Raw genomic sequence first — 56,895 nt, forward strand, 5'->3', positions numbered from 1 at the left:
CAGGACGCCGGCGCTTTTCGTTTTCGGGTGCAATTTTGTGTGCCGTTGCGGGAATTCGCACAGGCGTGTGCAGCGTCTGCCTTGCACGCCGGAGCGAGCACCGCAATATTTGACCAATCCCGTCTGACGAGAATCGGCGCCGACCGGCTGCCGGAACCCCAAGGAGCGCGACATGCATGATCCCCAGGACAGGACGATGAATCTGGTTCCGATCGTCGTCGAGCAGACCAGCCGGGGCGAACGCTCCTTCGATATCTATTCGCGGCTTCTCAAGGAGCGCATCATCTTCGTCACCGGTCCGATCGAGGACCATATGGCGAGCCTGATCGTCGCCCAGCTGCTTTTCCTTGAATCGGAAAATCCGAAGAAGGAAATCTCGATGTACATCAACTCGCCCGGCGGCGTGGTCTCGGCCGGCCTGGCGATCTACGACACGATGCAGCACATCCGCTGCCCGGTCTCCACCATGTGTATCGGCATGGCCGCCTCGATGGGCTCGCTGCTGCTGACGGCAGGCGAGGACAAGAAACGCTACGCCACGCCGAATGCGCGGATCATGGTGCACCAGCCCTCCGGCGGTTTCCGCGGCCAGGCCTCGGACATCGAGCGGCATGCGGCGGACATCCAGAAGATCAAGCGCCGGCTGAACGAGATCTATGTGCACCACACCGGCCGCACCTATGACGAGATTGAACAGGCCCTCGACCGCGACAACTTCATGTCGGCGGACGAGGCCAAGGAATTCGGCCTCATTGACGAGGTCTTTACGCGTCGCAGCGAGGATGAAGGCGAAGGCAAGTCCGGCTAGGGCATGATTGCCGGGCGCGGTTGAAGCTTGATCCATGCCGCGCCCATGTGATCGAATGCACAGTGACGGAAACCTTTCGCTAAAGTTCGGCCCTGATTTTGCTCAGGACTGGATGCGAGGCGGGACAAATGCCGGTATGGTATCGTAATGATACCATTCAATTGCCGGGACCTGCGGGTTGAATTGGAGCGGTCATGAGTAAGACGACGGGCGGAGACGGCGAGTCGAAGAACACCCTCTACTGTTCTTTCTGCGGAAAGAGCCAGCATGAGGTGCGCAAGCTGATTGCCGGGCCCACCGTGTTCATCTGCGATGAATGCGTCGAGCTCTGCATGGACATCATCCGCGAGGAGAACAAGTCCTCGCTGGTGAAGTCCAAGGAAGGCGTGCCCACGCCGCAGGAAATCTTCAACGTCCTGAACGACTACGTGATCGGCCAGGCGCATGCCAAGCGCGTGCTCGCAGTGGCCGTGCACAATCACTACAAGCGTCTCAACCACGCCTCGGCCAATTCCGACGTGGAACTGGCCAAGTCGAACATCCTGCTGATCGGTCCGACCGGTTGCGGCAAGACGCTGCTGGCCCAGACGCTGGCGCGCATCCTCGATGTGCCCTTCACCATGGCCGATGCGACGACGCTGACCGAAGCCGGCTATGTCGGCGAGGATGTCGAGAACATCGTGCTGAAACTGCTGCAGTCGGCCGACTACAATGTCGAGCGGGCCCAGCGCGGCATCGTCTATATCGACGAGATCGACAAGATTTCCCGCAAGTCCGACAACCCGTCCATCACGCGCGACGTATCGGGCGAGGGCGTGCAGCAGGCGCTGCTGAAGATCATGGAAGGCACGGTCGCCTCCGTGCCGCCGCAGGGCGGCCGCAAGCATCCCCAGCAGGAATTCCTGCAGGTGGACACGACCAATATCCTCTTCGTCGTCGGCGGCGCCTTTGCCGGTCTCGACAAGGTGATCTCCCAGCGCGGCAAGGGCTCGGCCATCGGCTTCGGCGCCGATGTGCGTGAAAGCGACGACCGCCGCACGGGCGATATCCTGCGCGAGGTGGAGCCGGACGATCTGCTGCGTTTCGGCCTGATCCCGGAATTCGTCGGCCGTCTGCCGGTCATCGCGACCCTGGAAGACCTGGACGAGGACGCCCTGGTGCAGATTCTGACCGAGCCGAAGAATGCGCTCGTGAAGCAGTATCAGCGCCTGTTCGAGATGGAAGGCGTCGGCCTGACCTTCACCGAGGATGCACTCAAGGCGGTGGCGCACAAGGCGATCGCGCGCAAGACCGGGGCTCGCGGCCTGCGTTCGATCATGGAAGGCATCCTGCTGGAAACGATGTTCGACCTGCCGGGCCTGGAAGGCGTGGAAGAGATTGTCGTCAACGCGGAAGTCGTCGAGGGCAATGCCAAACCGCTCTTCATCTATGCCGAGCGCAAGGACGACAAGCGTACGGGTGCTTGAGGACGCTTGAAATCGGCGATCGCGATCGCCACTTCATGATCCAGGTGGGACGCGTCGGGCAAGACCGGGAGCGCTTGCCGGCCGTCCCGTATCGATAGAAAGATCCAACGAGATCTGCACGCGCCCCTGTACCGGGCGCGCATGGAGTAAGCATGTCCAATACGAAGACACTTCCGCTTCTGCCGCTGCGCGACATTGTGGTTTTCCCCCACATGATCGTTCCCCTTTTCGTGGGGCGCGAGAAGTCGGTGAAGGCGCTGGAAGAGGTGATGAAGGCGGACAAGCAGATCCTGCTTGCCACCCAGCGCAATGCCGCGGACGACGAACCGGCGCCGGATGCGATCCATCGCACCGGTGTGGTCGCCTCTGTCCTGCAATTGCTGAAACTGCCCGACGGCACGGTTAAGGTGCTGGTGGAAGGCGGCGTCCGCGTCGAGATCACCGGCTATACGCCGCGTGAGGATTATTACGAAGCCGTCTGCGAACCCGTGGCCGAGGATTCCGGCGACGAGTCCGAGCTGGAAGCGCTGATGCGCACCGTCGCGGCCAAGTTCGAAGACTATGTGAAGCTGAACAAGAAGGTGCCGCCGGAAGCGCTGGCTTCGCTGTCGCAGATCCAGGAGCCGGGCAAGCTGGCCGACTCCATCTCGGCCCATCTGGCCGTCAAGATCGACGAGAAGCAGTCGCTGCTGGAAGAACCCGATGTCGCCAACCGGCTGGAGCGTGTGCTCGGCCTGATGGAAGGCGAGATCGGCGTGCTGCAGGTCGAGAAGAAAATCCGTTCGCGCGTGAAGCGCCAGATGGAGAAGACCCAGCGCGAGTATTATCTCAACGAGCAGATGAAGGCGATCCAGCGCGAGCTGGGTGAGGGCGATGACGGCCGCGAGGAACTCGCCGAGCTGGAACAGCGCCTGACCGAGGCCAAGCTGCCCAAGGAAGCGCGCGCCAAGGCCGACGCCGAATTCAAGAAACTGCGTCAGATGAGCCCGATGTCCGCCGAGGCCGCGGTGGTGCGCAATTATCTCGACTGGATCCTGGCGCTGCCCTGGAACAAGCGCAAACGCCTGAAGAACGATCTGGAGCGCGCCGAGGGCGTGCTCGAGGACGATCATTACGGGCTGGAGAAGGTCAAGGAACGCATTCTCGAGCATCTCGCCGTGCAGTCGCGCACCCGCAAGCTGCGCGGTCCGATCCTGTGCCTCGTCGGCCCGCCCGGCGTCGGCAAGACCTCGCTGGGCCGTTCGATCGCCAAGGCGACGGGCCGCGACTTCGTGCGCATGTCGCTGGGCGGCGTGCGCGACGAGGCCGAGATCCGCGGCCACCGGCGCACCTATATCGGCTCCATGCCGGGCCGCATCATCCAGTCGATGAAGAAGGTGAAGTCCGCCAATCCGCTCTTCCTCCTGGACGAGATCGACAAGCTGGGCGCCGATTATCGCGGCGATCCGGCCTCGGCCCTCCTGGAAGTGCTCGATCCGGAACAGAACGCGACCTTCAACGACCATTATCTGGAAGTCGATTACGACCTGTCCGACATCATGTTCGTGACCACCGCGAACACGCTCAACCTGCCGCAGCCGCTTCTCGACCGGATGGAGATCATCCGGATCGCCGGCTACACCGAGGACGAGAAGGTCGAGATCGCCAAGCGTCACCTCCTGCCCAAGCAGAAGTCCAATCACGCCCTGCGCGACAAGGACTTCACGCTGGAAGAGGCGGCCCTGCGCGACCTGATCCGCTACTATACCCGCGAGGCGGGCGTGCGGAATCTCGAGCGCGAGATCGCCAACCTGGCCCGCAAGGCCGTGCGCCAGATCCAGAGCGGCAAGGCCGACAGCGTCACCGTGACGCCGGACAATCTGGGCGATTTCGCGGGCGTGCGGAAATTCCGCTTCGGCGAGACCGACAAGGAAGACCAGGTCGGTGTCGTCACCGGGCTGGCTTGGACCGAAGTCGGCGGCGACCTGCTGACCATCGAGGCCGTGCGCATGCCGGGCCGCGGCAAGTTCACCGTGACGGGCAATCTGCGCGACGTGATGAAGGAGTCGATCTCGGCTGCGAATTCCTTCGTGCAGTCGCGGGCACCTTCGCTCGGCATCAAGCCGACCGTGTTCCGCTCGTCCGACATCCACGTCCACGTCCCCGAGGGCGCCACGCCGAAGGACGGTCCTTCGGCCGGTATCGGCATGATGACGGGCATCGTCTCGGTGCTGACCGGTATTCCGGTACGCAAGGATATCGCCATGACCGGCGAGATCACCCTGCGCGGCCGGGTCCTGCCGATCGGCGGTCTGAAGGAGAAACTCCTCGCGGCGCTGCGCGGCGGTGTGAAGACGGTGCTCATCCCCACGGACAATGAAAAGGATCTCGCCGAGATCCCGGACAATGTGAAACAGGGGCTGGAGATCATCCCGGTGGAAACCGCCGACGAGGTGCTCAAGCTGGCGCTCACCGAACCGGTGCAGCCGGTCGAATGGACCGAGGCCGACGAAGCAGCCCTGGCGGCGATGGCCTCGCAGACCGGTACGGAAACCGGCGAGACACCCATGGCGCACTGATGTTGCCCTTACCGGGCACAAATGGTGCCTTTGCGTGACAGGAAAAGGGCGGCTTTGGCCGCCCTTTTTCGTGACCGCCGCCAGATTTTTGCACGCGCACGACGCAGATGCGGAAATTGAGCATTGACCTTGCGCAAAACCCCCGCCACTCTCGCTTCATGACTTTCGCGACGTTCTATTTCTTCGGCTACTTTACCAACGCAACCCGTGAGGGGGCGGTGGCCGGCTGACGTGTGTGAAAGCACCGGATTTGCAGGGCCTCCCCCCTCGGGGAGGCCCTTTTCTTTTGCGTGAAAAGGAAGGGTGAGACCGTGACCACGACAAAGAGCCGGGACGAGATCCGGGCGGAGATTACGCAGATCGACGGGCAGTTGATCGATGCCATTGCGCGCCGTCAGGAACTGGTCGACGAGATCCAGGCTGCCAAGGCCGCCAGCGGTCAGCCGGTGCGCGACCGCGAACGCGAGCAGGCCGTCCTGCGCGAGGCGCTCACGCGCGCAAAGGCGCACGGTTTGCCGCCCGAACTGGTCGAGAGCCTGTTCCACGCCCTGTTCGAGGTGTCGATCCGCCGCCAGCGCCAGCGCTTCGATTCCATGCGCAACGAGGATCTCAACGAGGCCACCGTCGCCTATCTCGGCGGGCCGGGCAGTTACAGCCATATCGCGGCCCAGAAAGTCTTCGAGCGCCGCAATGCCACCGTCGTGCCGTCACCCAAGCGCGACTTCGTCTCGATCTTCCGCTCGGTCGAGAATGCCGAGGTCGATTACGGCGTGGTGCCGATCGAGAACACCACGACGGGCTCGATCAACGAGGTCTATGACATCCTGATCAATTCGCGCACCCAGATCATCGGCGAATTCCTGCTGCGGGTCGATCACTGCCTGGTCGGCAAGGCCAGCGGGCAGGGGCGGATCAGCCGGGTCTTCGGCCACCCGCAGGCACTGGCCCAGTGCCGCCGCTATATCGCCTCCCACCCGGAGCTGGAGACGCATATGGCGGCCTCGACCACGCGGGCGCTGGAGCGTCTGCTGGAGGATGACGACACGGCGGCTGCGGTCGCCGGCGAGGACGCGGCACGCCTGTTCGGCATGGACATCCTGGCCCGCGGTATCGGCGATCACGAGCAGAACATCACCCGTTTCATCGTGATCGCCCGCAAGGCGACGCTGCCGACCCGCGAGGTGGAGTGCAAGACGTCGATGATGTTCACCACGCGCGACACGCCGGGCTGCCTGGTCGACGCGCTGACCGGTTTCCGCGACCAGGGCGTGAACATCGTCAAGCTGGAAAGCCGCCCGATTGCCGGCAATCCCTGGGAGGAGATGTTCATCATGGATGTCGAGGGCCATGTCGAGGACGAACGGGTCCGCCAGGCGATGAGCGTCATCGAGGAGCATACCCGCGAGATCAAGCTGCTCGGCTGCTATGCCGCCGATGCCATCGACCGCGTCACCGTTGCCGAATAGCGACACGGGCCGTGAATGCCGCCGCTGTGCATGATGCAGCGGCGGCAAAACCGGTTGAAATTTGCTACCAGTCTGAATTCAATGGTCTGTAGACGAATGACCTCCATCATGGACTGGATGATGTCGGCCCGCGCCACGCGCCTGCGCGGCGCGGCCGGCTGGCGCTGCGAGCGGGAAGTGCGTATGGATACACAACAGGCGACGCCGGCCCGGCCGCGTCCCCGGGGGCGGCCCGGCCTGACGCCGGAAGTCCGTGAGCAGGCGCTGCTGACGGCGGGAGAGCTGCTCGCCGAGCAGGGTCTCAAGGGCATGCAGGCGCGTACGATTGCGGCGCGGGCAGGCCTGTCCGTCGGCTCGATCTACAAGCTGTTCGGCGATATCGACGACCTGATCCGTGAACTCAATCTGCGCACCTATCGCGATATCGAGGTCCACCACAGCTCGGCACTCGAGGCGTCCGGACTGCCGCCCGAAGCGGTGTTCGAGCGCGCCCTCGTCCTGGCGCGCGCCTATATTGAGTTTGTCGTCACCCAGAATGCGCGCTGGATGGCTCTCCTGTCCTTCAATCGCCGCCAGTCCGGCGCTGCACCGAAAGCCTATACCGAGACCGAGGACGCCCTGTTCGGGATCGTGGAAGGTGTGCTGGAGGCGGGCAGGGGGTTCGAGGACCCGGACTTTCGCCGGCGTGCTGCGCGAACGCTGTGGGCGTCGGTGCACGGTATTGTCACCATGACATTGCCCAATGCTGCACTTGAGGACCCGGCAGCCGAAGCGCTGGAGCAGGCTTCGATGATGATCGGCGCGCTGATCCGCGATGCTGCGGCGCAGAAGTAGCGCACGCTTGCCTCGAAGGGCCGCGGCAGACTAAAAGCGCGGCTCATCTTGGATCGGGCGGTTAGCTCAGCTGGGAGAGCGACTGGTTTACACCCAGTAGGTCGGGGGTTCGAACCCCTCACCGCCCACCATACTTCGTCCTGCGGGCCTCGGGTGCCAAACTGCCCGCAACGCGCATTCGGGGCGAAGCGGCGTCGGTAAAACGGTCCATCCATCCTTGATCCACATGAACGCACAGCGCACCATCGTGTGCGAAGCGCATCCGGTCCGAACGGCCGGCGGACAAGCTTGAGTGAGCGATCGTGAAACTGGTTCTGGCCTTGTTCCTGGCGAATTCGATCTGCGGTGCGTCCGGGGACGAGCTCGCGCAGGCGCCTTCGCAGGCGGAGAGCGGGATCTGCCTTTCCTGCAACGCCTTCGAGCGCTTCTACGATGGGCGTGACAATGCGCCGGCCTGGACGGGGTGGCGCAGGCGCAAGCATTTTCAGGCCCTTCTGGAGGCCGTGCGCGATGCCGGCTCGCACGGTCTCGATCCGGCCAGCTATGGTCTCGATCTGCTCGAAGCGGCCAATCCGCGCCGGTCCGACCGGCGGCTCGATGAAATCGCCACCCGCGCCTATCTCGACCTTGCCCATGATTTGCTGCGCGGCCGGCTGGATCCGCAGACGGTCGAGCGGGGCAGGTCTGCGCCGCGGCGCGATCTGGACGTTGCCACCTATCTCGCCAGTGCGCTCGAGAATGATCGGGTGACAGAAAGCCTCGAAGCGCTGGCGCCGCGGGATGACGGCTATGCGCGGCTGCGTGCCGCGCTGGCAGATTATCGTGCGGTGAGCGCCAAGGGGGCCTGGCCGCGGATCGAGCCCGGCGCGGCGCTGCATCCCGGTGACCGGTCGCCCCGCGTGGCGCAATTGCGGGCGCGGCTGCAAGCAACGGGTGAGGTCTTCCGGCTGGTGCCCGAGACCGAGCGCGACCTGTTCGACGACGAGATGGCGGCGGCCGTGCTGCGGTTGCAGCAGCGCGCCCATCTCGATGGCGACGGTGTGGCCGGGGCCGAGACGATCGACTGGCTGAATGTGTCTTCGGAAGACCGGGTGCGGCAGATCGCCGCGAATCTCGAACGCCTGCGCTGGCAGGGCGGATCGTGGGAGGGGCGGCTCCTGCGCGTCAATATTCCCGACTTCTTGCTGGAAGCCAGGTCCGGGGGAGAGGTCGAGCAACGCCACAGACTGATTGTCGGCCGGCGCTCGCGGCCGACGCCGGTCTTCTCTGCCCAACTCGCCTATTTCATTCTCAACCCATGGTGGGAGACGCCGCACAGCCTGGCAGTCCGCGACGAATTGCCGGCCTTCCGCCGCGATCCGGACATGGTGCAGCGCCTGGGCTTTCAGGTGCTCGACAGCGAGGGCAATCTGGTCGACCCCGGCGAAATCGACTGGAATACCGTGCCCGCCAGCGCTTTTCCCTATCGGTTGCGCCAGGCGCCGGGGCCGCAGAACGCGCTGGGACAGGTCAAGTTCATCTTCCCCAATCCATACAATACCTACCTGCATGACACGCCGACCCGGCAATTGTTCGAGGAGGAGCGGCGGGCATTTTCCTCCGGCTGCATGCGCGTCGACCGGCCGGTCGACCTCGCACGCTGGGTCGCCGAAGGACTGCCTGACTGGCCGCCCGAGCGGATCGACCGGGTGCTGGCCGGCGGTGTGGAAACCCGCGTCGATCTTTCTGACAGGATACCGGTCGAAGTCGTCTATTGGACGGTGGTGCCCGAGGGCCCCCTTGGCGTCCGCTTTCTCGACGACCTATATAACAGGGACGGGATCATCATCGACGAACTTGAGGGAGCAGGTTCGAGAGTGTCGGAGTAGTGCGTGTTCACCACGTTCCTGTTAGCGGCAGCCGCCGCAATTCCCAGCGCGACCAGCCGTGAGGTTTCGACGGATCTCGCTGTCGCTTCCGCCCCGATCCGGGTCGAAAGACCCGATACGGGTTTCGATCCCGGCCGCACCGGTTTCACGGTGACCACGCCCGGCGGGGTCGGCATCGACTATCGCGAGTTCACGCTCTTTCTGCGTCCCGGCGAGACTTTGTCGCTGACGGCCAGCGAGCCTGTCGCCTGGCAGGACGAGCCGGCATCGATGACGCTCGAATGGTCTGCGCCGGACACCCCCGGTCATCACCACACGACGCTGACTGCCGAAGACGGCGCGCAGATGAGCCTGCATCTCGTCGTCATGCGTGCCCGTAACACCGGCGATTCCGCGATCAATGGCTATCGCCTCGGCCGCTATCCGGACGAACCCTATCTCGGCCTGGAAACCTACCGGGCGCCGGAATATTTCGTCGAGGTCTCTCCCGGCATCGAGGCGTTGCCCCTGTCGCCTCACTTCCGTCTCGGTCAGTTCCTGTGCAAGCAGGAGGGTGAGGACGGTCCGGCCTATCTTGTCGTTTCCGAACGCCTCGTGCTCAAGCTGGAACAGATCCTGGAAGCGGCCAATGCCCGCGGCTGGCGCACCGACAGCTTCGCCGTGATGAGCGGCTATCGCACGCCGGACTACAATGCCGGCCTGGGCAATGGCAGCTATTCCCGCCACATCTATGGCGGCGCCGCCGATATCTTCATCGACACCGATGGCGATGGCGTGATGGACGATCTCAATGGCGATGGGCGTCACGACCGCGCCGATGCGTCGGCGCTCTACGATCTCGTCGAGGAGATGGCGGCCGGGGGCCATGAAAGCTGGTTGGCCGGTGGCCTGGGCGAATACGGACCCAATGCCCGGCACGGCGCCTTCGTCCATGTCGACGAGCGCGGCTTCCGCGCGCGTTGGGGCCGCTGAGGATCAGCTTGCCGCCGGTTCCGGCAGGGCGAAAAGGTCGACGAGACCGCTGGCATCGCCGGAGAAGATGCGCACATCGGCGCGCGGCGCAAAGCGCTGGATGGTCCGGGCAACGTCGCGGGCCGGGACGGGTTCAGCGTTGAAATCATTGACGATCACGGTGCAGCGGGCGTCCAGGACACGCAACGCCGTCAGCGTGTGCGAGATCGCGCCGAGATAGGCTCCGGCGACGAGGATCGGCCGCGCGTCGAGGTCGCGGATCAGGTCGAGATTGAGCCCGTCTGTGGCCAGCGGAGACATCACGCCGCCGGCGCCTTCCACGATCGTCGGCATGCCGGGATCGATCTGGTCGAGGCACCAGTGCAGCACGGCGTCGATCGCGAGTTCGCGGTTTTCCTGCCGGGCGGCCATGTCGGGCGAGAGCGGGGCCTTGAAGCGCCAGGGTGATACGGACTGCACCCCTTCGCCCGTCAATTCGGCCCCATTGGCGCGCATCAGGCGTATCGTATCTGTGGCATTGAGTTGCGCCGGATCGAAGCCGGAGATCACCGGCTTGAGGACGCGCGCCTTTCCGCCGGCCCTGCGATGGGCTTCCAGCATGGCGCAGAGGATGTGGGTCTTGCCGACGTCGGTGCCGGTCCCCGTCACGAAAATGGGGCGCATTACTCGGCGGCCTCCGTCTGTTGCAGGATGGATTTCAGTGCGGCGGCGAGCCGGTCGATATCGGCGGCCTCGTGTGCGGCGGAGAAGGTGAAGCGCAGGCGCGCCGTTCCCGGCGGCACGGTCGGCGGCCGGATGGCGGTTACCAGAAAGCCCTCGGCTTCCAGGGCCGCGGAGGCGGCGAGGGCGGCGGTTTCGCTGCCCAGGATGACCGGCACGACCGGCGAGACGGGTCTGGAAAGGCCCAGCTTGCCGGCAAAGCGCTGTGCCAGGTCGAGCGGGCGTTCGCACAGCGCGGGATCGGCGGCGATGAGATCGAGCGCGGCGAGCGCTGCGGCGGCGCTGGCCGGGGGCAGGGCGGTGGTGAAGACCAGTGGCCGGGCGCGCGAGCGCAGGAGTTCGCACACACGTTCCGACGCACACAGATAGCCGCCATAGCTTCCCATCGCCTTGGACAGCGTGCCCATCTGCAAAGGTGCAGCGGCGGGCGGCGCGAAGGCATGGGCCGAACCGCGTCCGCCGCCGACCACGCCGATACCGTGCGCATCGTCGACCAGGGTCCAGGCGTCGAATTCCTCGCCCAGGGCCAGGATCTCCGGCAGGGGGGCGAAATCGCCATCCATGGAAAACACGCCATCGGTGAGGATCATGGCGTGGCGGGCCTCGCCGCGATGTTCGGCCAGCAGGCTGCGCAGCTGGCCCATGTCATTGTGGCGGAAGACCTCGACACGGGCCCGGGACAGGCGCGCGCCGGCGTGCAGACAGGCATGGGCGAGACTGTCGATCACGACGAGATCGTCAGGTCCCGCCAGCGCCGGCGTGATGGCCAGATTGGCCAGATAGCCCGAACCGAAGACGATACAGTCCTCGGTGCCCTTGAAAGCCGCCAGCCGCCGTTCCAGCTGGAATAGAAGCGGGTGACCGCCGGTGACCAGGCGGGATGCGCCGGAGCCGGCACCCCATTCGGCCGTCGCCGCGCGGGCGGCCTCGATCACCTTGGGGTGATGGGCCAGGCCCAGATAATCGTTCGAGCAGACATTGATCAGCGACCGCCCGTCGCGCTCGACATGGACCGCGTCGCGATGGCGCGTTTCCACCGTCCGGCGGCGGAGGGATTTGCGGTCCAGCGCGGAGAGCTTGTCGGCGGCAAAGCGCTCGAGTGAGGCGGCTGCGGAAGTCATATCAAGCCTGTCGTTCGGGTGAGAGGCCTGCTAAAGCCCGCCCGTCATGTCCAACACATTGAAAACTGCGTTGCCCGGCGGGTTCAAGCCCGAAGGGCGACATCTCTGGCGGCCCTACACCCAGATGAAGACCGCACAGCCGGCCCTGCCGGTCGTGTCGGCCGAGGGCGTGCGGCTGAAACTCGCCGACGGCCGCAGCCTGATCGACGGTGTCTCGTCCTGGTGGACCACCGTACACGGCTACAGCCACCCGCATATTGTCGGCGCGATTTGCGATCAGGTCGAGCGCCTGTCCCATGTCATGCTGGGCGGGCTGACGCACGAACCTGCCGAACGGCTGGCGGCGCGCCTGGCGGCGCTGGCGCCGGGCGATCTCGATCATGTCTTCTTCTGCGAGTCGGGCTCGGTCTCGGTCGAGATCGCGATGAAGATGGCGGTGCAATCCTGGATCAATCGCGGCGTCGACGGCCGCACGCGCTTTGTGTGCTTCCGCGGCGGCTATCATGGCGACACCATCGCCACCATGTCGGTGTGCGATCCGGAGGAGGGGATGCACAGCCTGTTTGCGGGTTCCCTGCCGCAGCAGATTGTCGCCGACCTGCCGCAAGACCCCGAAAGCACGGCGCGATTCGAGGCGCTGCTCGACGCGCATGCTGACGAGATTGCCGGCGTGGTGACCGAACCGCTGGTGCAGGGGGCGGGCGGGATGCGATTCTTTTCGCCGGACACCCTGCGCACGATCCGCACGGCCTGCGATGCGCGCGGCCTGCCGTTGATCGTCGACGAGATCATGACCGGTTTTGGCCGACTGGGCACGATGTTTGCCTGCGAGAAGGCGGGAATCGTCCCGGATGTGATGACAGTCTCCAAGGCGCTCACCGGCGGTACGCTGCCCCTGGCAGCGGCAATCGCCTCGCGCGGCATGTTCGAGCACTTCTGGCGCGACGAAGCCTCGGCCGCGCTGATGCACGGGCCGACCTATATGGGCAATCCGGCCGCCTGTGCGGCGGCGAATGCCTCGCTCGACCTGTTCGAGCGCGAACCGCGGCTGCAGCAGGTGGCACAGATCGAGGCTGCCTATGCCGCGCTCCTGCCGCAGGCGTGCGATATTCCCGGTGTCGTGGATGTGCGCTGGCAGGGCGCGATCGGAGTCATCGAAATGCCCGGACTGCCGGAGCCCGACGCGCTGAAATCGGCCTTTGTCGAGGCGGGTATCTGGGTGCGGCCGTTTGGAAATATCGTCTATCTCATGCCGCCTTACGTGATTTCACAGGGCGATCTGGAGCAGTTGATCCGCACGACCGTCGCGGTGACACGCACCTGGGCGGAACGTCATTTTGCGGCCGGCTGAACAAGGTGCTGCATTATGTGCAGATCGCTTGCATTGGCCGCTTGACCGGACCGCGGTCTGCTCATAAACAACGCACCTCGCTTCGGCGAGCCGCTCAAGCGGGTGTAGCTCAGTTGGTTAGAGCGCCGGCCTGTCACGCCGGAGGTCGCGGGTTCGAGTCCCGTCACTCGCGCCATTTCCCCCACTCAAGGGATGTGGTGCACGGATCGAAAAACGGCCGCTCCTGCCTGGAGCGGCCGTTTTCGTTTGCCAAACCGCCCGAAGCATGAAAAAGAGCGCCTACGTTCTGCGGTGAGTAGTCGGTCCCTTGAGGCTGCATTGCAGACGTTGGCGAGACTTTCCGCCCTTTAAAAGGCCCGGTTCCGGGCCGGGCGCGTATTGATCATTGCCACCCTGGCGCCAGGCCGGCGCCGACAAGACGGCGGCTGATCTACGCAGGCTTCCACACTGAAAACCCGTTCGTTCGTGCGCGCGGCCTTTGGCGGCGCTCCGGACCCATGAAAGATATATTTTGACACAGTTCAATGAACTCGGCCTGGCCGAGCCCATTCTCCGCGCGCTTGAAGATGCCGGCTATAACGAGCCGACCCCGATCCAGCGCGAAGCGATTCCCGCCCTCATCGAAGGGCGCGACGTGCTCGGTATTGCCCAGACGGGCACCGGCAAGACGGCCGCCTTCGTGCTGCCCATCCTCCATTCCATCAGTGCCAACAACAAGCGGCCGGCGCCCAAGACCTGCCGCGCGCTGATCCTGTCGCCGACGCGCGAACTGTCGGCACAGATCCTCGAAAACCTGCGCGGCTATGCCCAGCACATGCGCGTCTCCTCGACGCTGGTCGTGGGCGGGCTCAAAATCGGTCCGCAGGTGAAGATGCTGGCGCGCGGCGTCGATGTCGTCGTGGCCACGCCCGGCCGTCTGCTCGACCTCGTGCGCTCCGGCGCTCTGAGCCTGTCGCAGGTGCGCACCCTGGTGCTGGACGAGGCCGACCAGATGCTGGATCTCGGCTTCATCCCGGCGATCCGCGATATCGTGTCCCGCCTGCCCCAAGACCGCCAGACGGCGCTGCTGTCGGCGACGATGCCCAAGCCGATCAAGGCGCTGGCGCACGACCTCCTGACCGATCCCAAGCAGATCTCGGTCGCTCCGGCCTCACGCCCGATCGAGCGGATCGAACAGTCGGTGGTGCTGACACCGCGCGATTCCAAGCGCGACCTGCTGCTGGAATTGCTGTCCGATCGCTCCGTCGAGCGCTCGATCGTCTTCACCCGCACCAAGCGCGGTGCCGACCGGGTCAACAAGAGCCTCGTCCAGTACGGTCTCAAATCGGCCGCCATCCACGGCGACAAGACCCAGGGTCAGCGCGTGAAGGCGCTGGACGGGTTCAAGTCCGGCCATGTGAAAATCCTCGTCGCCACCGACATTGCCGCACGCGGCATCGATGTCGACGATGTCTCCCACGTCGTGAACTACGAGCTGCCGAATATTCCGGAGAGCTATGTTCACCGGATCGGCCGTACGGCCCGTGCCGGCAAGACCGGTATCGCGGTCTCGCTGTGCGATCCGTCCGAGTATGAATATCTGTGCGATATCGAAAAACTCACCGGTGTCGAGATCGAGCGGGCGATTGTCGGCGAGGAAGCCGATTTCTTCGCGGAAGCCCGCAACACCAAGCCGGTGAAGAAGAAGCGCTCGCGCAGCCGCAATAATCAGGGCCAAGGTCAGGGTCAGCGGGCCCAGGGCCAGAATGCCCAGGATCACAAGCCCCGCGGTCAAAAGCCGCGCGGTCCCAAGCCGCAGGGACAACGGGGCGAGGGGCAAGGTGGCCAGCGCCAGCAGGGCGAAGGTCAGAAGGCCGATGGCAAGCCGTTCCGCGGCGATCGTGCGGCGCGCGGCGAGCGTCCCGACCAGGCCTCGCGCGGTGAGCGCAAGCCGGGCCGGCCGCAGGAACGTTCCGGTGAGCGTCAGCAGGCGCGGGGCGAGGCCGGCGGCAAGCCGCGGCGTCCGCGCAAGCACCGCACCGGCAATGCGTCACAAGGATCGGGTGGAGCTCACGTCCCGGCGTGATCAGGGTGCACCTCGTTTCCAACTGACGAGGACGCATCATGTCACTTCTGACGAACAAGACTGCCATTATCACAGGTGCCAGCGCAGGGATCGGCCGTTCGGCCGCCCTGCGCTTTGCGCATGAGGGCGCCCGCCTGGTGATCAATGCCCGCGGGCCGGAGGCGCTGGACCGCGTCGCTGGCGAAATCCGAGAGGCCGGTGGCGAAGTGCTGGCAATTGCCGGCGACGCGGCTGACCCGGCGCTCGCCGAACGCCTGGTCGAGACGGCCACGCAGCATTTCGGCGGGCTGGATATCGCCTTCAACAATGCCGGCGGTCTGGGCGATCTCGCGCCGATCGAACAGCAGACCGCGCAGAACTGGCACGCCACCCTGGATGCCAATCTGACGAGCGCCTTCCATGCCGCCCGCTTCCAGCTGCCGGCGTTCTACGCCCGGGGCGGCGGTTCGCTGATCTTCACCGGCTCCTTTGTCGGCCATACGGCCGGAATGCCGGGCATGAGTGTTTATTCCGCAGGGAAGGCCGGTCTGATCGGGCTGGTACAGGCGCTGGCCGCCGAGGCCGGCCCGCGCGGTGTGCGGGTGAATGCGCTGCTGCCGGGCGGTACGGATACGGCGATGGCGGCCCAGTTCGCCACGACCGATGAAATCCGGACCTATGTCGAGGGTATTCACGCGCTCGGCCGGATCGCCGATCCCGACGAGATTGCCGGTGCAGCGCTATACCTGGCCAGCGATCTGTCGAGCTTTGTGACCGGCACTGCTCATCTCGTCGATGGCGGCGTTTCGATCACGAAATAATGCGTCACGGTGCGGGTGCCGGCCTGGAGCGGGATCGTTTCCTGCGGAATCGCTCCTGCTCCGGAAACCTGAGTGGTCGCGTGATCGAACCGGTGAACCGGTTTCCACTTCACCTGATCACGCCCGACTTGAGCGATCGCGTGATCGAACCGGTGAACCGGTTTCCACTTCACCTGATCACGCTCGACTTGAGCGGTCGCGTGATCGAACCGGTGAACCGGTACCCACTTCACCTGATCACGCTCTAGCCGGCCGCCTGTCTCCGCTCGCCGGTTTCAGGGGCGGCGTCCGTTCTGCGGTCCTCCGGCAGGAAGGCTTTGAGTATTTCGCTGTCGCGATAGAAGTCTTCCAGCCGGGGCTTGCTGAACAGATAGCCCTGGATGAGGTGGATCCCGGCATCCCGGGCGGCGGTCATTTCGCCAACGGTCTCGATCCCTTCGGCGATGACGGCAATCCCCAGTTCCTCGCACAGCCGCGTGGTCTGCCGCACAATGATCTGGCGGCGGCGGTCGCTGTCGAGGCCGCGGGTCAGGTCCATGTCCAGCTTGACGTAGTCGGGCTGCAGGCGGGCGAGCTTGTTGAGACCGGAATATCCGGCCCCGAAATCATCGATCGCCGTACGCAGGCCGTGGCGGGCATATTCCTCGATGATTTCGTTCAGCATCGTGTGGTCGGTCACATCCTCGTTCTCGGTGAATTCGAAGATGATGCGGTCCAGCGGCATTCCGGTCTTTTTGGCTGTGCGCAGCGTGGTGCAGATGCAATTGGCCGGTTCGTAGACCGCATTCGGCATGAAATTGATGCTGATGGCCGTGGGCACGCCGATCCGGCTCGCGGTCTCGATTGCCTGCACGCGGCAGGTCTGGTCGAAATTATAGCGGTTCTCGTCCGTGATCTGCGCCAGCACGTGACCGGCCCCTTCACCGTTCTCGCCGCGGACCAGGGCTTCGTGGGCGAAAACCCGGCCGGCGGCGATATCGACGATGGGCTGGTAGGCCATGCGGATTGCTTGGGGAAAGCGTGCTTTCCCGCGACTGTGGCACAGATTGCAGGCCGACTTTCCAGATGCCATTGCCCGGCTCTCCTGTCTCGATCCGACAGGAGAGCAGAGCCGTCTTAAGATACGGTGTCCCGGCCGCGGATGTACCGGGCGCTAGCCGGAGGCTCCGGCTGGGAGTTCGTAGAAGAACTCGGCCCCGCCCGGACCCAGCGGCAGACCCAGTATGAACCAGACCGCCATCATCAGGATCGACGTCACCAGAATGGCGATCGAATAGGGCAGCATGGTCGCGATCAGGCTGCCCAGGCCGAATTCCGGCACATAGCGCTGGGCGAACACCAGGACGAGCGGCAGGTAGGGCATCAGCGGCGTGATGATGTTCGTGGCCTGGTCGCCCATGCGGTAGGCCAGCGTCGAGCCTTCCGGCGAAATCCCCAGCAGCATCAGCATCGGCACGAAGATCGGCGCCAGCAGCGCCCATTTGGCCGAGGCCGATCCCATGAACAGGTTGAGCACGGCGACCAGCAGCACCATGCCGATGATCAGCATCGGTGCCGGCAGGTTCAGCGCCTGGAGCCCCTCAGCGCCCGAGATGGCGATGACGGTGTCGATCTCGGATGCCCCGAACAGCGCGATGAAGTGCGCCATGGCGAAGGCAAGGATGATGTATCCGCCCATATCGGCCATGGATTTCGTGCCGAGCTGGACCAGGTCACGGTCTGACTTCACGGTGCCGACGGCCACGCCGTAAAGCCCGCCGGCGACGAGAAAGACAATCATCAGGATGCCGACGATGGAGCGGAAGAAGGGACCGAGTCCGCCGTCAGCGCCGCGCAGGATGCCGTTCGACGGCACCGTCATCACGAGGATGAGGGCGATCATGACGAGGATGGAGATACCCGCCCAGGCCAGCCCCTTGCGCTCGTTCGGTGACAGGGTTCCGCTGTCTTCGGGCTCGGCGAAGTCGGCAGGGCGCTCCCAGGTGCCCAGGCGTGGCTCGACGATGTAGTTGTTCACGAGCGTGCCGACGACGACCAGCACCGGCGTGAGGGCGATGGTGAAGTAGTAATTGCCCAGATTGTTCAGCGTCCATCCGGTTTCGATTGACCGTGCGGCCGTCTGGGTGATGCCGAAGAGAAGCGGCTCGAGCGAGGTGACAACCAGATTGGCGGAGAAGCCGGCAGAGACGCCGGCGAAGACTGCAGCCAGTCCTGCGACGGGATGCCGGCCGACGGCCGCGAACACGACCGCGCCCAGCGGCACCATGACGATATAGCCGGAGTCGACGGCGAGATTGCCCATCACGCCCGCGAAAACGAGCGTCGGGGTCAGGAGCATGTTGGAGACGCCGGACACCATCCCGCGCATGCCCGCTGCCAGCAGGCCGGTCTTTTCCGCGACACCGGCGCCGATCATGACCACGAGGACCATGCCGAGCGGAGCGAAGCCGGTGAGTACGGCGGGCATGTTGACCAGGAGGTTCTGCAACTGGGCACCGGTGAGCAGGTTCACGACCTCGATCGTTTCACCGGTGACGGGGTGTTCGACGGACAAGCCCAGCATCGACAGGCCCAGCGAGGCCATCATCACCACGCCGATCAGGATGAAGAAGATCGTCACCGGATCGGGCAGGCGGTTGCCGGCACGCTCAACGGCGTTGAGTAGCGAATTCCCCAGGCTCATGTCATCTCCCCAGACTTGTTGTCGGGGCAAAATGGACGCGTTCGGGAACAAAGTGCAATGTTTTCCGGGCTCGCCGGGGCAGTCGCGGCGCGGTTTAGCCTTGGGCGGGCAGGTCGCCGGCCTTCAGCGCGGTAAGGGCGGGGCTGGCGAACTGCCGGTAGACCAGGATCGCCGCGACAGCCAGCGTCACCAGGATCTGTGCGGCCGGTCCGCCGATCCAGGCCAGATATCCGATCGACATGAAGAGCGTGCGCAGGCCGCGATTGAACTGGCGGCCGGCGACGACATTCATCGCGCCGGCGCGTCGGGCCGCCGCCAGGATTTCTTCGGACGCCGCTTCGTCACGGCCGGTGTCCGGCGTGGCGCCCAGCAGCATGGCGGAATAGTTCACCAGCCGGTAGGCCCAGCCGAACTTGAAGAAGGCATAGGCGTAGATCACCAGGAGGCCCAGCGACATGACCTCCCATTGCAGGCGCGAGGAGGCGTCGAGGAAGGGCACGTCCTGCACGGCGCTCATCACCGGATCCAGCGCGGTGATGAGTGTGAAGGCGGCGCCGATACCCAGCAGCGCGGTCGAGGCGAAGAAGGCGATGCCGTTCTGCAGGCCGGCGATGATCTGGCTGTCCATGATCCGCACCTGGCGGTTGGCCATGCCTTCCATCCAGCGGCGCCGGTGCACGTCCATCGCGCGCGACAGGGTGTGTTTGGAGAACGGGCTGTGATCGACCAGCCAGGAAAACCCGCCCGCAATCAGCAGGAAGCCGATAACCCCGAAATAATCCGACATGATCTGCCCGTTCGTCCGCCGCGAACGATCACTCTAGGCATATTCGCGCCGCGGGAAAGCCGCAGCGGCCGATGGTGCAGAGGCCGATGATGGGGGGCGCCCGTCAGGCGTTCGCAACCAGGAAAAGCAGGAGCGCAATCGCGGCTGCGGCGGTGGAGATCGCTAGGACCCAACGCACGCCATGTCCCTTTTCACCCTGGCGAGCCTCTTGGGAGTTCAGAATAAACATTCCGTACCTCTTTCGTGGCTATACACCTCAATATAGGGCGAATAGGGCGATTTGTCGGCCCCCGGCCAACAGTGTCCGGCTTTCAGGCCATCCTGGCCCGGCGTTGCGGGGTTGCGCGCCAGGCGAGACTGAGGGCGATCAGGGCGGCGCTCGCCAGGAGGCCGGCATTGATCACCCAGGCCACGGGATCGGCATAGTCCGCGCCATGCCGCAGCACATGTGCCAGGGGCAGGGCGGTTAGCAGGAGCGCGCTCGCGGCCCGCAGGCCGGTGGACAGGGCAACAGGTCCCAACGGCACAGTCAGGCCCAGGCTCAGCCCGGTCGCGATGGCCCAGACGAGCAGCGGATCGGGTCCGGGCCACACGAGCGCAGTCAGGGCGGAGAGCGCATAGGCGAAGGGCTGGCTCCACACGGTTGCGGCCCACAGACGTTCGGTGACGGGGGCGGGGTGGCCCTTGGAGCGGCGGCGGGCGGTCCAGATGGCAACGCCCGTACTGGTCACCCAGGTCAGTGCGGCGCCCAGAAGGATGTAGGCGAGCTTGGAAACCCAGCCGGCAAACCAGCCGAAATGATAGGGGCCGATCGTCTGCAGGATGCGGGTGCCCAGCGAGCTTTCGGACACCCGTTCGCTGTGGAACAGGGCGCCATTGCCGTCATAGATATAGCTGTCGCCAAAGGCGAGCTTGTCGGCATAACCCATTGTGACATGGACGGATTGGCCGGTTTCTCCCGGATGGTCCAGACGCAGCATGCGCAGCTCCGCGCCGGGCGCTCGGGCCGCGGCATCGGCCAGGATGGCCTCGAGATCGGGGACCGGCGCGGGCGTGGTGTCGTCCTCCAGCGCGGGCGGGAAGAAGAGCGCATAGGTCTGTTCCACATCGCCCTTGAAGAAGGCGAGCGCCAGCGTGCCGGCGATCAGCGTCGTCAGGCCCAGCAGCGCGCCGGTCAGCGCGATGACGATGTGGAAAGGCAGGGCCCAGATGCCGGCCCGGTTGTGCAGGTCGGCCTCCTGCAGGCGTTTCGTGCCGCCCAGCCTGATATGGAAGGCGTCGCGGAAGATGCGCGGATGCGACAGGAGGCCCGAGATCAGGAGGGAGAGCAGGGCCACCCCGGTCATGCCGACCACGAAGGAGCCGACAGCGTGCGGCAGGTGCAGGTCGATGTGCAGGCCGAGCATGAAGGCCGACCAGGGCGTCGGCGCGGGGCCGGACCAGGTGCCGTCCGTGCCGGCGAAGCCCTCCAGTATCTCCCCGTCGTGCAGTTCCGCATAGATGCGCGTGCGCGGCGAATTGATGTCGGGCAGCGAGATGAAGATGTGCTCGGTCGCCGGGTGTCCGGAAAGAAAGCTCCGGGCCGTTGCGATTACGGTGTCCGGCCCTGCCGCCTCGACAGGCGCGACCACCGGCGCTTCCCAGCGCTCGAAATCATGGACCAGGACGGCGACCGTGCCGGAAAAGCAGACCAGATAGATCAATGCCGCAAAGGCGAGACCCAGAGAGGAGTGGCCGGCGAGCACGGCCTGCACGAAGGGCGCGGACATGCGCGGCCAGATCGTCTTTGCCCGGGGCCGTTGTCGTTCAGCCATGTCAGAAGCCTTCGATTGCGATCAGCGCAGCGCCTGCCAGGGTCAGCGCGATCATCGTGAGAGCAGGGCGCAGGATGCGGTCATCGGTCAGGGCCCAGGCCATCGCGCCGGCCCACAGGACGGGGACGAGAACGCCGCCCAGCACAATCCGGGTCTGCGGGTCGGACGGAAACCAGACGGTCCAGGCGATGCCGAGGGTGAGCGAGACGGCACAGCCCAGCGGTGCCGCCACGAGGGTGCGCATGATGCCGCGCCAGATCTTCGCGCCGCGCAGGGACGGCTCCAGCGCCCGCGACCGGGCGACGCGGCCATTCGCCTCGCGCCGCTTCACGCCGGTTGCGACCAGTGCCAGGGCGCCGGCCGGTATCAGGGCCATGGCGAAGGCGGGGCCCCGGGCCGAGCCGAGGGCGATGGCGGCGATCACGACGAGCGCGGACACGGCTGCCCAGCCCGCCAGGATCAGGACCGGCCTGGCAGCGGAGGGATGCCGCCAAGCCTGCCGGAGCACAAAGGCTGCGGCGATCCCGGTCGCAACAAGCGCTGCGATGACGAGAGCGTCGATCACCAGTTCGCCTCGAGCGTGACGCCGACGACCCGCGGCTGGCCGAGGATGGCGTAAGGGACGTTGCTCCGCCGGTACTGGAAATAGTCCTCGTCGAACAGGTTGTTGACGAAGAGCGACACCGCCCAGCTGTCCTGTTCATAGCCGACAGATCCGTTGATGAGTGTCCGAGCGGCGACTTCCGATCCGGCCTGGTTGACGCCGGTGACCGTGTATTCCTCGCTGCGATAGCTGCCGTTGAGATTGGCGAAGAGGCCATTGCTCCAGGTCCAGTTCGCACCGGCGGCCAGCGTCCAGGCCGGGGCGTAGGCGAATTCGGAGCCGGACAGGTCGTCGGTGGAGCTGCCATTGACGATGACGAAATCGTCGAACTCGGTCTTCGTGTGCCCAAGCGAGGCATACCAGTCGAAGCCGCGGGATATCCGATGGGCCACTTCCAGCTCGAACCCGTAGAGATGCGAGCTGCCGGCATTTTCGGTCTGGGTATCGAAGTCGTTGAGGCCGAGATTGACCCACACCTGCTGGTCGGTCCAGTCGATGTAATAGGCGTTGGCGTTGACCGAGAGATCGCCGTCCAGCCACAGCGAGCGCAGGGAGAGCTCGTAGTTCCAGGTGTATTCGGGATCGTAGGGCACGACGATCGAGCGGGCGATATTGACGGTCGAGCCGCCGGACCGGTAGCCGCGCTGCACGATGGCGCTGGTCGAGAGGTCGTCGGTCCAGTTGTAGGTCAGGCCGAGCTTGGGCAGGAAGGCTTCGAAATCGCGCGAGTCCGTCGGCGCCGAGGCCCCGGCCTGGGCGACGAAGAGATCGACGACCTGGTTCAGGCCCGCAATGACCGGGGCGTAGGGACCGTACAGGGCCGGGTCCGGATAGGTGCCGGCGAACACCGCCGTCTGGTCCGAGGTGATGGTGTAGGTCTCGCGGTCATAGCGGAAGCCGCCGAGCAGGGTCAGTCGCGGTGTCAGCTCGAACCGGCCGTCGGCGAACAGGGCCGAGGTCTCGATCGAGGACGGGGCCTGCGATCCGTAGGAGACCGCAATTTGCGGCAATGCTGAAACATAGAGACTGGCGGCGAAGGCTGCGGTGGCGGCATCGAGGCCGAAGGGCGGGCCCTGCAGCACGCCGACCAGGGTGGTTTCCGGCGTATCCACGAGCGTCAGGCTGGAGCTCGCATTGTCGATGTCGCGGTCCGACAGGTAGAGGCCGACCAGGCCGGTCAGGCGGTCGCCGGAATAATCGAGACGAAACTCCTGGGTCAGGGTCTCGGTCTCGTTATCCGTGTCGCCATAGGCTGCGGGCTGGGGGCTCAGATCGTTGTCATACTGGAGATAGGTATCGACCAGGCTCCAGGCCGTCAGGCTGGTCAGCACGAACCGGTCGGTCAGCTCGTAGTCGATATTGAGCGTGACCATGTCGGTCGTTGAATCGTTGGAATTGGGGGCGTCGGACGTGTTGATCCGGTTGTCGAAGAAGTCCGGCGTATCCGTGCGGATATAGGTGTAGGGATAGCCCGACTCCTGTTCGTAATGCGTATAGCTGCCCAGGATCGACAGGCCGGGCACGGCGTCCGGTTCGATCAGCAAGCGCGCACGGGCGTGCAGGTTGGATACGCCGTCCACCGTGCCGCCGCGCGTCGGATTGTCGACAATGCCGTCAAACTCGCGGTTCTCCACCGCGATGCGGAACGCGACCTGGTCTTCCACGATCGGGCCGCCGCCGGCGAAGGAGAGGGTGACATCGTCCTGGTCCGTCGCGGAGAGGCGGGCGCGGGCATCCCAATCCCAGGTCGGTGCGCGCGACTGGACGACGATCGCACCGGCCAGCGAGTTGCGGCCCTGCAGGGTGGATTGCGGACCGCGCAGGATTTCCACCTGCTCGACATCCCACATGTTGAAGGGGCCGGCCGAGGTGCCGGTCACGCCGTCCGGCACGGCCACGCCATCGACATAGATGCTGGCCAGTCCGCCGGTGCCGCCGCCGGAGACATTGTTGCTGGAGATGCCGCGGATGGTGAATTCGGTCGGGCCGTACGTCTCACCGACATTGGCGGTGCGGTTCACGATGTCGAACAGGGTGCGGATATTCTCGTTCTCGATCCGCGCGGCCGTGGTGACTGCAACACTGGTGGGCGTGTCCTGCAGCGAGCGTTCGATCTTCTCGCCCAGGATGGTGATGACATCCTCGTTGCTGTCCGCCGCCTCCTGGGCCGTTGCAGGCTGAGCCAGGCCGAAGACCAGGATGCCGGCCGTTCCGGCCAGCAGGAATTGACGATTGAACACGGTGAGCCCCCTCGATGTTGATCGGATGCGGGTCTTGTCATTGTTATAAATGCGAGTCAATCTCATTCTCATCTAGACGCTGAAGCGGGAGGCGGGGCAAGAGGGGGGGGACAGGCGGGCGGGTGATCCCGCTGGCGGCTTGCTGCCGGACAGGCAGATTGCGTCATATGAACGCACGATCCGTCCGGCCCCTCCCGATTCTCCGCCTGATCGACCCGGTCTGGCCGCCCCTGCTGCTGGTGGCGTGCTGCCTCGTGCTCGCCTTCGCGGTTTCGCCCTTCTGGTGGCTCGACGCGCTGGCGATACTGGGATGCGGTGTGCTGGTGCTGGATACGGCGGCGCGCTACCGCCAATACCGTGTGCTGCGCATGGCGCTGCGCCAGGCCAATGGCGTGACCGGCCAGGCCCGGCGGCTCTTCCGGCGCGCCCGCAGCACCTGGTGTACCCGCCGGGCGGCTCTGGCGGCGGCGCATGCCGAGGGTTTCGGCCGCGAGGCCCGCGCGCTTGTCTGCCGGTGGGGCTACCGGCCCTGGCATATTTTTCCGGACGGGACCTTTACCCGCCGCTCGCCCTTCCTCCGGTTCGCCTTCTGGCGCTCGGTTGTCGGGCTGGAGCGGCGTGGGCAGGGCCATCCCGGCTGATTTCGATATTGCAAATCATTTGCATTTATTGTTCGCTCTGTATCGCGATATTCGCCAGAACTGACAGAGGGCGGCCTTTAGGCCTTGCCCGCAGCGCCGCTGCGCTCTAGCTTCCGCGCCAAATCGGGCAGGGGGTCCCGTTGCCGGTGGTTGATTCGTCCCGAGGCGGATCACACCCTGAAAACAACGGCCTCCCGCACCGCAAAACCGACGCTAGAAGGCGAGGCTTGGCGATGGACGCGCTGCTTCTCGATTACCTGCCCATCCTGATCTTTTTCGGACTGGCCACTGCGATTGGTCTCGGCTTCATGCTGGCCGCTTTCGTGATCGCCCCGTCGAAGCCGGATCCGGAAAAAGTCTCGACCTATGAATGCGGCTTCAACGCCTTCGACGACGCCCGCATGAAATTCGACGTGCGATTCTACCTCGTCGCCATCCTGTTCATCATCTTCGACCTGGAAGTCGCCTTCCTCTTCCCCTGGGCGGTGACGCTCCGGGATCATCTGGGCCCGTTCGAGTTCTGGTCGATGATGGTGTTTCTGGGAGTTCTCACCATCGGCTTCATTTACGAGCTGAAAAAAGGCGCGCTGGATTGGGAGTAGTCCACCATGGCATCTGATCTGACCCCTCATGCCGGCATGGCCGGACGCGCGACCGTTCCCGGCTATGACCCGAAGAAACACGACCCGTTCTTTGACGGCGTCAGCGATGCGCTGGCCGACAAGGGATTCGTGGTCGCCGCGGCCGACGATCTCGTCACCTGGGCCCGTACCGGCTCGCTGATGTGGATGACGTTCGGCCTGGCCTGCTGTGCCGTGGAAATGATGCAGGCCTCGATGCCGCGTTACGACGTCGAGCGCTTCGGCTTTGCGCCGCGGGCCTCCCCGCGCCAGTCGGACGTGATGATCGTCGCTGGCACGCTCACCAACAAGATGGCGCCGGCCCTGCGCAAGGTCTACGACCAGATGCCCGAGCCGCGCTACGTCATCTCGATGGGTTCGTGCGCCAATGGCGGCGGCTATTACCACTATTCCTATTCGGTCGTGCGCGGTTGTGACCGCATCGTACCGGTCGACATCTATGTGCCGGGCTGCCCGCCCACCGCAGAGGCGCTGGTCTACGGCATTCTTCAACTGCAGAAGAAGATCCGCCGTGAAGGCTCGATCGAACGGTGATGGCAGGCGCGAGGAGTGACAAGGCGATGAGCGAAGCTCTCAAGGTTCTCGGCGAGCACATCCAGGCGGGCCGGCCCACGGCCGTCACCGGCTGGACTGTGACCCAGGGCGAGCTGACCGTGACGATCCATCGCGACCAGGTCGAGGATGTGATCACCTGGCTGCGCGACGAGCCGGCCTGCAAGTTCACGACGCTGGTCGATATCTGCGGTGTCGACTATCCGCAGCGCGCCGAGCGGTTCGAGGTGGTCTACCACCTGCTCTCCATGCACCAGAACCACCGGGTGCGCGTGAAGCTGTCGACGGATGAGGAGAACCCGGTTCCCTCGATCCATCATGTCTATCCCGTTGCCGACTGGTTCGAGCGCGAGGCGTTCGACATGTACGGCATCGTCTTCTCCGGCCACCCGGATCTGCGCCGCCTGCTGACCGATTACGGTTTCGAGGGCTATCCGCTGCGCAAGGACTTCCCGCTCACCGGCTATGTCGAAGTGCGCTGGGACGAGGAGCAGAAACGCGTGGTCTACGAACCGGTCGAACTGGTCCAGGAATACCGCGACTTCGATTTCATGAGCCCGTGGGAAGGCGCCAAATACGTCATCCCGGGCGACGAGAAGGCGGAGGGTTAGCGATGAGCGTGACGACCCAAGGGCGTTGCCTGTGCGGCGCTTCGGCCTTCACGGCGAAGCTGAAGAGCGAGACGGTCGATGCCTGCCATTGCTCCATGTGCCAGACATGGGGATCCGGTCCGTTCATGGCGGTCGAGTGCAGCGAGGCACCGGTTTTCGATGATGACAGCGCACTGGGCGTTTTCAGCTCGTCGGACTGGGCTGAGCGCGTTTTCTGCAAGAGCTGCGGCACGCCGCTGATGTGGCGCATGAAGGACGGCGGGCACTGTTCTGTCTCGGCCGGCGCGCTGACATTGAGCGACAAGGCGCGGTTTGAGGTCGAGATCTTTATCGACGAGAAGCCGGCCTATTACGACTTCGCGAACGACACCCGGAAGATGACGGGTGCCGAAGTGATCGCGGCCTTCACTGCAGGGCAAGAGGGATAATCGGCATGGCTGACGACATGACGCAATCCGGCGAACGCAAGTTCACCCTCAATTTCGGTCCCCAGCACCCGGCCGCCCACGGCGTGCTGCGCCTCGTGCTGGAACTGGACGGTGAGGTGGTCGAACGCGTCGATCCGCATATCGGCCTTCTGCACCGCGGCACCGAGAAGCTGCTGGAGCACAAGACCTATCTCCAAGGCATCGGCTATTTCGACCGTCTCGACTATGTCGCGCCGATGAACCAGGAGCACGCCTTCTGCATGGCGGCCGAGCGCCTGGCCGGTATCACCGTGCCGAAGCGTGGCCAGTATGTGCGCGTGCTCTATTGCGAGATCGGCCGCATCCTGAACCACCTGCTCAACGTGACGACCCAGGCCATGGACGTCGGCGCCCTGACGCCGCCGCTCTGGGGCTTCGAGGAGCGCGAAAAGCTGATGGTGTTCTACGAGCGCGCTTCGGGCAGTCGGATGCACGCTCACTATTTCCGCCCCGGCGGTGTCCACCAGGATCTGCCGCCGAAACTGGTCGAGGACATCCGTGCCTGGTGCGACCAGTTCCCGGAAAAGCTGGACGATATCGACAGCCTTCTGACCGAGAACCGCATCTTCAAGCAGCGCAATGTCGATATCGGCGTGGTGACCAAGGAAGATGTGCTCGCTTGGGGCTTCTCCGGCGTGATGGTGCGCGGTTCGGGCCTGGCCTGGGATCTGCGCCGCGCGCAGCCCTACGAGGTCTATGACGAGCTGGAATTCAGCATTCCGGTCGGCAAGCATGGCGATTGCTATGATCGCTATCTGTGCCGCATGGAAGAGATGCGCGAGAGCGTGAAAATCATGATCCAGTGCTGCGACTGGCTCATGAAGGAGGAGAATGCGGGCGAGGTGCTGGCCACCGACTCGAAATTCTCGCCGCCGCGCCGCGCCGAGATGAAGCGCTCGATGGAAGCGCTCATCCAGCACTTCAAACTCTATACCGAAGGCGTGCATGTCGAGGCGGGCGAGGTCTATGCCACCGTCGAGGCGCCGAAGGGCGAGTTCGGCGTCTACCTGATCGCCGACGGTTCCAACAAGCCGTATCGCGTGAAGATCCGGGCGCCCGGATTCCCGCACCTGGCCGCCATGGACTTCATGAGTCGCGGCCACATGCTCGCCGATGTGTCGGCCATTATCGGCTCGCTCGACGTCGTGTTCGGGGAGATCGACCGGTAATGAGGCTTGGCCTTGCCATACTTGCGCTGTGCGGCGTGGCAGCCTGTTCGGGCGGCGAGGGCGGTATCGATGCGCTGACGCGGGCGCAGTATGATGTCGCTGTGCTCAATGCTGCACCGGACAGTGTTCCGGTCTTCACCGAGGTGGCGCTGATGGGGTGCCGTATGGCCGGCGGCGAGCCGCTGTGCGGCTCCTGCGTGACGACTGCGGCTACAGCCGCGGATGGGCATTCGGTTCACGCGACCCTGCAGGAGCACCGGCTGAACCGCACGAATGATGCTGGCGAGGCCCTGGTTGGCGTGACCAGCGAACTTGATTACGCGGATTTTCCGCACAATGGCACACGGGGTGGCATCGAGGCTTCGATCTCCGACGCCCACGCCTGGTGCGAAGCCTTTCATCCGGAACAGGTCGTGGTCCTGCGGGACGTTCGCGACGCCGAGATTTCGACAGGGGATGAGGAATGAGCGTTCGACGCTTGGCAAAGGACCAGCCCGAGAGCTTCGCCTTCAACAAGAAGAGCGAGGACGAGATCAAGTTCTGGCTGGCGAAATATCCCGAGGAGAAAAAAGCCTCGGCCGTCATCCCCATGCTGTGGATCGCGCAGAAGCAGGAAGGCTGGGTCTGCGAGCCCGCCATCCGCGAGATCGCCGACCGGCTGGGCATGCCCTATATCCGCGTCTACGAGGTCGCGACCTTCTACACCATGTTCAACCTGGCCCCGGTGGGTGAACACCTGATCCAGGTCTGCGGCACCACGCCGTGCATGCTGCGCGGGTCCGACGAGCTGATCTCGGTGTGCAAGAAGCGCATCGGCAAGCAGCACGAGATTTCGCAAGACGGCAAGTTCACCTGGGTCGAGGTGGAGTGCATGGGCGCCTGCGCCAATGCCCCGATGATCCAGCTCGCCAACACCGATGGCGACCATTACATCGAGGATCTGGACGCGGAGGCCTTCGAGAAACTGCTCGACGACCTCGCCGCCGGCAAGAAGGTCAAGTACGGCCCGCAATCCGAGCGGAATGCGTCCGAGCCGCACGGCACCAAGGTGCTGACCGATGAGAGCCTCTATGACGGCTCGCGCGCCAAGCCGGTCGCGCTTCCCAATACCGGCAAGTCCGAAAAGGCGGAGGGCTAAGTCATGACCCAGCTTCTCCAGGACAAGGACCGCATCTTCACCAACCTGTTCGGCCACCACGACCCCGGTCTGGACGGCGCCAAGCAACGGGGCGCATGGAACGGGACCAAGGAAATCCTTGAACAGGGCCGCGACTGGATCATCGACCAGATGAAGGCGTCCGGCCTGCGCGGCCGTGGCGGCGCGGGTTTCCCGACCGGTCTGAAATGGTCCTTCATGCCCAAGGAAGTGGGCGCACGTCCGCACTATCTCGTCGTCAATGCCGACGAGTCCGAGCCGGGCACGTGCAAGGACCGCGAGATCATGCGGCACGATCCGCACCTTCTCATCGAAGGCTGCCTGATCGCCTCCTTCTCGATGCAGGCGCACGCCTGCTACATCTATCTGCGCGGTGAGTATGTCACCGAGCGCCTGGCGATGGAGAAAGCCGTCAAGGAGGCCTATGAGGCCAAGCTGATCGGCGAGAAGAACGTCCATGGCTGGCCGTTCCACGTCTATATCCATCACGGCGCCGGCGCCTATATCTGCGGCGAGGAAACGGCCCTGCTGGAAAGCCTGGAAGGCAAGAAGGGCCAGCCGCGCCTGAAGCCGCCTTTCCCGGCCAATGCCGGTCTTTATGGCTGCCCGACCACGGTGAACAATGTCGAATCCATCGCGGTGGCGGGCACGATCCTGCGCCGCGGCGCGCAATGGTTCGCCTCTTTCGGCCGCGAGCGGAATGTCGGCACGAAGATCTTCTCGATCTCCGGCCATGTGAACAAGCCGTGCAATGTCGAAGAAGCCATGTCGATCCCGATGAAGACGCTCATCGAGACGCATGCCGGCGGCGTGCGCGGCGGCTGGGACAATCTGAAGGCCGTCATTCCGGGCGGCTCCTCGGTGTCGTTGCTGCCGAAGGATATCTGCGACGACGTGCTGATGGATTTCGACGCCCTGCAGGCGCACAAGTCCGGTCTGGGCACTGCCGCCGTCATCGTCATGGACAAGTCCACCGACGTGGTGAAGGCGATCGCGCGAATTTCCTACTTCTACCGCCATGAAAGCTGCGGCCAGTGCACGCCGTGCCGTGAAGGCACCGGCTGGATGTGGCGCGTGCTGGAGCGCATGGCGCGCGGCGAGAGCTCGATCGAGGAGATCGACATGCTGCTCGACGTCGCCGGTCAGGTGGAAGGCCACACGATCTGCGCGCTCGGCGACGCGGCCGCCTGGCCCGTCCAGGGCCTGATCCGCCACTTCCGGGGCGAGATCGAGGAACGCATCAACAATTATCGCGCCGGCAAACCCGTTTTTGTCAGCCAAGCCGTGGCGGCGGAGTAGTAGTCATGGAACAGCTGGCGACCCTGTTTTCAATAGCTGCTTCACTCGCAACTGTCGTGGCTACGATCCTTGCTGCTATCGGTGCGGTGTTTGCTTGGCATAAGTATCGTCAGGAGCGCCGTTTTCAGATGGAGTTGTCACTTCTTGATGCGTCTGAAAAGTACGCACGCGCTTATTCAGACATGTACACACTTCATGCTGAAATCATGAATGCTGACGTGAGTACGCTGAATTGGGTTTCGTTCAATCAAAAGCTCCACTCTTTTCTGAACTTATCTAAGTTTCAACGCGCCGTTATGGGGATGTTTTCTAACTATTTGAATTACAGGAAGCGAATAGGCCAAAAGGTCGATGAAAAAGATGAGTTTTCTGGCGCCATTTTGTCGATGATTCGAGACGGTAATCGCGCCAACACGATGCTGAACGAACTTCGCGAAGTGAATGAACGTTTTCGGCCCACTGGTGGAGCTATCGATGACTGAAGATCTCCGCAAAATCGTAGTCGACGGTGAAGAAGTCGAAGTACCGAATTCCTTCACGCTGTTGCAGGCTGCCGAGGCGGCGGGCCGGGAAATCCCGCGCTTTTGCTATCATGAGCGCCTGTCGGTGGCCGGTAATTGCCGGATGTGCCTGGTGGAACTCGTCGGCGCGCCGAAACCGGCCGCGTCCTGTGCGATGCAGGTGCGCGACATGCGCGGCGGGCCGAATGGCGAACCGCCGGCGATGAACACGCTGTCGCCGATGGTGAAGAAGGCGCGCGAAGGGGTGATGGAGTTCCTGCTCATCAACCACCCGCTGGACTGCCCGATCTGCGACCAGGGCGGTGAGTGCGACCTGCAGGACCAGTCGCTGGTCTATGGCCGCACCGGCTCGCGCTTCCCGGAAAACAAGCGTGCCGTCGAAGACAAGGAAATGGGTCCGATCATCAAGACGGAGATGACGCGCTGCATCCAGTGCACGCGCTGCGTCCGCTTCGTCACCGAGGTCGCAGGCGTGCCGGAGATCGGCATGATCGGCCGCGGCGAGGATGCCGAGATCACGACCTATCTGGAAAACGCGGTGACGTCGGAACTGTCCGGCAATGTCATCGATCTGTGCCCGGTCGGTGCGCTGACCTCCAAGCCCTACGCCTTCAACGCCCGTCCTTGGGAGCTGAAGAAGACCGAGACCGTCGATGTGATGGACGCGGTCGGCTCGAACATCCGCGTGGATGCCCGCGGCGGCGCCGTGCTGCGCATCCTGCCACGCGTCCATGAGGGCGTGAACGAGGAATGGATTTCCGACAAGACGCGCTACGCCTGGGAAGGTCTGGGCAAGCGCCGTCTGGACAAGCCCTATGTCCGCGAGAACGGCAAGCTGCGCGTCGCGAGCTGGAGCGAGGCGCTGGACGTGGCGGCCAAGCGCCTGTCGAGCGATGCCTCGAAGATCGGCATGATCGCCGGCGATCTGTGCTCGGCGGAAGAGATGAAGGCGGCCAAGGATCTGGCCGATGCCCTGGGCATCGCCTCGACCGACTGCCGCCAGGATGGCGCCAAGCTGGGCGCCGGTCCGCGCCAGGAATACCTGTTTAACGCAACGATTGCCGGCATCGAGGAAGCAGACGCCATCCTCATCGTCGGCGCCAATCCGCGCGTCGAGGCGGCCATCGTCAATGCGCGGATCCGCAAGACCTGGCTGCATAATGACACCAAGGTCGGCGTGATCGGCGAGCCGGTCGACCTGAGCTATGAGTACGAGCATGTCGGAACGGGCGCCAAGGATCTGGCCGGCCTGAAGAAGAAGCGCTCGGGCTTCATCAAGACGCTGAAGGACGCCAAGCGTCCGCTCATCCTGGTCGGTGCCGGTGCGCTGGCCCGCGAGGACGGCGCCCAGGTGCTGCGCGCGGCCGGCGATCTGGCCGCTGCCGTCGGCGCTGTCAGCGAAGACTGGAACGGTTTCTCGGTGCTGCACACGGCCGCCAGCCGCGTGGCCGGTCTCGATCTCGGCTTTGTGCCGGGTGAGGGCGGTCAGGACGTGGCCGGCATGCAGTCGGGCAATATGGAGACGATTGTCCTCATGGGCGCCGACGAGCTGGACATGTCGAAGTTCGGCGACGCCTTCGTGATCTACATCGGCAGCCATGGCGATGCCGGGGCTCACCGCGCCGATCTCGTGCTGCCGGGCGCGGCCTGGACGGAGCAGGACGGCCTCTTCGCCAATACCGAAGGCCGCGTGCAGCTGGCTTTCCGCTCGGTCTTCCCGAAGGGCGAGGCCAAGGAAAACTGGGCCATCTTCCGCGCGCTGTCCGAGCGTGTCGGCAAGACGCTGCCCTATGACAATCTCACCCAGCTGCGCCTGAAACTGTTCGAGGACGTTCCCGTGCTCGGCGGAATCGATCATGCCCCGGGAGCCGAAGGCGCGGCGGAGTTCGACGCCAAGTCGATCGGTGCCGACGGGGATGTCGCCGATGCGGCCTTCACGCCGGCGGTGCGCAATTTCTATTTCACCAACCCGGTTGCCCGGGCTTCCAGGACGCTGGCCGAATGCGCCGCGCTCAAGGACGCCCCGGCGGCAGTAGCGGCGGAGTAAGCGATGAGCGAGTTCGTCTCCCAATTCGGCCCGCTCTGGGGCACGCTTGCCGTGATCGGCCAGATTCTGGCCTTCATGATCGTGCTGCTGATCTCGCTGGCCTTCCTGCTGCTGATGGACCGCAAGGTCTGGGCGGCGGTGCAGATGCGCAAGGGCCCGAACGTGGTCGGCGCCTTCGGCCTGCTGCAATCCTTCGCGGACTTCTTCAAGTTCGTGTTCAAGGAAATCGTCGTGCCGGCCGGTGCGGACCGCTCGCTCTACCTGCTGGCGCCGCTGATCACGCTGATCCTCGCCTTCATCACCTGGGCCGTGGTGCCGGTGGCGCCGGGCTGGGTAATCGCCGACCTCAATGTCGGCATCCTCTATTTGTTCGCCATGTCGTCGCTGGGTGTCTATGGCATCATCATCGGCGGCTGGGCCTCGAACTCGAAATATCCCTTCCTGGGCGCGCTGCGCTCGGCGGCACAGATGGTGTCCTATGAAGTCTCGATCGGCTTCATCATCGTCACCGTGCTGCTGTTCGCCGGTTCGATGCGCCTGTCCGACATCGTCGACATCCAGGCCGGTGGCTTCTGGAACTGGAACCTGCTGGCCTTCCACGCCTTCCCGCTGCCGATGTTCCTAGTGATGGTGCCGATGGCGGCGATGTTCTTCATCTCGGCCCTGGCGGAAACCAACCGTCCGCCCTTCGACCTCCCCGAGGCCGAATCCGAACTCGTGGCCGGCTATCAGGTGGAATACTCCTCGACGCCCTACCTCCTCTTCATGGTGGGCGAGTATCTCAACATCGTGCTGATGTGCGCGATGACGGCCATCCTGTTCTTCGGCGGCTGGCACGCGCCTTTCCCGGACGGCTTCGTCAATGACTGGCCCTATCTGGCTTCGCACGCCTGGCACTTCTTCTGGTTCGCCGCCAAGGTCGTGTTCTTCTTCTTCATGTTTGCGATGGTGAAGGCCCTGGTCCCGCGTTACCGCTATGACCAGCTGATGCGCCTCGGCTGGAAGATCTTCCTGCCGACCTCGCTGGTTGCGGTGGCCCTGGTGGGTGCTGCCGTCGTCTACGGCCCGCAAGGATAACTCCCATGAGCCGACTGCAACAAACCATTCGCGGCGCCCTGCTGATGGACTTCTGGTCCGCCTTCGGCCTGGGCATGCGCTATTTCTTCAAGAAGAAGGCGACGCTGAACTATCCCTTCGAGAAGGGGCCGCTCAGCCCGCGCTTCCGCGGCCAGCATGCGCTGCGCCGCTATCCCAACGGGGAAGAGCGCTGCATCGCCTGCAAGCTGTGCGAGGCGATCTGTCCGGCGCTGGCGATCACGATCGAGGCGGAACCGCGCGCCGACGGCTCGCGCCGCACCACGCGCTACGACATCGACATGACCAAGTGCATCTATTGCGGTTACTGCCAGGAGGCATGCCCGGTGGATGCGATCGTGGAAGGCCCGAACTTCGAGTTCGCCGCCGAGACCCGCGAGGAACTTTTCTACGACAAGGCAAAACTGCTCGAGAACGGCGATCGCTGGGAACGGGAAATTGCCAGAAACCTGGAACTCGACGCGCCGTACCGCTGATTGGCGGCGCGTTGGCTGAACATTAGACGGAAGAGGGCATCATGCTCGCATCACTGGCCTTCTGGGCCTTTTCCGGAGTGGCGATCCTGTCGGCCCTGATGGTCGTCATCGCCCGCAACCCGGTCAGGTCCGTGCTGTTCCTGATCCTGGCCTTCATCTCGGCCGCGGGTCTGTTCGTGCTGCTGGGCGCCGAATTCCTGGCGATGCTGCTGATCGTTGTCTATGTCGGCGCGGTCGCGGTGCTCTTCCTCTTCGTCGTGATGATGCTGGACGTCGACTTCGCCGAGCTGAAGCAGGGCTTTCTGAGCTATCTGCCGCTGGGCGGGCTGATTGCCATCGTGCTGGCGATCGAGCTGGCAATGATCGGGATGAGCTGGGAAAGCGCGCCGCAGGCCGAAGCCCTGCGCGCGGCGGCCATGCCGGACGGCATGAGCAATGTCGAGGCGCTCGGCAATGTGATCTACGACCAGTACGTCTACTTCTTCCAGATCGCGGGCCTGGTGCTGCTGGTCGCCATGATCGGCGCCATCGTGCTGACGCTGCGTCACAAGGAAGGCGTCAAGCGCCAGAGCGTGACCGCCCAGGTCGGCCGCGACCGCAAGACTGCCGTTGAAATGCTGGATATCAAGCCGGGACAGGGGATTGGAGAATGATGGAGATCGGGCTGGGGCATTACCTCGCCGTCGCCGCGGTGCTCTTCACCATCGGTGTGTTCGGCATTTTCGTGAACCGCAAGAACGTCATCATCCTCCTGATGTCGATCGAGCTGATCCTCTTGTCGGTGAACATCAACCTCGTCGCCTTCTCGTCCTTCCTGGGCGATCTGGCCGGGCAGGTGTTCGCGCTGTTCGTACTGACCGTGGCCGCGGCGGAAGCCGCTGTGGGCCTGGCCATTCTCGTCGTCTTCTTCCGCAACCGGGGCGATATCTCGGTTGAGGGCGTCAACCTGATGAAGGGCTAGGGGATCATGGCACCTATTATCGTCTTCGGGCCGCTCCTCGCCTCGGCCTTTGCCGGTCTCTTCGGCAATTATGTCGGCCACCGCGCCGCGCAGATCGTCACCACCGGTGCGGTCCTGCTGTCGGCCATCCTGTCCTGGATCGTCTTCTTCGACGTGACGGTGGGCGGCAACACGACCACGATCCATCTCGCGACCTGGATGAGCGTCGGTGATTTCGACGTCTCCTGGGCGATCAAGCTGGACAGCCTGTCGGCCGTCATGCTGGTCGTGGTGAACTCGGTCTCCTCGCTGGTGCACATCTATTCCTGGGGCTACATGTCCCACGATCCGCACCGCGCGCGCTTCTTCTCCTACCTGTCGCTCTTCACCTTCGCGATGCTGGCCCTGGTGACCGCCGACAACTTCCTGCAGCTCTTCTTCGGCTGGGAAGGCGTGGGGCTGGCCTCCTACCTGCTGATCGGCTTCTGGTACAAGAAGAAGTCGGCCAATGACGCGGCCATCAAGGCTTTCGTGACCAACCGCGTCGGCGATTTCGGCTTTGCCCTGGGCATCATGGCGATCTTTCTCGTCTTCGGCTCGGTGGCGTTTGACGATGTCTTCGCCCAGGTCGGCGACCAGGCCGATGCGGTCCTGTCCTTCGCGGGCATGTCCTTCAACGCGATCGAGCTGATTGCCTTCCTCCTGTTCATCGGCGCGATGGGCAAGTCGGCACAGTTCTTCCTGCACGTCTGGCTGCCGGACGCGATGGAAGGTCCGACGCCGGTCTCCGCCCTGATCCACGCCGCGACGATGGTGACGGCCGGTGTCTTCCTCGTCTGCCGGGCTTTCCCGATCTACGAGATGGCACCGAACGCCTCGGCCATTGTCACCGTGATCGGTGCCGTGACGGCGCTGTTCGCCGCGACGGTCGGCATGGCGCAGAACGACATCAAGCGGGTCGTGGCCTATTCGACCTGTTCGCAGCTGGGCTACATGTTCTTCGCCGCGGGCCTGGGCCTTTACGGCGCGGCCATGTTCCACCTGTTCACGCACGCCTTCTTCAAGGCGCTCTTGTTCCTCGGCTCCGGCGCGGTGATCCACGGCGTCCATGACGAGCAGGACATGCGCAAGATGGGCGGCCTGTTCCGCATGATGCCGATGACCTGGCTGATGATGATCATCGGCACGCTGGCGCTGACCGGTGTCGGCTTCTCCTTCGGTGCGCTGGGCCTCTTCCTGCCGGATCTCGGCTTTGCCGGCTTCTTCTCGAAGGATGCCATCATCGAGGGCGCCTTCATGGCGGGCCGCGAAGGCGTGTTCTTCGGTATTCCGGCCTTCTGGATCGGCACGATCGCGGCGCTGCTGACGAGCTTCTACTCCTGGCGCCTGATCTTCATGACCTTCCACGGCACCTATCGCGGTCCCAAGGACGTCTACGACCACGTCCACGACCCGAAATGGCCGATGGCGCTGCCGCTGATCGTTCTGGCCGTCGGTGCCGTGCTGGCCGGCGGGCTCTACAAGTCGAGCTTCATCGGCGATAATTCCGGCCACTTCTGGGGCGAGGCCCTGCCGGCCGCGGCTCATGGCCCGGCGGTTGCCGGCGAGGATCACGGCGTGGCGGACGATGCTGGCGAAGACATGCATGCCGTGGCCGCCGACAGTCATGCCGAACCGGCGGCCGGCGATCACGCCGTCGCTGCGGCCGACGACCATGCGGTCGCGGCCGACGATCACGCGGCCGAGGGCGATCATGGCGGCGGTCACCACCCGCCGGTCTGGGTGCTGCTCTCGCCGTTCTTTGCAACGCTGATCGGCTTCCTGGGCGCGATCTGGTTCTACCTGATCAATGAAGGCATGGGCGCCCGCATCGCCGCCCGCGGCGGTCCGCTGCACAGCTTCCTCTACAACAAGTGGTATGTGGACGAGATCTACCATTTCGTCTTCGTGCGCGGCGCGAAGGGGCTGGGCGACCTGTTCTGGAAAATCGGCGATGTCCGCATCATTGACGGCTTCGGCCCGAACGGTGTGGCCGGCTCGACCCTCGCGGCGGCCAGGCGCCTCGCCAAGGCCCAGTCCGGTTATCTCTATCACTACGCATTCGTCATGCTGATCGGCGTGCTGGGGCTTCTGCTCTGGGCCCAGTTCGGCGCAGGAGGCCAATAGATGTTTGGCGAGTTCGAAGCCTTTCTTTCGATCCTGACCTTCGTCCCGGCCATCGGCGCGCTGGTCATCGCGCTCTTCCGCTTCACGGCGCGGCCCGAGGATCAGGCCCTGATCGACCGGAATTCGCGCCTGGTGGCATGGGTGGCGACCATGGTGACGCTGGTCCTGTCCATCATCCTGGTGGCCAATTTCGACCGTGAAACCGCGGGCTTCCAGTTCGTGCACGAGATCGAGTGGCTGGCCGAGATCGGCATGGGCTACCGGCTCGGTGTGGACGGGATCTCCGTGCTCTTCGTGCTGCTAACCGCCGGTCTGATGCCGCTGTGTATCATGGCGTCTGGCGCGATCGAGAAGCGCGTTGCCGACTACATGATCGCCTTCCTGCTGCTGGAAACCCTGGTGATCGGCGTGTTCTGTGCGCTCGACCTGGTGGTCTTCTACATCTTCTTCGAAGGCGGCCTGATCCCGATGTTCATCATCATCGGCGTGTGGGGCGGACAGAACCGGGTCTATGCGGCCTTCAAATTCTTCCTCTACACCCTGCTTGGCTCGGTGCTGATGCTGGTCGCGATGGTCTACATGTTCCTGCAGGCCGGAACGACCGACATCACGGCGCTGCTGGATTATGAGTTCGCGCGAAACGCGCAGATGTGGATGTGGCTGGCCTTCTTCGCCTCCTTCGCGGTGAAGATGCCGATGTGGCCGGTGCACACCTGGTTGCCGGATGCCCACGTGCAGGCGCCGACAGCGGGCTCGGTGATCCTGGCGGGCGTGCTGCTGAAGCTGGGCGGCTACGGCTTCCTGCGCTTCTCCATCCCGATGTTCCCGGAAGCGTCCGACTATTTCGCGCCGCTGGTCTTCGCGCTGTCGATCATCGCCATCATCTACACCTCGCTGGTGGCCTTCCGTCAGACCGACATCAAGAAGCTGATCGCCTATTCCTCGGTTGCCCATATGGGCTTCGTGACGATGGGCCTGTTCGCGATGAACGAGACGGGCGTGCAGGGCGCGATCTTCCAGATGATCTCGCACGGCGTGATCTCCGGTGCGCTCTTCCTGTGCGTCGGCGTGATCTATGACCGCATGCACACCCGCGAGATCGCCTTCTATGGCGGCCTTGTGCACCGCATGCCGGCCTATGCCGCGATCTTCGCGCTGTTCACCATGGCCAATGTCGGCCTGCCGGGCACGTCCGGCTTCATCGGCGAGATCATGACGATGGTCGGTGCCTTCCAGGTGAGCTGGTGGATCGCCACCGGTGCGGCTGCCGGCGTCATCCTGTCGGCCATGTACATGCTGACCATGTATCGCGATGTGGTGTTCGGCGAGATCACCAATCCGAAGCTCGAGACCATCACCGACCTGAACCGCATGGAATGGGCGATCTTCATCCCGCTCATCATCATGACGCTGTGGCTCGGCGTGTCCTCGACCGTGGTGACCGACATCACGGCGGCCTCGGTCGACAATCTGATCACCAACTACAATGCGGCACTGCCCGCACCGGCCCAGTAGGAGAGGCACGCCATGACTGCGGACATGCTTTCCCAGGATCTGACGCTCCTCATCCCGGAAATCCTCCTGGCCTGCGGCGCGATGGCGCTGCTCATGCTGGGCGTATTCCTGAAGGGCGAGGGCGCCAATCGTCTCGTGCAATGGCTGACGGTCGGCCTGCTCGCTGCCGCCGGTCTGGCGGCCCTGTTCGCCGTGACGGGCGAGGGGACAGCCTTCTCCGGCAGCTTCATCTTCGACAGCCTGGCCCGCTTCTCCAAAGTGGCCATCGGCATTGTCGCGGCGATCGCCATGCTGCTCGCCATGCCCTATCTGCAGGCGGAAAAGCTCGGCAAGATGGAATACGCCATCCTGGTCACGCTCGCCGCCGCCGGCATGATGATGATGGTGTCGGCCAACGACCTGATCTCCATGTACATGGCGATCGAACTGCAATCCCTGGCGCTCTACGTTCTGGCGGCCTTCAACCGCGACAGCCTGCGCGCCTCGGAAGCCGGTCTGAAATACTTCGTGCTCGGCGCGCTGTCGTCCGGCCTGCTGCTTTACGGCGCCTCGCTGGTCTACGGTTTTGCCGGTGCCACGGGCTTCAACGAGATCGCCATCGCCGTTGAAAGCGGTCCGACGGTCGGCCTCATCTTCGGCCTGGTCTTCGTGATCTGCGGTCTGGCCTTCAAGGTCTCCGCTGCGCCCTTCCACATGTGGACGCCAGACGTCTATGAAGGCGCACCGACGCCGGTGACGGCCTTCTTTGCGACGGCCCCCAAATTTGCCGCCATGATCCTGCTGGCCCGCGTGCTGGTCGAGCCCTTCGGCGGCATGGTCGAGCAATGGCGCGACGTGATCTGGATCCTGGCCGTGCTGTCCATGGGCATTGGCGCCTTCGGCGCGCTGACCCAGACCAATATCAAGCGCCTGATGGCCTATTCCTCGATCGCCAATATGGGCTACGCCCTGGTGGCCGTCGCGGCGGCGAGCCAGACCGGCATGTGGGCGCTTCTGGTCTACATGGTGCTCTACATGATCTCGGTGATCGGCTCCTTCGGCGCCATCCTGTCGATGCGCACGCGCGAAGGCATGGTGGAACAGATCTCCGATCTGGCCGGCGTCGCCCAGCGCAATCCGGGCCTGGGCTGGTCGATCACGGCGCTGATGTTCTCCATCGGCGGCCTGCCCTTCATGGTCGGCTTCTTCGGCAAGTTCTTCCTGATCTACGCCGCCGTCGAATCCGGCCTCCTGATCCTGGCGGTCCTGGCCGTTCTCTTCTCCGTGGTGGGCGCGGCCTACTATCTGCGGGTGGTGAAGACGGTCTGGTTCGATGAGGGCGAGGTGGAATTCGTTCCGGCGGCCCTGTCGATCTACTGGGTGACGCGCCTGGCTGGCCTGGCCACGGTGGCCCTGCTGCCGGTCGTGGGCTGGGTCGTCTACCGGGCCGTGTCCGTCGGGCTGACCGTCCTCTAGATCTTGTCGCTCCCTTCGCCTGCGATCGAGTGGCTCGACGAGACGCAATCGACCAATGCGGACGCGCGTGAGCGGGCTCTGGCCGGCGCGCGCGGTCCGCTGTGGATCGCCGCGCGCCGGCAACTCGCCGGCCGCGGCCGTCGCGGCCGGGCCTGGACGGGGCTTGAGGGGAATCTTTTCACAACGGGACTCTACGTCTTCCAGGCCGAACCCGGCCGGGTGGCGGAGCTCTCCTTTGCAGCGGCCCTGGCTGTCGCGGAAGTCTGCGACATGGCGCTGCGCGATCCGGCCGCCACGCGCGTGAAATGGCCCAATGACGTCCTTGTGAACCGGCGCAAGGTGTCCGGCATCCTGCTTGAATCGGGCCAGGCGCCCGGCGGCGGGCTGTGGCTGGCGCTCGGGATCGGGATCAATCTGGCCGCCGCGCCGGATGACAGCGAACGCCCGGCGACCTCGCTGGCCGCCGCGGGTGGTGCGATATCGCGTGAACAGGCCCTCGACACACTCGTCGATGCGTTCGAGCGCTGGCGCCGCCGCTGGCTGCAGGACGGGTTCGGCCCGCTGCGCGATGGCTGGCTCGCCCGGGCTCACGGGCTGGGCGAGCGCTGTGAGGCGCGCCTTCAGAACGAGACCGTGAGCGGCGTGTTTGCCGATCTGGGCCCTGACGGATCGCTGCGGCTGGACTTGGATGATGGCGGGCGGCGATATATCTCCGCTGGTGACGTCTTCTTCCCCGCCGGGGTGACGGCGCCGGCGCTGAGGAGAGACTAGCCATGCTGCTCGCCATCGATTGCGGCAATACCAATACGTTGTTCGCCGTTCATGACGGCAAGACGTGGGTCGCTCAGTGGCGATCCGGCACGGATTCGACCCGTACGGCTGACGAGCACGCCGTCTGGCTGTCGCAGCTGATGTCGCTGCAGGGGTTCAAGCTGAGCGATATTACCGGCTGTGTGATTTCCACCGTGGTGCCGCAGGCCCTGTTCAACCTGCGCAATCTCTCGCGCCGCTATTGCAGCACCGAGCCGGTGATTGTGGGCGAGCCGGGCGTGCTGATGGATATCGAGGTGCGTCTCGACCGGCCACAGGATGCCGGTGCCGACCGTCTGGTCAACGCGCTGGGCGCGCGCTCGGTCTATCAGGGGCCGCTGATCATCATCGACAGCGGGACCGCGACGACATTCGACGTGATCGGCGCCGACGGGGCCTTCGAGGGCGGCATCATCGCGCCGGGCATCAACCTGTCCATGCAGGCCCTGCACGCGGCCGCCGCGAAACTGCCGCGGGTCGCGATCGCCAAGCCGCAGCGCGTGATGGGCAAGGATACGGTCTCCGCCATGCAGTCCGGCGTGTTCTGGGGCTATATCGATCTCATCGATGGTCTGGTAAACCGTCTGAAGACCGAATGGGGCGCGCCGATGACGGTGGTCGCCACCGGGGGCGTGGTGTCCCTGTTCGAAGGGGCCTCCCGCACCATCGACCATTACGATGGCGATCTGACCATTCGCGGCCTCATGGAAGTCTGGAAACTCAATGGCGGAAGCCTTGACTGATAGTTTGTATTTTCTGCCGCTCGGCGGCTCTGACGAAATCGGGATGAACCTCAACCTCTATGGCTACGGCCCGGAGGACGACCAGAAATGGATCATCGTCGATTGCGGTGTCACCTTCGGTGACCTGTCGACTCCCGGGGTCGACATCATCATGCCCGATCCCGCCTTCATCGAGGAGCGGCGGGACGATCTGATCGGCATGGTCCTGACCCATGCACACGAGGATCATATGGGTGCCGTCGCGCACCTGTGGCGCCGCCTTAAGTGCCCGATATGGGCAACACCCTTTACCGCCTGGCTGGTGCGCGACCGCCTGCGCGAGTTCGGTCTCGAGGACGAGGTCGAACTGCACGAGATCGCGCTCGACAGCCGGTTCGATCTCGGCCCCTTCGATATCCAGCTGATCACGCTGACCCACTCCATTCCCGAACCCAACGGTCTGGCGATCCGCACGCCGGCCGGCCTGGTGCTGCACACGGGCGACTGGAAGATCGACCCCGATCCGCTGATCGGCGAGACGACCGACGTGTCCGCGCTGACGGCGCTGGGCGAGGAGGGCGTGCTGGCCATGGTCTGCGACAGCACGAATGTCTTCTCTCCGGGTGAGAGCGGCTCGGAAGCGGGCGTGAAGGAAGAGCTGATCAAGGTGGTCGGCGAGAACACGACCGGCAAGGTCGCCATCGCGGCCTTCGCCTCGAATGTGGCGCGCCTGCAATCGGCGATCGAGGCGGCCGAGGCCAATGGCCGGCGTGTGTGCCTTGTGGGCCGGTCCATGCACCGCATGACGGCGGCGGCCAAGTCCGTCGGTCTGCTGAGCCATGTGCAGGATTTCGTCGGCGAAGAGGAGGCGGGTTTCTTCCCGCCGGAGAAAATCCTCTATCTGTGCACCGGGTCCCAGGGTGAGCCGCGCGCCGCGCTGTCGCGGATTGCCGAGGGCAATCACCGCAATGTCACGCTGGGTACGGGCGATACGGTGATCTTCTCCAGCCGCGTCATTCCCGGAAACGATATCGGCATTTTCCAGCTGCAGAACCGGCTCGCCGAGCGTGGCGTGGAGATCATCACCGAGAAGAACCGTCCGATCCACGTCTCCGGCCATCCCTGCCGCGACGAGCTGGCCCAGATGTATCAATGGGCCCAGCCGAAAGTGGCGATCCCGGTGCATGGCGAGCGCCGTCACCTGATCGAGCACGCGGCCTTTGCCCGCCAGCTGCAGGTGCCGCACGCCGTCACCGTGCGCAATGGCGACATGGTGGAACTGCGTGCCGATGGCGGGGCGTCGATTGTCGACGAGGCAGCGGCGGGCCGTCTGCATCTGGACGGCAATTTCGTCACCGATGCCAATGCCCTGTCGATGCGCGAGCGCCGCAAGCTGGCCTATGCCGGCCAGGTCACGGTTGCGATGGCGGTGCATGGCAAGAAGGGCGAGCTGGTCTCCGGTCCCGATGTGCGGTCCATGGGTGTCGCCGAGGACCGGTCCTTCTCGCTGGACGAATTCCTCGACGCGCTGGCCGACGAGGCCGAACGGGCGTTCGACCGTCTGTCCAATCGCGACCGCCGTGACGTGGAAACGGCGGAAGAGGAAGTGCGCCGCGCGGTGCGCCGCGAAGCAAACCGGATCTGGGGCAAGAAGCCCTGGGTCGAGGTGATCATTCTGGAGGTTTGAGATGAAGATCGGACGTCTGAACCATGTCGGCGTGGCCGTGCCGGATATCGAGGCCGCCAAGGCGACCTATGCCGGGCTCTACGGCGCGGACGATGCGACGGAGACGAAGGACTTCCCGCATCTGGGCGTTCGCGTCGCCTTCGTGCATCTGGCCAATTCCGAGATCGAGCTGCTCGAGCCGCTGGGCGATGACAGCCCGGTCCACAAATTCCTCGAACGCAATCCCAGGGGCGGTCAGCACCATCTGTGCTTTGAAGTGCCCGACATCGTCGCCGCACGCGATGCGATGGTGGAGAAAGGTGCAACCGTTCTGGGGACGGGCGAGCCCTATATCGGCGCGCATGGCGTGCCCGTGATCTTCATTCATCCGAAGAACTCCCACGGACAACTCATTGAACTCATGCAGGAACCGGTCTGATGCCGCGCTGGGCTCAATACGTCCTGCCGGGGATTGCCGCGGTACTCTGGCTGTCGCGCTTCATCGTCCGCGATGACGGGGTAGGCGTGGTCAACGGGCTGGTGGTGTTTCTGATCGTGTGGTGGCTTGTCTTCTTCATGATGCTGCCGATCGGGGTGCGCTCGCAGGAAGAGGCCGGTGATATCGTGGCGGGATCCGAGCCGGGTGCGCCGATGGCGCCCAACCTGCTCAAGAAGGGCTGGTGGTGCACCATCGTCACCTCCGGCATCTGGATCATCTACTACATCATCAACGAATCCGGCCTGGTGGCGCGCTACATGCCCACCGGTGGCAGCTGGGGCTAGAATAACGGCCTTCGGAGACAGGCCGGCAGTGAGGGGACACGCATGAGTGACGGTCAGACGGAACGGGGCGCGCCGCGCCGCGGGGTTTTCACGCGGTTTCTCGACGGGGTGGAATGGCTGGGCAATCTGCTGCCGCACCCGGTCACCCTGTTCGCGATCCTGGCCGTCGGCATCGTACTGCTGTCCGGCGTGTTCGGCTGGCTCGGGATTGCGGTCGAGGATCCGCGTCCGGCCGGCGCCCGCGGTGTCGCCGAGGACGGCATGATCCGCGCTGTCAGCCTGCTCGATGGCGATGGCATTCGCCGGATCTGGACCAATCTCGTCACAAATTTCACCGGTTTCGCACCGCTCGGCGTGGTGCTGGTCGCCATGCTGGGGGTCGGTGTGGCCGAGAAGTCCGGCCTCTTGTCTGCCGCCGTCCGGGCGATGGTGCTGTCCGCGCCGCGTCACGTGGTGACGGTGGCCGTCGTGTTCGCCGGCATTCTCTCGAACACGGCCTCCGAGGTCGGCTATGTCGTGCTGATCCCGCTCGCCGGCGCGATCTTCTACGCTCTGGGCCGGCACCCGCTGGCCGGCATGGCCGCGGCCTTTGCCGGTGTCTCCGGCGGTTACAGCGCCAATCTGCTCATCGGCACGATCGACCCGCTGCTTGCCGGCATTACCCAGGAAGCGGCACGGCTGATTGATCCCGATTATGAAGTCCTGGCGACCGCGAACTGGTATTTCATGTTCGCCTCCACCTTCGTGATCACGGCTATCGGTTCGCTCGTGACCATTTTCATCGTCGAGCCCAAGCTGGGGAAATACGATCCGTCCCGGGCCGACGAGACCGTGCTCGACAAGCACATGATGCAGCCGCTGGAGGCCGTTGAGCGCAAGGGCCTGCTCTGGGCCGGCCTGGCCATTCTGGGCGTTTTCGCGCTGATGGCGCTGACCCTCGCACCGGAATGGGGCGTGCTGCGCAACCCCGATACCGGCGACCGCATTGCGTCGCCCTTCTTCCGCGGTTTCGTGGTCTGGATCCTGATCTTCTTCATTGCGGCGGGCTATGCCTATGGCCGGGCCACCGGCACGATGAAGACCGACCGGGACGTGATCGACGCCATGGCCGGTGCGATCAGCGCCCTGGGCCTCTACATCGTCCTGGTCTTCTTTGCCGCCCAGTTCGTCGCCTTCTTCGGCTGGACCAATCTGGGTGCGATCACGGCCGTCACCGGCGCGCAATTCCTGCAGGATACCGGCATGACCGGCCCGCTGGTCTTCTTCCTCTTCATCCTGATGTGTGCGGTGATCAATCTGTCACTGGGATCGGCCTCGGCGCAGTGGGCCGTCACCGCGCCGATCTTCGTGCCGATGCTGATGCTGATCGGCTATGCCCCGGAAGTGATCCAGGCGGCCTACCGGATCGGGGATTCATCGACCAATATCATCACCCCGATGATGAGCTATTTCGGCCTCATCCTCGCCTGGGCAACGCGTTATGACAAAAATCTGGGCGTCGGTACGCTGATCGCGATGATGCTGCCCTACAGCATCTTCTTCCTCCTGTTGTGGTCCAGCTTCTTCTTCCTGTGGACTTTCGGCCTCGACCTCCCGGTCGGCCCGGGATCGCCGACTTATTATCCGGTCGAGGCCGAGTAGGGGCTCAGGCGCGCTCGACCCGTGCGGCAAAGCAGCCGTGCGCGGCATTGTGGACGTCGATATAGGCGATCTCGCTGCGGGCGAGGGCGGCCTCGATGGCTGCGCGCGGATCGCCGGTGAGAGCCAGCTCGGCGCCGGCCAGCATGCCGTCCTTGTCGAACAGGCGCAGCGCCAGCGGGCGGCCACGCATGACGGGCGGGATCTCGTCAGTCAGCTGCGCGGCTTCGGCCGCATTCTCCCGGACATAGATCGCATAGGCCGAGCGATAGGGCGTGTCGGCGCTGTGGCTTTCATGATGAAGCAGCAGCACGCTTTCGCCCGGCTCGGCATCGTCCAGCGTGATGCGGCAGGGAAAGCCGGGCTTGGCGGTGACGGTCTTGCGGACAATGCCGCGGGCGGCGAGGTCGGCGTCCGGCAGGCCGAACAGGGGGCGGAAGGGTTCCGGCGACAGGCCGGTGATACGGAAGGTCATCTCGGGCACTCCTGGGTGTGATGATCACCTTGTGCCGCCGGCCAATGGCTGCGCCCACCCGATCCTTGCGATTGTATCCGGCCTTGCGATTGTATCCGGCACGCTCCGGCGCCATGTCTTGTACCATCTGATCCTCAACCGGAGCCTGAGCCATGCCGCACGTCATCCTGCACCATTCCGATCTCGACGCCCTGGGTCTGACCCCTGACCGGCTGGTCGATGCGGTCTTTCACGGCATGGAGGCGAGCGAGCTTTTCGATCCGAACGACATCAAGGTGCGCGTCGTGCCTGTCAGCCACTACCGCAATGGCCGCAACAACTATTCCTTCATCCATGCCGAGGCCCGGATCATGCCGGGGCGCACGCCGGCGCAGAAGGCGGCGATGTCGGACCTCGTCCTGTCGGCCGTGCAGGCGCTCGATACGCCGGTGGCGTCCATCACCGTCGAAGTCAGCGATATCGACCGGGCCTGCTATGCCAAGGCGGTGACGCAGGAAAGCGGTGTGACGCTGAAGGCCTGAGCCCCGCAGCAAAGGACTGACACAGGCGGGGAAGGTGCCTTGTCATCGCTTCCCAACGCGTTCTAATGGGGGCTGAACCTCTTATCGCGGAATTCCCCACCCATGCGCCTGTCCCGCTTCTTCCTGCCCGTCCTCAAGGAAACCCCCTCCGACGCCCAGATCGTCTCGCACCAGCTGATGTTGCGGGCCGGCATGATCCGGCAGCAATCCGCCGGCATCTATTCCTGGCTTCCGCTGGGTCTGAAGGTTCTCAAGAAGGTCGAGCAGATCGTCCGTGAGGAGCAGAACCGCGCCGGTGCGGTGGAGCTTCTGATGCCGACCATCCAGTCGGCCGATCTGTGGCGCGAAAGCGGCCGCTATGACGATTACGGTGCAGAGATGCTGCGCATCACGGATCGTCACGAGCGCGACATGCTGTTCGGGCCGACGAATGAGGAGATGATCACCGAGATCTTCCGCTCCTATTGCCGGTCCTACAAGGATCTGCCCAAGCTGCTTTACCATATCCAGTGGAAGTTCCGCGACGAGATCCGCCCGCGCTTCGGCGTGATGCGCGGCCGCGAATTCCTGATGAAGGACACCTATTCCTTCGATCTGGACGAGGAGGCGGCCCGCCGCTCCTACAACAAGATGTTCATCGCCTATCTGAACACCTTCTCGCGGATGGGCCTGAAGGCCGTGCCGATGAAGGCGGATACCGGGCCGATCGGCGGCGATCTGTCTCACGAGTTTATCGTGCTGGCGGAAACCGGCGAGAGCGAGGTGTTCTGCCATGCCGATCTCGTCGATATGGGCGCGCCGGGCACGGACGTCGATTTCGACGGCGATCTGCAGCCGCTGGTCGACCAGCGCACCGCGCTCTATGCCGCGACCGACGAGATGCACGAACCCGACGTGTTCGCCCGGGTGCCCGAGGATCGCCGTCTGACGGCGCGCGGTATCGAGGTGGGCCATATCTTCTATTTCGGCACCAAGTATTCCGATCCGATGAAAGCGCTGGTCACGCATCCCGACGGCAAGGAGCGGGCGGTGCATATGGGCTCCTATGGTGTGGGCGTGTCGCGCCTCCTCGGCGCGATCATCGAGGCCCATCACGACGAGAAGGGCTGTATCTGGCCCGAGGAAGTCGCGCCCTTCGGTGTCGGCATTCTCAATCTGCGCGCCGGCGATGGCGAGGCCGATGCGGCCTGTGAAGACGCCTATGCCAAGCTCACGGAAGCCGGTCTCGACCCGCTCTATGATGACACGTCGGAACGCCCGGGCGGCAAGTTTGCCACCGCCGACCTGATCGGCTTGCCCTACCAGCTCGTGATCGGGCCGCGCGGCCTGAAAGAGGGCAAGGTGGAGCTGAAAGTGCGCCGCACCGGCGAAACCCACGAGCTTTCGCCCGAGGACGCCGTCAACCGTCTCGCCGAAAGGGCTTTTGCCGATGGCTGATCCCGCGGTCCGTGCAGCCGGGGGCGCGCGTCCCTTCTCGCCCTATGAATTCATGCTGGCCTTCCGCTATCTGCGGGCCCGGCGGAAGCATGGCGGCGTGGCACTGATTGCCATGATCTCCTTTGGCGGGATCACCCTGGCCGTTCTCGGCCTGATCGCTGTCATGTCGATCATGAACGGTTTCCGGGCGGAACTCTTCAGCCAGCTGCTCGGCTTCCAGCCGCATGTCTATGTCGATACGCGCAATCTCGATGCCGAGCGCGTCGATGCGCTGGTGCGCGAGCTTGAGGCGATGCCGGGCGTGGTCAGCGCCGATCCGGTGGTGCAGGGCCAGGTCCTGGCGTCCTCCGAGCGCTATCAGAGCGTCATCGTCGTGCTGGGCACCCAGCCGGAGGATGTCGCCGCACTGGACGTGATTGCCAATCCGTCGCCGGATGGCCGCACCGGTCTTGTCGAGGGCAATCTCGACGGCTTCGGCGAGGGCCATAATGGCGGCGACACGATCATCCTGGGCTCGGGGATCGCCCGGCGTCTTGCCGTCGGTGTCGGCGACCGCGTGACCTTCACAACGGCCCGGGGCACGCCGACCGTGTTCGGCGCGCGGCCCAACCAGAAAGCCTATTATGTCGGGGCGGTCCTGGCTGCCGGCGTGTCGACCATCGACGAGAGTGCGGCCTTCATGCCGCTGGACCAGGGCCGGGTCTTCTTTGCCAAGGGCGAGGGGACCGACCAGATCCAGGTGCGGCTGACCGATCCGGACATGGCCGCCAGCATGGTGGGAAGCATCGGTGCGCTCGCCGGCCCCGATGCGGCGGCCTACGACTATACCCAGCTCAATCCGGCCTTCTACAACGCGCTGGAATTCGAGCGCACCGCGATGCGGCTCATCCTGTCGATCGTTGTCGCGATCGCCGCGATGAACATCATTTCCGGCCTTGTGATGCTGGTGAAGAACAAGGGACGCGACATCGCCATCCTGCGCACCATGGGCGCCACGCAGGCCTCGGTGATGCGGGTTTTCCTGATCGTCGGCGCCTCGATCGGCGTTCTGGGCACGCTGGCCGGCATACTCCTGGGCATTCTCTTCGTGGCGAATATCGGGCCGATCCAGGATTTCATCACCTGGACGACCGGCACCAATCCCTGGGATCCCAGCGTCTATTTCCTCTATCGCATTCCGGCCAAGCTGGACTGGGGCGAGGTGGCTTTCATTTCGGTGTTCGGCTTCATCGTCTCGCTTCTGGTGACCTTGCCGCCGGCCTGGCGGGCCGCCCGTCTCGATCCCGTGGAGGCGCTGCGCTATGAGTGATCCCGTCCTCGATCTGCGCGACATCGTGCGCACCTATGTGACCGAAGCCGACACGCTGGAAGTGCTGCGCGGGGTCAGCCTGACCCTGATGCCCGGCGAGATCGTCGGCCTGGTCGGACCTTCCGGTTCCGGCAAGTCCTCGCTGCTGCACGCGGCCGGGCTGCTGGAACGGCCCGATGGCGGGGAAGTGGTTGTCTGCGGCGCGGCGACAAGCGGCCTGTCCGACCGGCAGCGCACGGCGATCCGCCGCCGGGATATCGGCTTTGTCTACCAGTTCCACCACCTGCTGCCCGAATTCGATGCGCGCGAGAATATCGTCCTGCCGCAGCTGATTGGCGGCGTGCCGCGCAAGGCGGCCGTCGCGCGGGCCGATGCCCTGCTCGAGCGCCTGGGCCTGTCCGACCGCGCCACCCATCAGCCCTCGCAATTGTCCGGTGGCGAGCAGCAGCGTGTCGCCATCGCCCGCGCGCTGGCCAATGCACCGCATGTGCTGCTGGCCGACGAGCCAACCGGCAATCTCGATCCGACCACCTCGGCGACCGTGTTCGAGGCTTTCCGCGAGACAGTGCGCGATGCCGGGGCCGCCGCCCTGGTGGCGACCCATAATCACGACCTCGCGGCCAGGATGGACCGTGTCGTGACCTTCCAGGACGGGCATCTCACGCCCTACAGCCCGGAAACGGCCTAGATATTCCCGGAACATGTCTGACGGAACATTTGTGGAACTTTCTGCTTGACGCGATGCTTGTGCCGAAATAGAACAAAACCGGAACATGAATTCGGGAGGTTGTCATGCGCCGCGTTCTTCAAGATGTCTCTGCCGCCACGGCCGTACTGGGTTTCGCCTGGATGATCGCCATGTGGGGAAGCGTGCTCGGCGCAGCCTGAGGTGTTCGCGAGCGCGGGCGCGAGGGGTTTTGCAGCGTGCGCCGGAGGCCTTTGCGGCGGTCTTTACTGAGATCGGGCTCGCAAGCCCGATTTCGCCTGACGCGTTCCTGGCGTAGTTTGTTCGTCTCTCGACTCGCGCTGGCCGGTTTCTGTCCGGCCGCTCGGGCTTCGGCCCTGATGATGCGCGTGGCGGGGAGGTTCTGAAGCGCTGACGGAGCGGGCGATGACGGCGAAACAACCCTTTGTGCATCTACGGGTCCGTTCGCCCTATTCGCTGCTCGAAGGCGCGATCCGCATGCCGCAGATGGTGTCGGCCTGCCGCGAGCACGGCATGCCGGCCATTGCGCTGACCGACAGCAATAATCTCTTCGGTGCCCTGGAGTTTTCCGAGGTGATGGCCGGGGCAGGGATCCAGCCGATCGTCGGCTGCACGCTCGCGGTGCGCACGGTCGACCCGCATCCGGGAGAGCGCGCCGAACCGGAAGGCATGCTGGCGCTGCTGGTGCAGGACCGGACCGGCTATGAAAACCTCATGGCACTGTCCAGTGCCGCCTATCTCGACGTTGACGGGTCGGAAGAGCCGCATGTGCCGCTGGCCCTCGTGCTCGAACATGCGGAAGGCCTGATCTGTCTGACGGGCGGTCCGGACGGCGTGCTCAACCGCTTTGTGACCGGCGGGCGCCAGCCGGAAGCCACCCGGCTGCTGGAGCGTCTCTCGGCGGCTTTCGGTGACCGGCTCTATGTCGAGCTGCAGCGTCACGGTCTCGCCGAGGAGCTGGAGGCCGAGAACTGGCTGGTCGAGGAGGCGTACAGCCGCGGCCTGCCCCTGGTCGCCACCAATGAGGCCTATTTCCCGGACCCCTCGATGCACAAGGCGCATGACGCGCTCCTGTGCATCTCCGAAAGCTCCTACGTCTCGGTGCAGGACCGCCGCCGGGTGACGCCGGATCATTATCTCACCTCGCCGGACGACATGAATGCGCGCTTTCCGGATCTCCCCGAAGCGCTCGCCAACACGCTGGAGATCGCGCGGCGCTGTGCCTACCGGGTCCGCACGCACGCCCCCATCCTGCCCAGCTTCCCCACCAAGGGCGGGCGTGACGAGGCCGAGGAGCTTGTCGCCCGCGCCCATGAGGGGCTGACCGAACGCTTGGCCGCCGGCGCCGATGCCGCGCCGGAGGAAGCCTATCGCGAACGGCTCGACTTCGAACTCGGCATTATCCGCCAGATGGGTTTCCCGGGCTATTTCCTGATCGTTTCGGACTTCATCCAGTGGGCCAAGGCGCATGACATTCCGGTGGGGCCGGGCCGGGGTTCCGGCGCCGGTTCGCTTGTGGCCTATGCGCTGACCATCACCGATCTGGATCCGCTGCGCTTCGGTCTCCTGTTCGAGCGCTTCCTCAATCCGGAACGCGTCTCCATGCCGGACTTCGACGTCGACTTCTGCCAGGAGCGGCGCGGCGAGGTGATCCGCTATGTGCAGGAGCGCTACGGCCATGACCGCGTGGCGCAGATCATCACCTTCGGCACGCTGCAGGCGCGCGCCGTGGTGCGCGATACCGGCCGGGTGCTGCAATTGCCCTTCGGCCTGGTCGACAAGCTGGCCAAGCTGGTGCCGTCCAATCCGGCCAATCCGGTCACCCTGGCCGAGGCGCTCAAGATCGAGCCCAAGCTCGAGGAGATGCGCCGCGACGACGATGCCGTCGACAGCCTGCTGACGGTCGCGCTGCGGCTGGAGGGGTTCTTCCGCAACGCCTCCACCCACGCCGCCGGTGTCGTGATCGGCGACCGCAAACTGTCCGAGCTTGTCCCGCTCTACCGCGATCCGCGCTCCGATATTCCCGCCACCCAGTTCAACATGAAATGGGTCGAGCCGGCGGGCCTGGTGAAGTTCGACTTCCTGGGTCTGAAAACCCTCACCGTGATCGCCCGCGCGCTGGGCTATATCGCCTCGGCCGGCAAAGAGGTTCCCGATATCGAGGGGATCGACTTCGACGACAAGGCGACGTTCGATCTGCTCCAGTCGGGCCATGCGATCGGCGTGTTCCAGCTGGAAAGCTCGGGCATGCGCGACACGCTGAAGAAGATGAAGCCGGACGCGATCGAGGACTTGATCGCCCTGATCTCGCTCTACCGTCCCGGCCCGATGAAGAATATCGACGTCTATGTCGACCGGAAGTTCGGCCGGGCCGAGGTCGATTGCCTCCATCCCGATCTGGAAGGCGTGCTGCAGGAAACCTACGGCGTCATCATCTACCAGGAACAGGTGATGCAGATCGCGCAGATCCTGTCCGGCTACTCGCTCGGTGAAGCCGACCTTCTGCGCCGCGCCATGGGCAAGAAGAAGAAGGAGGAGATGGACAAGCAGAAAGTCCGTTTCCTCGAGGGCGCCGAAGCGAAGGGCGTGAGCCGCGAGAAGGCGTCGTATATCTTCGAACTCGTCGCCGAGTTCGCCGGCTACGGCTTCAACAAGTCCCACGCCGCCGCCTATGCCGCGATCGCCTATCGCACGGGCTATCTCAAGGCCAATTATCCGGTCGAGTTCATGGCGGCGCTGATGTCGCTCGACGCGGCCAATACCGACAAGCTGGCCGCCTTCTTCCAGGAAATCCGCCGCATGGGGATCGAGGTGCGGCCACCGGACGTCAACGCGTCCGAGGCCGATTTCTCGGTCGAGGAGGGCACGATCCGCTTCGCGCTCGGCGCGATCCGCAATGTCGGCTTCTCCGCCATGGAACATATCGTCGCCGAGCGTGCGGAGAACGGTCCTTTCAAGGATCTTTATGATTTCGCCGAGCGCGTCGATCCGCGGCATGTCAACAAGCGCACATTCGAGAACCTGGCGCGGGCCGGGGCGTTCGACAGTCTCGATCCCGACCGGGCCCGCGTGCTGGAAAGTGCGGAAACCCTGCTCTCCATGGCCCAGCACGCCGCGCAGCAGCGCGAGAGTGCCCAGGCCAGCCTGTTCGGCGGCGGCGGGGATGATGTCGCACTTGAGCGTCCGCGCCTGCCGCAGCCCGATCCCTGGACCGCGACCCAGCGGCTGGATGCGGAATTGTCCGCCATCGGCTTCTACCTGTCCGGTCACCCGCTGGATGACATGGCCGAGCATCTGGCCGGCCGCGGCGTGGTGTTTCATGCCGAAGCGCCGGCGCGTGTCGCCGACGGGGCCACGGCGCTGCGCCTGTCCGGCATGGTGCGCCGCCGCCAGGAGCGCGTCTCCAGCAAGTCCGGTGAGCGTTTCGCCTGGGTGACGCTGTCCGATCCTACGGGCGAGTTCGAGGTCTTCATCGCGCCGGAACTCCTGCGCACCTCGCGCGATCTGCTCGACAGCGGCCAGGCGGTGCTGGTGAATTGCCGCGTCGACGAGCGGGACGAGCAGATTTCCTTCTTCGCCGACCGGCTGGAAGTGCTGGACATGCAGATCTGCGCCGAGCGCCTGCGCGTGCGTCTGGACGATGCGGCGGCGCTGTCGCGCATCCATGCGCGCCTCGAGCGCGCCAATGGCCGGGCAGATGTATCCAAGGACGCCGTGATCGATCTTTTCGTGCCGATTGCGGGCGGCGGCGAGGTGGAATTGCGCCTGCCGGGCCGGCACAGCGCCGACAGCGCGCTGCAGGCCGCCCTGAAAGGCGTTGACGGTGTCGCGTCCGTGGAAGTGGCGTAGCATCGGCGCGATAGGGCCGGACATCGTGATATGCCCGCGTGGTGTGCTGCTCTGAAGCGCCTTGCCCCGCTTGCCAAACCGGCCGTCTTGGGCCTATAAGCCGCGCCATCACGCACACGGGGCATCGTCCGGCCGAAGGCCTGACGCTCCGGTGCCGTTCGCATGTGCGGGCGGCTCCGCTCCGTGGAGGCCAACCGGAAAAGGAAAAATCGATGGCTCTCCCTGAATTCAGCATGCGCCAGCTGCTCGAAGCCGGCTGTCACTTCGGTCACCAGACCCACCGCTGGAACCCGAAGATGAAGGACTTCATCTTTGGCGAACGGTCCAACATCCACATTATCGACCTGTCCCAGTCCGTCCCGCTGCTCCACCAGGCCCTGGTGAAGGTGCGCGAAACGGCTGCCAAGGGCGGTCGCGTCCTGTTCGTCGGCACGAAGCGTCAGGCCCAGGAACCGCTGGCCCAGGCTGCCTCGCGCTGCGCCCAGTACTACATGAACCAGCGCTGGCTCGGCGGTACGCTGACCAACTGGCGCACCATCTCCAACTCGATCGCCCGTCTGCGCGAGCTGGAAACCATGTTCGAAGGTGAGGGCGGTCTGGCCGGCCTGACCAAGAAGGAACAGCTGATGCTGACCCGCGAGCGCGAGAAGCTCGACCGGTCGCTCGGCGGTATCAAGGATATGGGCGGCACGCCGGACCTGATGTTCGTGATCGACACGAACAAGGAAGGCATCGCCATCCAGGAAGCCAAGAAGCTGGGCATTCCGGTCATCGCCGTGGTCGACACGAATTGCGATCCGGACCCGATCGATTTCCCGATCCCGGGCAATGACGACGCCTCGCGCGCGATCGCCCTGTATTGCGACCTGATCGCCGACGCTGTGCTGGACGGCATGGCCGACAGCCAGATGGCCATGGGCATGGATCTGGGCGAAGCCGAAGCGCCGGTCGAGGCGCTGGTCGAGGAAACCGCCGCCGAAGAGACCGCTGCCACGGAAGCCGAAGCCGCCAAGGCTGACGAGGCTGCCACGGAAACGTCGTCTGAATCTGACAAGACCGAAGCGTAAGCTTCGATTTCACGAGCGATAATCCAGGAGATACCGATGGCCGCGATTACTGCTGCTCTCGTCAAGGAACTGCGCGAAAAGACCGGCGTAGGCATGATGGACTGCAAGAAGGCGCTGAACGAGACCGATGGCGACTTCGAAGCCGCCGTTGACTGGCTGCGCAAGAAGGGTCTGTCCAAGGCTGCCAAGAAGGCTGACCGCGTTGCTGCCGAAGGCCTCGTTGCCGTGGCAACCGAAGGCGGCAAGGGTGCCGTCGTCGAAGTGAACTCGGAAACCGACTTCGTCGCCCGGAACGAGAAGTTCCAGTCGGCGGTGAAGGAAATTGCCGCGCTCGCGATCGGCACGTCCGGCGATGTGGACGCCCTGAAGTCGTCCAAGCTGGCGTCCGGCGACACCGTCGAGGACAAGCTGACCAACCTGATCGCCACGATCGGCGAGAACATGGCCCTGCGCCGCGCCGCCGTCGTGACGGCCGAGCCGGGCGTGGTCGCCAGCTATGTCCACAATCCGGCTGCGGACGACATGGGCGCCATCGGCGTTCTGGTCGGCCTGAAGTCGAGCGGCGATGCCGCCAAGCTGGCCGAGCTGGGTCGCAAGATCGCGATGCACGTCGCTGCCGGCTCGCCGGCCGTGGCCGTCTCCGTCGATGTCGACGGCGTCGACTCGGCGCTGGCGGACAAGGAACGCGAAGTGTTCGCCGACCAGGCCCGTCAGTCCGGCAAGCCGGAAAACATCGTCGAGAAGATGGTGGAAGGCCGCATGCGCAAGTTCTACGAGGAAGTCGTGCTCCTGAAGCAGGCTTTCGTCATGGACCCGGACCGCACCATCGAGCAGGTGCTGGCCGATACCTCCAAGGAACTGGGCACGCCGGTCGAGATCTCCGGCTTCGCGCGCATGGCGCTGGGCGAAGGCGTCGAGAAGAAGTCCGAGGACTTCGCGGCCGAGGTCGCTGCGGCGACCGGCCAGTCCTGATCGCATTGAGAGCGGCGGCGCTTTAAAGCGCC

The 56,895-nt window shown here is 64.6% G+C and carries 51 protein-coding genes and 2 tRNA genes; 44 read left to right on the forward strand and 9 right to left on the reverse strand.

Going from position 1 to position 56,895, the window contains the following annotated elements:
- Positions 1 to 172 precede the first annotated feature (172 nt).
- From ABJO18_RS03170 to ABJO18_RS03205, 8 genes are all read left to right on the forward strand, one after another.
- Positions 173 to 808: an ATP-dependent Clp protease proteolytic subunit gene (locus ABJO18_RS03170; RefSeq protein ID WP_348509457.1), complete on the forward strand. Its 636-nt coding sequence runs from the start codon at positions 173 to 175 to the stop codon at positions 806 to 808.
- Positions 809 to 1,002: 194 nt separating this feature from the next.
- Positions 1,003 to 2,274, forward strand: coding sequence for an ATP-dependent Clp protease ATP-binding subunit ClpX (clpX, locus tag ABJO18_RS03175; protein ID WP_348515727.1), 1,272 nt, complete (start codon positions 1,003 to 1,005; stop codon positions 2,272 to 2,274).
- A gap of 152 nt (positions 2,275 to 2,426) precedes the next feature.
- A complete protein-coding gene (gene lon, locus ABJO18_RS03180) occupies positions 2,427 to 4,832 on the forward strand; it encodes an endopeptidase La (RefSeq protein WP_348507623.1) in 2,406 nt (801 codons plus the stop codon).
- A gap of 311 nt (positions 4,833 to 5,143) precedes the next feature.
- On the forward strand, positions 5,144 to 6,298 hold the full coding sequence (pheA, locus tag ABJO18_RS03185; protein ID WP_348507624.1) for a prephenate dehydratase: 1,155 nt from the start codon (positions 5,144 to 5,146) through the stop codon (positions 6,296 to 6,298).
- A 96-nt stretch (positions 6,299 to 6,394) separates the two neighbouring features.
- Positions 6,395 to 7,132: a TetR/AcrR family transcriptional regulator gene (locus ABJO18_RS03190; RefSeq protein ID WP_348515728.1), complete on the forward strand. Its 738-nt coding sequence runs from the start codon at positions 6,395 to 6,397 to the stop codon at positions 7,130 to 7,132.
- Positions 7,133 to 7,187: 55 nt separating this feature from the next.
- Positions 7,188 to 7,263 (forward strand) — tRNA-Val (locus tag ABJO18_RS03195).
- 171 nt (positions 7,264 to 7,434) lie between these two features.
- Positions 7,435 to 9,000 carry a L,D-transpeptidase family protein gene (locus tag ABJO18_RS03200; RefSeq protein ID WP_348507626.1) on the forward strand — a complete coding sequence of 522 codons (1,566 nt, stop codon included), beginning with the start codon at positions 7,435 to 7,437 and terminating at the stop codon, positions 8,998 to 9,000.
- 3 nt (positions 9,001 to 9,003) lie between these two features.
- A complete protein-coding gene (locus ABJO18_RS03205) occupies positions 9,004 to 9,972 on the forward strand; it encodes a D-Ala-D-Ala carboxypeptidase family metallohydrolase (RefSeq protein ID WP_348507627.1) in 969 nt (322 codons plus the stop codon).
- Positions 9,973 to 9,975: 3 nt separating this feature from the next.
- Here ABJO18_RS03205 and bioD read toward each other — a convergent pair whose 3' ends face one another.
- Entirely contained in the window at positions 9,976 to 10,635 is a 660-nt protein-coding gene (gene bioD, locus ABJO18_RS03210) for a dethiobiotin synthase (RefSeq protein ID WP_348507628.1), read from the reverse strand.
- On the reverse strand, positions 10,635 to 11,813 hold the full coding sequence (bioF, locus tag ABJO18_RS03215) for an 8-amino-7-oxononanoate synthase (protein WP_348507629.1): 1,179 nt from the start codon (positions 11,811 to 11,813) through the stop codon (positions 10,635 to 10,637). Before bioF ends, bioD begins: the two co-directional genes overlap by 1 nt.
- Positions 11,814 to 11,859: 46 nt before the next feature.
- Here bioF and ABJO18_RS03220 point away from each other — a divergent pair, with 46 nt between their 5' ends.
- The 5 genes from ABJO18_RS03220 (at position 11,860) to ABJO18_RS03240 (ending at position 16,277) form a co-directional block, all read left to right on the forward strand.
- A complete protein-coding gene (locus ABJO18_RS03220) occupies positions 11,860 to 13,164 on the forward strand; it encodes an adenosylmethionine--8-amino-7-oxononanoate transaminase (protein WP_348507630.1) in 1,305 nt (434 codons plus the stop codon).
- 98 nt (positions 13,165 to 13,262) lie between these two features.
- Positions 13,263 to 13,339: transfer RNA gene (locus ABJO18_RS03225), tRNA-Asp, on the forward strand.
- A 336-nt stretch (positions 13,340 to 13,675) separates the two neighbouring features.
- The gene (locus tag ABJO18_RS03230) at positions 13,676 to 15,229 is read left to right on the forward strand and encodes a DEAD/DEAH box helicase (RefSeq protein ID WP_348507631.1); all 1,554 of its coding nucleotides are present in this window, start codon (positions 13,676 to 13,678) and stop codon (positions 15,227 to 15,229) included.
- Between the two features lie 38 nt (positions 15,230 to 15,267).
- Positions 15,268 to 16,029 (forward strand): SDR family oxidoreductase, encoded by a 762-nt coding sequence (locus tag ABJO18_RS03235; protein WP_348507632.1) that lies wholly within the window; start codon positions 15,268 to 15,270, stop codon positions 16,027 to 16,029.
- Positions 16,030 to 16,109: 80 nt separating this feature from the next.
- Entirely contained in the window at positions 16,110 to 16,277 is a 168-nt protein-coding gene (locus ABJO18_RS03240) for a hypothetical protein (RefSeq protein WP_348507633.1), read from the forward strand.
- Here ABJO18_RS03240 and ABJO18_RS03245 read toward each other — a convergent pair.
- The 6 genes from ABJO18_RS03245 to ABJO18_RS03270 all read right to left on the reverse strand — a co-directional run bounded on the left by ABJO18_RS03245 (position 16,274) and on the right by ABJO18_RS03270 (position 24,157).
- Positions 16,274 to 17,029: an EAL domain-containing protein gene (locus ABJO18_RS03245; protein WP_348507634.1), complete on the reverse strand. Its 756-nt coding sequence runs from the start codon at positions 17,027 to 17,029 to the stop codon at positions 16,274 to 16,276. The genes ABJO18_RS03240 and ABJO18_RS03245 overlap by 4 nt on opposite strands.
- Positions 17,030 to 17,182: 153 nt before the next feature.
- A complete protein-coding gene (locus ABJO18_RS03250) occupies positions 17,183 to 18,712 on the reverse strand; it encodes an AbgT family transporter (protein ID WP_348507635.1) in 1,530 nt (509 codons plus the stop codon).
- A 94-nt stretch (positions 18,713 to 18,806) separates the two neighbouring features.
- Positions 18,807 to 19,499, reverse strand: a complete 693-nt coding sequence (locus tag ABJO18_RS03255; protein WP_348507636.1) for a DUF599 family protein — start codon at positions 19,497 to 19,499, stop codon at positions 18,807 to 18,809.
- Between the two features lie 311 nt (positions 19,500 to 19,810).
- Positions 19,811 to 21,313, reverse strand: a complete 1,503-nt coding sequence (locus ABJO18_RS03260) for a PepSY-associated TM helix domain-containing protein (protein ID WP_348507637.1) — start codon at positions 21,311 to 21,313, stop codon at positions 19,811 to 19,813.
- Position 21,314: 1 nt separating this feature from the next.
- The gene (locus ABJO18_RS03265; protein WP_348507638.1) at positions 21,315 to 21,878 is read right to left on the reverse strand and encodes a hypothetical protein; all 564 of its coding nucleotides are present in this window, start codon (positions 21,876 to 21,878) and stop codon (positions 21,315 to 21,317) included.
- Positions 21,875 to 24,157 carry a TonB-dependent receptor gene (locus tag ABJO18_RS03270; RefSeq protein ID WP_348507639.1) on the reverse strand — a complete coding sequence of 761 codons (2,283 nt, stop codon included), beginning with the start codon at positions 24,155 to 24,157 and terminating at the stop codon, positions 21,875 to 21,877. Before ABJO18_RS03270 ends, ABJO18_RS03265 begins: the two co-directional genes overlap by 4 nt.
- A gap of 167 nt (positions 24,158 to 24,324) precedes the next feature.
- On the opposite strand from ABJO18_RS03270, the gene ABJO18_RS03275 reads away from it, so the two are divergent.
- The 24 genes from ABJO18_RS03275 (at position 24,325) to ABJO18_RS03390 (ending at position 46,530) form a co-directional block, all read left to right on the forward strand.
- Positions 24,325 to 24,798 carry a hypothetical protein gene (locus ABJO18_RS03275; RefSeq protein WP_348507640.1) on the forward strand — a complete coding sequence of 158 codons (474 nt, stop codon included), beginning with the start codon at positions 24,325 to 24,327 and terminating at the stop codon, positions 24,796 to 24,798.
- 233 nt (positions 24,799 to 25,031) lie between these two features.
- Positions 25,032 to 25,400, forward strand: coding sequence for an NADH-quinone oxidoreductase subunit A (locus ABJO18_RS03280; protein ID WP_348507641.1), 369 nt, complete (start codon positions 25,032 to 25,034; stop codon positions 25,398 to 25,400).
- A 6-nt stretch (positions 25,401 to 25,406) separates the two neighbouring features.
- Positions 25,407 to 25,973 (forward strand): NADH-quinone oxidoreductase subunit B, encoded by a 567-nt coding sequence (locus ABJO18_RS03285; RefSeq protein ID WP_011643295.1) that lies wholly within the window; start codon positions 25,407 to 25,409, stop codon positions 25,971 to 25,973.
- Between the two features lie 26 nt (positions 25,974 to 25,999).
- A complete protein-coding gene (locus tag ABJO18_RS03290; protein WP_348507642.1) occupies positions 26,000 to 26,602 on the forward strand; it encodes an NADH-quinone oxidoreductase subunit C in 603 nt (200 codons plus the stop codon).
- 2 nt (positions 26,603 to 26,604) lie between these two features.
- Positions 26,605 to 27,030, forward strand: a complete 426-nt coding sequence (locus tag ABJO18_RS03295; protein ID WP_348507643.1) for a GFA family protein — start codon at positions 26,605 to 26,607, stop codon at positions 27,028 to 27,030.
- A gap of 17 nt (positions 27,031 to 27,047) precedes the next feature.
- Positions 27,048 to 28,238: an NADH-quinone oxidoreductase subunit D gene (locus tag ABJO18_RS03300; RefSeq protein ID WP_348507647.1), complete on the forward strand. Its 1,191-nt coding sequence runs from the start codon at positions 27,048 to 27,050 to the stop codon at positions 28,236 to 28,238.
- Positions 28,238 to 28,705, forward strand: coding sequence for a hypothetical protein (locus tag ABJO18_RS03305; protein ID WP_348507644.1), 468 nt, complete (start codon positions 28,238 to 28,240; stop codon positions 28,703 to 28,705). The genes ABJO18_RS03300 and ABJO18_RS03305 overlap by 1 nt, the downstream gene beginning before the upstream one ends.
- Positions 28,702 to 29,376: an NADH-quinone oxidoreductase subunit NuoE gene (gene nuoE / locus ABJO18_RS03310; RefSeq protein WP_348507645.1), complete on the forward strand. Its 675-nt coding sequence runs from the start codon at positions 28,702 to 28,704 to the stop codon at positions 29,374 to 29,376. The genes ABJO18_RS03305 and nuoE overlap by 4 nt, the downstream gene beginning before the upstream one ends.
- A 3-nt stretch (positions 29,377 to 29,379) precedes the next feature.
- Entirely contained in the window at positions 29,380 to 30,693 is a 1,314-nt protein-coding gene (gene nuoF, locus ABJO18_RS03315; protein ID WP_348515729.1) for an NADH-quinone oxidoreductase subunit NuoF, read from the forward strand.
- Positions 30,694 to 30,698: 5 nt separating this feature from the next.
- The gene (locus tag ABJO18_RS03320; RefSeq protein ID WP_348509396.1) at positions 30,699 to 31,175 is read left to right on the forward strand and encodes a hypothetical protein; all 477 of its coding nucleotides are present in this window, start codon (positions 30,699 to 30,701) and stop codon (positions 31,173 to 31,175) included.
- A complete protein-coding gene (gene nuoG / locus ABJO18_RS03325; RefSeq protein ID WP_348509397.1) occupies positions 31,168 to 33,261 on the forward strand; it encodes an NADH-quinone oxidoreductase subunit NuoG in 2,094 nt (697 codons plus the stop codon). The genes ABJO18_RS03320 and nuoG overlap by 8 nt, the downstream gene beginning before the upstream one ends.
- 3 nt (positions 33,262 to 33,264) lie before the next feature.
- Positions 33,265 to 34,338, forward strand: a complete 1,074-nt coding sequence (nuoH, locus tag ABJO18_RS03330) for an NADH-quinone oxidoreductase subunit NuoH (RefSeq protein WP_348509398.1) — start codon at positions 33,265 to 33,267, stop codon at positions 34,336 to 34,338.
- Positions 34,339 to 34,343: 5 nt separating this feature from the next.
- Positions 34,344 to 34,832: an NADH-quinone oxidoreductase subunit NuoI gene (gene nuoI / locus ABJO18_RS03335; protein ID WP_271186750.1), complete on the forward strand. Its 489-nt coding sequence runs from the start codon at positions 34,344 to 34,346 to the stop codon at positions 34,830 to 34,832.
- A gap of 38 nt (positions 34,833 to 34,870) precedes the next feature.
- A complete protein-coding gene (locus tag ABJO18_RS03340; RefSeq protein WP_348509411.1) occupies positions 34,871 to 35,485 on the forward strand; it encodes an NADH-quinone oxidoreductase subunit J in 615 nt (204 codons plus the stop codon).
- Positions 35,485 to 35,793 carry an NADH-quinone oxidoreductase subunit NuoK gene (gene nuoK, locus ABJO18_RS03345; RefSeq protein ID WP_309297594.1) on the forward strand — a complete coding sequence of 103 codons (309 nt, stop codon included), beginning with the start codon at positions 35,485 to 35,487 and terminating at the stop codon, positions 35,791 to 35,793. Before ABJO18_RS03340 ends, nuoK begins: the two co-directional genes overlap by 1 nt.
- Before the next feature lie 6 nt (positions 35,794 to 35,799).
- Positions 35,800 to 37,938 carry an NADH-quinone oxidoreductase subunit L gene (gene nuoL / locus ABJO18_RS03350; RefSeq protein ID WP_348509399.1) on the forward strand — a complete coding sequence of 713 codons (2,139 nt, stop codon included), beginning with the start codon at positions 35,800 to 35,802 and terminating at the stop codon, positions 37,936 to 37,938.
- Positions 37,939 to 39,453: an NADH-quinone oxidoreductase subunit M gene (locus ABJO18_RS03355; protein ID WP_348509400.1), complete on the forward strand. Its 1,515-nt coding sequence runs from the start codon at positions 37,939 to 37,941 to the stop codon at positions 39,451 to 39,453.
- Between the two features lie 12 nt (positions 39,454 to 39,465).
- Positions 39,466 to 40,908 (forward strand): NADH-quinone oxidoreductase subunit NuoN, encoded by a 1,443-nt coding sequence (gene nuoN / locus ABJO18_RS03360; RefSeq protein ID WP_348509401.1) that lies wholly within the window; start codon positions 39,466 to 39,468, stop codon positions 40,906 to 40,908.
- A gap of 3 nt (positions 40,909 to 40,911) precedes the next feature.
- Complete coding sequence (locus ABJO18_RS03365; protein ID WP_348509402.1) at positions 40,912 to 41,679, forward strand: biotin--[acetyl-CoA-carboxylase] ligase; 768 nt, start codon at positions 40,912 to 40,914, stop codon at positions 41,677 to 41,679.
- Positions 41,680 to 41,681: 2 nt separating this feature from the next.
- On the forward strand, positions 41,682 to 42,461 hold the full coding sequence (locus ABJO18_RS03370; protein ID WP_348509403.1) for a type III pantothenate kinase: 780 nt from the start codon (positions 41,682 to 41,684) through the stop codon (positions 42,459 to 42,461).
- Positions 42,442 to 44,127 carry a ribonuclease J gene (locus ABJO18_RS03375; protein WP_348509404.1) on the forward strand — a complete coding sequence of 562 codons (1,686 nt, stop codon included), beginning with the start codon at positions 42,442 to 42,444 and terminating at the stop codon, positions 44,125 to 44,127. The genes ABJO18_RS03370 and ABJO18_RS03375 overlap by 20 nt, the downstream gene beginning before the upstream one ends.
- A 1-nt stretch (position 44,128) precedes the next feature.
- Positions 44,129 to 44,545 carry a methylmalonyl-CoA epimerase gene (gene mce, locus ABJO18_RS03380; protein ID WP_348509405.1) on the forward strand — a complete coding sequence of 139 codons (417 nt, stop codon included), beginning with the start codon at positions 44,129 to 44,131 and terminating at the stop codon, positions 44,543 to 44,545.
- Positions 44,545 to 44,889, forward strand: a complete 345-nt coding sequence (locus ABJO18_RS03385) for a DUF1467 family protein (protein ID WP_348509406.1) — start codon at positions 44,545 to 44,547, stop codon at positions 44,887 to 44,889. Before mce ends, ABJO18_RS03385 begins: the two co-directional genes overlap by 1 nt.
- Before the next feature lie 42 nt (positions 44,890 to 44,931).
- Entirely contained in the window at positions 44,932 to 46,530 is a 1,599-nt protein-coding gene (locus ABJO18_RS03390; RefSeq protein ID WP_348509407.1) for an AbgT family transporter, read from the forward strand.
- 4 nt (positions 46,531 to 46,534) lie between these two features.
- Here ABJO18_RS03390 and ABJO18_RS03395 read toward each other — a convergent pair whose 3' ends face one another.
- Positions 46,535 to 47,002 carry a DUF1203 domain-containing protein gene (locus ABJO18_RS03395; protein WP_348509408.1) on the reverse strand — a complete coding sequence of 156 codons (468 nt, stop codon included), beginning with the start codon at positions 47,000 to 47,002 and terminating at the stop codon, positions 46,535 to 46,537.
- 152 nt (positions 47,003 to 47,154) lie between these two features.
- Between ABJO18_RS03395 and ABJO18_RS03400 the strand changes: the two genes are divergently transcribed.
- The 7 genes from ABJO18_RS03400 (at position 47,155) to tsf (ending at position 56,863) form a co-directional block, all read left to right on the forward strand.
- A complete protein-coding gene (locus tag ABJO18_RS03400) occupies positions 47,155 to 47,523 on the forward strand; it encodes a 5-carboxymethyl-2-hydroxymuconate isomerase (RefSeq protein WP_348509409.1) in 369 nt (122 codons plus the stop codon).
- Between the two features lie 102 nt (positions 47,524 to 47,625).
- A complete protein-coding gene (proS, locus tag ABJO18_RS03405; protein WP_348515730.1) occupies positions 47,626 to 48,960 on the forward strand; it encodes a proline--tRNA ligase in 1,335 nt (444 codons plus the stop codon).
- Positions 48,953 to 50,269: a lipoprotein-releasing ABC transporter permease subunit gene (locus ABJO18_RS03410; RefSeq protein ID WP_348508664.1), complete on the forward strand. Its 1,317-nt coding sequence runs from the start codon at positions 48,953 to 48,955 to the stop codon at positions 50,267 to 50,269. The genes proS and ABJO18_RS03410 overlap by 8 nt, the downstream gene beginning before the upstream one ends.
- A complete protein-coding gene (locus ABJO18_RS03415; protein ID WP_348508663.1) occupies positions 50,262 to 50,957 on the forward strand; it encodes an ABC transporter ATP-binding protein in 696 nt (231 codons plus the stop codon). Before ABJO18_RS03410 ends, ABJO18_RS03415 begins: the two co-directional genes overlap by 8 nt.
- A 423-nt stretch (positions 50,958 to 51,380) precedes the next feature.
- Positions 51,381 to 54,824 carry a DNA polymerase III subunit alpha gene (gene dnaE / locus ABJO18_RS03420; RefSeq protein WP_348508662.1) on the forward strand — a complete coding sequence of 1,148 codons (3,444 nt, stop codon included), beginning with the start codon at positions 51,381 to 51,383 and terminating at the stop codon, positions 54,822 to 54,824.
- Between the two features lie 212 nt (positions 54,825 to 55,036).
- On the forward strand, positions 55,037 to 55,891 hold the full coding sequence (rpsB, locus tag ABJO18_RS03425; RefSeq protein ID WP_348508661.1) for a 30S ribosomal protein S2: 855 nt from the start codon (positions 55,037 to 55,039) through the stop codon (positions 55,889 to 55,891).
- 36 nt (positions 55,892 to 55,927) lie between these two features.
- A complete protein-coding gene (tsf, locus tag ABJO18_RS03430; RefSeq protein ID WP_348508660.1) occupies positions 55,928 to 56,863 on the forward strand; it encodes a translation elongation factor Ts in 936 nt (311 codons plus the stop codon).
- The last annotated feature ends 32 nt before the right edge of the window (positions 56,864 to 56,895 follow it).

Source organism: Maricaulis sp. (assembly GCF_039978735.1).
In the GTDB taxonomy this organism is placed as follows: domain Bacteria; phylum Pseudomonadota; class Alphaproteobacteria; order Caulobacterales; family Maricaulaceae; genus Maricaulis.

What these genes read in the sequence shown, in the direction of transcription:
- ABJO18_RS03170 (WP_348509457.1), top strand. Translation starts at nt 173, where the DNA reads ATGCATGATCCCCAGGACAGGACGATGAATCTGGTTCCGATCGTCGTC.
- clpX (WP_348515727.1), top strand. Translation starts at nt 1,003, where the DNA reads ATGAGTAAGACGACGGGCGGAGACGGCGAGTCGAAGAACACCCTCTAC.
- lon (WP_348507623.1), top strand. Translation starts at nt 2,427, where the DNA reads ATGTCCAATACGAAGACACTTCCGCTTCTGCCGCTGCGCGACATTGTG.
- ABJO18_RS03190 (WP_348515728.1), top strand. Translation starts at nt 6,395, where the DNA reads ATGACCTCCATCATGGACTGGATGATGTCGGCCCGCGCCACGCGCCTG.
- bioD (WP_348507628.1), bottom strand. Translation starts at nt 10,635, where the DNA reads ATGCGCCCCATTTTCGTGACGGGGACCGGCACCGACGTCGGCAAGACC.
- bioF (WP_348507629.1), bottom strand. Translation starts at nt 11,813, where the DNA reads ATGACTTCCGCAGCCGCCTCACTCGAGCGCTTTGCCGCCGACAAGCTC.
- ABJO18_RS03220 (WP_348507630.1), top strand. Translation starts at nt 11,860, where the DNA reads ATGTCCAACACATTGAAAACTGCGTTGCCCGGCGGGTTCAAGCCCGAA.
- ABJO18_RS03235 (WP_348507632.1), top strand. Translation starts at nt 15,268, where the DNA reads ATGTCACTTCTGACGAACAAGACTGCCATTATCACAGGTGCCAGCGCA.
- ABJO18_RS03245 (WP_348507634.1), bottom strand. Translation starts at nt 17,029, where the DNA reads ATGGCCTACCAGCCCATCGTCGATATCGCCGCCGGCCGGGTTTTCGCC.
- ABJO18_RS03250 (WP_348507635.1), bottom strand. Translation starts at nt 18,712, where the DNA reads ATGAGCCTGGGGAATTCGCTACTCAACGCCGTTGAGCGTGCCGGCAAC.
- ABJO18_RS03255 (WP_348507636.1), bottom strand. Translation starts at nt 19,499, where the DNA reads ATGTCGGATTATTTCGGGGTTATCGGCTTCCTGCTGATTGCGGGCGGG.
- ABJO18_RS03260 (WP_348507637.1), bottom strand. Translation starts at nt 21,313, where the DNA reads ATGGCTGAACGACAACGGCCCCGGGCAAAGACGATCTGGCCGCGCATG.
- ABJO18_RS03275 (WP_348507640.1), top strand. Translation starts at nt 24,325, where the DNA reads ATGAACGCACGATCCGTCCGGCCCCTCCCGATTCTCCGCCTGATCGAC.
- ABJO18_RS03280 (WP_348507641.1), top strand. Translation starts at nt 25,032, where the DNA reads ATGGACGCGCTGCTTCTCGATTACCTGCCCATCCTGATCTTTTTCGGA.
- ABJO18_RS03285 (WP_011643295.1), top strand. Translation starts at nt 25,407, where the DNA reads ATGGCATCTGATCTGACCCCTCATGCCGGCATGGCCGGACGCGCGACC.
- ABJO18_RS03290 (WP_348507642.1), top strand. Translation starts at nt 26,000, where the DNA reads ATGAGCGAAGCTCTCAAGGTTCTCGGCGAGCACATCCAGGCGGGCCGG.
- ABJO18_RS03295 (WP_348507643.1), top strand. Translation starts at nt 26,605, where the DNA reads ATGAGCGTGACGACCCAAGGGCGTTGCCTGTGCGGCGCTTCGGCCTTC.
- ABJO18_RS03300 (WP_348507647.1), top strand. Translation starts at nt 27,048, where the DNA reads ATGACGCAATCCGGCGAACGCAAGTTCACCCTCAATTTCGGTCCCCAG.
- ABJO18_RS03305 (WP_348507644.1), top strand. Translation starts at nt 28,238, where the DNA reads ATGAGGCTTGGCCTTGCCATACTTGCGCTGTGCGGCGTGGCAGCCTGT.
- nuoE (WP_348507645.1), top strand. Translation starts at nt 28,702, where the DNA reads ATGAGCGTTCGACGCTTGGCAAAGGACCAGCCCGAGAGCTTCGCCTTC.
- nuoF (WP_348515729.1), top strand. Translation starts at nt 29,380, where the DNA reads ATGACCCAGCTTCTCCAGGACAAGGACCGCATCTTCACCAACCTGTTC.
- ABJO18_RS03320 (WP_348509396.1), top strand. Translation starts at nt 30,699, where the DNA reads ATGGAACAGCTGGCGACCCTGTTTTCAATAGCTGCTTCACTCGCAACT.
- nuoG (WP_348509397.1), top strand. Translation starts at nt 31,168, where the DNA reads ATGACTGAAGATCTCCGCAAAATCGTAGTCGACGGTGAAGAAGTCGAA.
- nuoH (WP_348509398.1), top strand. Translation starts at nt 33,265, where the DNA reads ATGAGCGAGTTCGTCTCCCAATTCGGCCCGCTCTGGGGCACGCTTGCC.
- nuoI (WP_271186750.1), top strand. Translation starts at nt 34,344, where the DNA reads ATGAGCCGACTGCAACAAACCATTCGCGGCGCCCTGCTGATGGACTTC.
- nuoK (WP_309297594.1), top strand. Translation starts at nt 35,485, where the DNA reads ATGGAGATCGGGCTGGGGCATTACCTCGCCGTCGCCGCGGTGCTCTTC.
- nuoL (WP_348509399.1), top strand. Translation starts at nt 35,800, where the DNA reads ATGGCACCTATTATCGTCTTCGGGCCGCTCCTCGCCTCGGCCTTTGCC.
- ABJO18_RS03355 (WP_348509400.1), top strand. Translation starts at nt 37,939, where the DNA reads ATGTTTGGCGAGTTCGAAGCCTTTCTTTCGATCCTGACCTTCGTCCCG.
- nuoN (WP_348509401.1), top strand. Translation starts at nt 39,466, where the DNA reads ATGACTGCGGACATGCTTTCCCAGGATCTGACGCTCCTCATCCCGGAA.
- ABJO18_RS03370 (WP_348509403.1), top strand. Translation starts at nt 41,682, where the DNA reads ATGCTGCTCGCCATCGATTGCGGCAATACCAATACGTTGTTCGCCGTT.
- ABJO18_RS03375 (WP_348509404.1), top strand. Translation starts at nt 42,442, where the DNA reads ATGGCGGAAGCCTTGACTGATAGTTTGTATTTTCTGCCGCTCGGCGGC.
- mce (WP_348509405.1), top strand. Translation starts at nt 44,129, where the DNA reads ATGAAGATCGGACGTCTGAACCATGTCGGCGTGGCCGTGCCGGATATC.
- ABJO18_RS03385 (WP_348509406.1), top strand. Translation starts at nt 44,545, where the DNA reads ATGCCGCGCTGGGCTCAATACGTCCTGCCGGGGATTGCCGCGGTACTC.
- ABJO18_RS03390 (WP_348509407.1), top strand. Translation starts at nt 44,932, where the DNA reads ATGAGTGACGGTCAGACGGAACGGGGCGCGCCGCGCCGCGGGGTTTTC.
- ABJO18_RS03395 (WP_348509408.1), bottom strand. Translation starts at nt 47,002, where the DNA reads ATGACCTTCCGTATCACCGGCCTGTCGCCGGAACCCTTCCGCCCCCTG.
- ABJO18_RS03400 (WP_348509409.1), top strand. Translation starts at nt 47,155, where the DNA reads ATGCCGCACGTCATCCTGCACCATTCCGATCTCGACGCCCTGGGTCTG.
- proS (WP_348515730.1), top strand. Translation starts at nt 47,626, where the DNA reads ATGCGCCTGTCCCGCTTCTTCCTGCCCGTCCTCAAGGAAACCCCCTCC.
- ABJO18_RS03410 (WP_348508664.1), top strand. Translation starts at nt 48,953, where the DNA reads ATGGCTGATCCCGCGGTCCGTGCAGCCGGGGGCGCGCGTCCCTTCTCG.
- ABJO18_RS03415 (WP_348508663.1), top strand. Translation starts at nt 50,262, where the DNA reads ATGAGTGATCCCGTCCTCGATCTGCGCGACATCGTGCGCACCTATGTG.
- dnaE (WP_348508662.1), top strand. Translation starts at nt 51,381, where the DNA reads ATGACGGCGAAACAACCCTTTGTGCATCTACGGGTCCGTTCGCCCTAT.
- rpsB (WP_348508661.1), top strand. Translation starts at nt 55,037, where the DNA reads ATGGCTCTCCCTGAATTCAGCATGCGCCAGCTGCTCGAAGCCGGCTGT.
- tsf (WP_348508660.1), top strand. Translation starts at nt 55,928, where the DNA reads ATGGCCGCGATTACTGCTGCTCTCGTCAAGGAACTGCGCGAAAAGACC.